Annotated in this window: 12 protein-coding genes (2 of these 12 cut by a window edge); 9 read left to right on the top strand and 3 right to left on the bottom strand. The window is 70.4% G+C overall.

Going from position 1 to position 57,671, the window contains the following annotated elements:
• Nucleotides 1-992: the 3' portion of an NAD-glutamate dehydrogenase gene (locus tag G361_RS0130470; protein WP_052172886.1), read on the top strand. 3,850 nt of this gene lie to the left of the window's left edge; the window shows 992 of its 4,842 coding nt (coding positions 3,851-4,842); its start codon lies off the left edge, out of view; its stop codon occupies nt 990-992.
• 93 nt (nt 993-1,085) lie between these two features.
• Here G361_RS0130470 and G361_RS0130465 read toward each other — a convergent pair whose 3' ends face one another.
• On the bottom strand, nt 1,086-2,126 hold the full coding sequence (locus G361_RS0130465; RefSeq protein ID WP_019930930.1) for an SPFH domain-containing protein: 1,041 nt from the start codon (nt 2,124-2,126) through the stop codon (nt 1,086-1,088).
• Between the two features lie 230 nt (nt 2,127-2,356).
• On the opposite strand from G361_RS0130465, the gene G361_RS0130460 reads away from it, so the two are divergent.
• Together G361_RS0130460 and G361_RS0130455 are read left to right on the top strand one after the other, a co-directional pair.
• Nucleotides 2,357-3,868, top strand: a complete 1,512-nt coding sequence (locus G361_RS0130460; protein WP_019930929.1) for an amino acid permease — start codon at nt 2,357-2,359, stop codon at nt 3,866-3,868.
• Nucleotides 3,869-4,060: 192 nt separating this feature from the next.
• Nucleotides 4,061-6,460, top strand: coding sequence for a serine/threonine-protein kinase (locus G361_RS0130455; protein ID WP_231387129.1), 2,400 nt, complete (start codon nt 4,061-4,063; stop codon nt 6,458-6,460).
• A 12-nt stretch (nt 6,461-6,472) separates the two neighbouring features.
• On the opposite strand, the gene G361_RS0130450 is transcribed toward G361_RS0130455, so the two are convergent.
• The gene (locus G361_RS0130450) at nt 6,473-6,859 is read right to left on the bottom strand and encodes a DUF1707 domain-containing protein (RefSeq protein ID WP_019930927.1); all 387 of its coding nucleotides are present in this window, start codon (nt 6,857-6,859) and stop codon (nt 6,473-6,475) included.
• A gap of 171 nt (nt 6,860-7,030) precedes the next feature.
• Between G361_RS0130450 and G361_RS0130445 the strand changes: the two genes are divergently transcribed.
• The 4 genes from G361_RS0130445 to G361_RS0130430 all read left to right on the top strand — a co-directional run bounded on the left by G361_RS0130445 (nt 7,031) and on the right by G361_RS0130430 (nt 11,841).
• On the top strand, nt 7,031-7,759 hold the full coding sequence (locus G361_RS0130445; protein WP_019930926.1) for a MerR family transcriptional regulator: 729 nt from the start codon (nt 7,031-7,033) through the stop codon (nt 7,757-7,759).
• A gap of 162 nt (nt 7,760-7,921) precedes the next feature.
• Nucleotides 7,922-8,458, top strand: coding sequence for a hypothetical protein (locus G361_RS0130440; protein WP_019930925.1), 537 nt, complete (start codon nt 7,922-7,924; stop codon nt 8,456-8,458).
• 147 nt (nt 8,459-8,605) lie between these two features.
• Entirely contained in the window at nt 8,606-9,181 is a 576-nt protein-coding gene (locus tag G361_RS0130435; protein WP_026343694.1) for a dihydrofolate reductase family protein, read from the top strand.
• Between the two features lie 161 nt (nt 9,182-9,342).
• Nucleotides 9,343-11,841 carry a LuxR C-terminal-related transcriptional regulator gene (locus tag G361_RS0130430; protein WP_019930923.1) on the top strand — a complete coding sequence of 833 codons (2,499 nt, stop codon included), beginning with the start codon at nt 9,343-9,345 and terminating at the stop codon, nt 11,839-11,841.
• A gap of 17 nt (nt 11,842-11,858) precedes the next feature.
• Here the strand turns inward: G361_RS0130430 and G361_RS0130425 are convergent, their stop codons facing one another.
• Nucleotides 11,859-12,299 carry a hypothetical protein gene (locus G361_RS0130425; protein WP_026343693.1) on the bottom strand — a complete coding sequence of 147 codons (441 nt, stop codon included), beginning with the start codon at nt 12,297-12,299 and terminating at the stop codon, nt 11,859-11,861.
• A 179-nt stretch (nt 12,300-12,478) separates the two neighbouring features.
• Between G361_RS0130425 and G361_RS0130420 the strand changes: the two genes are divergently transcribed.
• Together G361_RS0130420 and G361_RS45455 are read left to right on the top strand one after the other, a co-directional pair.
• On the top strand, nt 12,479-13,552 hold the full coding sequence (locus tag G361_RS0130420) for a phage tail tip lysozyme (protein ID WP_019930922.1): 1,074 nt from the start codon (nt 12,479-12,481) through the stop codon (nt 13,550-13,552).
• Between the two features lie 207 nt (nt 13,553-13,759).
• Nucleotides 13,760-57,671 carry the 5' portion of a GntR family transcriptional regulator gene (locus G361_RS45455; RefSeq protein ID WP_019930921.1) on the top strand. It continues 15,707 nt past the right edge of the window, so the window shows 43,912 of its 59,619 coding nt (coding positions 1-43,912); its start codon is at nt 13,760-13,762; its stop codon lies beyond the right edge, outside the window.

Raw genomic sequence — 57,671 nt, 5'->3', positions numbered from 1 at the left:
TGGCGCATGTGAAGCTGGCGCTGAAGGCCGACCTGCTCACCGGGGATCTGCTCGACGGCACCGCCTTCGCCGGGGTGCCGACCGGATATTTCCCGGTGCCGCTGCGGGATCGGTTCGCCGCCGGGATCGACCGGCACCCGCTGCGCCGCCAGATCGCGGCGACCTCGGTGATCAACGATCTGGTCGACCACGGCGGTATCACCTTCGCCTTCCGGCTGGCCGAGGACACCGGCGCCGACACCGCGGATGTGGTGCGGGCCTTCACCGCCACGGCCGAGATCCACGATCTGCGCGAGCTGTGGTCGCGCATCCGGACCACACCGATGCCCGCCGCGGCGCGCTACGCGCTGGAGGCCGAGACGATCCGCACGCTCGACCGCACGTCGCGCTGGCTGCTCGCCAACCGGCCGCAGCCGATCGCGGTCGGCGCCGATATCGCCCGCTACCGCGCCGGCGTGCGGGCACTGGCCGGCCGGGTACCCGCCGAACGCGGTGACGCGCAACGCCGTTGCGCCGACTGGATCCGCCGCGGCGCACCCGAGGCGCTGGCCGGTGCGGTCGCCGGACTGCTGCACCGATCCGTCCTCCTGGACGTGCTGGACCTCGCCGAGATCGCCGATCGCGACGCCGCCGAGGTGGCGGATCTGTACTTCGCGCTCGACGGGCACTTCGAGATCCAGCGGCTGGTCGACGCCGCCGACGAGGTGGAACACGGCGACCGGTGGCACACCCTGGCCCGGCTCGCGGTCCGCGACGATCTGTACGGATCGCTGCGCTCGCTGACCCTGGACGTGTTGTCCGCCACCGATTCCGGGGAATCGGCGGCCGAGAAGATCGCCTACTGGGAGTCGATCAGCCGCTCGCGGCTGGCGCGCTCCCGGGCCGCGCTGGCCCAGATCTTCGCGCTCGAGCACTACGATCTGGCGACCCTGTCGGTGGCGGCCCGGCAGGTGCGCGGCATGGCCGGCGGCGCCGAGGCCACGGTGATCTGACCGGACGGCATTCGGCCCGGGTGACCGCGATCGGTCACCCGGGCCGAGGTCCACCGCACCCGGCCGAGGGGAAGGCCGGGTGCGGTGGTGGTTTCAGCGCGGCGTCGCGGGAGTGCCGCAGTTGCCGCAGAATCGGGCGCCGGCCGAGAGTTCCGCGCCGCAGTCGGTGCAGTGCCGGGGCAGCGCGGCGAGCAGCGAATTACCGCAGTGCATACAGAATTTGGCGCCCGGCGGATTGGTGGTGCGGCAACCGCCGCACACCGCCCCGCCGGCCGGTGCGGGCGCCGTGCTCTGCACCTGCGGCTGGATCGCGTTCAAACCCAGTGCGGCGCCGAGGAATCCGGGTGCCGCGGCCCCGCCGCCGTGCGCCAGCCCCTGTCCCGCGCCGAGCGCCAATTCGCCCGCGGCATAGGGCTGGAACCCACCGGCGAGCCGAATGTAGGTGACATCCTTGGCCAGCCGCTTGAGCCGGTCGGAATCCTCGGGGGCCAGGGTGATGTCGAAGTTGCCCATCCGCGGGATGCGCAGCCCGTACTCGTAGAGCGTGATGTTGGTCTGCTGCAACACCGCCGCCTCGATCGGCGCCAGGAATCCGGCCAGGCCCAGCACCTGCCAGTCACCCTTCGAGATGCCTTGGGTGACGGCCACTTTCATCGACTTCATCAGCATCTCGGCGGCCCAGGACTGGAGGGCGCCGGGGTCGGCCAGATCGGTGGTGCCGGTCAGCGTCGCGATCAGTTGCTCGGGATCGCGCACGGCGAGGGCGAATTCGCCGAACACCCGCAACGTCACCACCTGCTCGCTGGCCGGATCGGTGATGTCGGCCAGCCGCCCGCCGAACTTGACGCCCGGGAACTCGCGGGTGGAGACGAAATACAGTTCGGCGCGATAGAAGTTGCCGCCGGTGAGGCCGTCGACCAGGGCGCCGAGGACCGGGAGCTCCTCGGCATCGATGCGATGCCGGCCCGGTCCCATACTGGCCATCACCCGGCCGGACTTCACGAACAGCGCCAGCTGGTCCGCGTCGACCTGAGCGCGGCTGTAGCGGCGCAGATTCTGATCCGGCCACTTGTAGATCAACTGATGTTTGCGCTCGTCGGGAACGGCGATGAACTCCCGCTCGAACCAGGCCATGCGCGCCTCCCTCGTCGTGCGGCCCCACCGTCGCACCCGGCGCGGCCGACCCGTAACCGGGCGAGCGTACCGCTATTCATCGGCACCATCAATGACTGAGTTCCCGGTCACGGGGATACTCCACCTGCACGTTTCCAGCGTGTTTCGTTTGTGGCCCGGTATTGAATGTGCCGTTGTTTGACGGTACATTCATGACAGATATGATCGCCGTCACGTGAAAGGTTCACGTCATGACCACAGTTCGACCCCCCGACACGACCGCAGCGGCGGCGGCTCCGGCCGACGCGTTCGCCGCCGAGGACGCGGGCTACCACAAGGCGCTGCGTCCGCGGCAGTTGCAAATGATCGCCATCGGCGGCGCGATCGGCACCGGCCTGTTCCTGGGCTCGGCCGCTCGGCTGCACAGTGCGGGACCTGGCCTGTTCATCGTGTACGCGGTGTGCGGCATCTTCGTGTTCTTCATACTCCGGGCCCTCGGCGAGTTGGTGCTGCACCGGCCGTCCTCCGGCTCGTTCGTGTCCTACGCACGCGAATTCTTCGGGGAGAAACTGGCTTTCGCGGTCGGGTGGATGTACTTCTTCCACTGGTGCATGACCGGCATCGTCGACATCACCGCGATCGCCACCTACGTGCACTTCTGGGGTGCGACGCATGTGATACCGCAGTGGGTGATCGCGTTGATCGCGCTGGCCATCGTGGTCAGCATCAACCTGATCTCGGTGAAGTGGTTCGGCGAGCTGGAGTTCTGGGCGGCGCTGATCAAGGTCGTCGCGCTGGTGGCCTTCCTCGTCATCGGCGTGGTGTTCCTCGCGGGCCGGTTCAAGCTGGAAGGCCAGGTCACCGGACCCTCGGTGATATCGCATCACGGCGGGCTGTTCCCGACCGGGCTGCTGCCGCTGGTGACCGTCACGACCGGTGTCGTATTCGCCTACGCCGCAGTGGAATTGGTCGGCACGGCGGCCGGTGAGACGGAGAACCCGGAGAAGATCATGCCGCGGGCGATCAACTCCGTCATCGCCCGGATCGCGCTGTTCTACGTCGGCTCGCTGGTGCTGCTGGCCCTGCTGCTGCCGTACACCGTGTTCAAGTCCGGCGAGAGCCCGTTCGTCACCTTCTTCTCGAAGCTCGGACTGCACGGGGCCGGCTCGATCATGAACCTGGTGGTGCTGACCGCGGCGTTCTCCAGCCTGAACGCGGGCCTGTACTCCACGGGCCGGATCCTGCGCTCGATGTCGATGAACGGCAGCGCGCCGAAGATCGCCTCGCGGATGTCCAGCACGGGTGTGCCGTACGTCGGCATCCTCGCCACCGGCACCATTGCCCTGCTCGGTGTCGGCCTCAACGCGATGGTGCCGGACAAGGCGTTCGAGATCGTCCTGAACATGTCGGCGCTGGGCACCATCGCCGCCTGGACCGCGATCATCGTCTGCCAGTTGCAGCTGTGGCGCTGGTCGCGCGCCGGACGGGTCGAGCGTCCCTCGTTCCGCCTGATCGGCGCGCCGTACACCAGCATCGCCACCCTGCTGTTCCTGGCCGCCGTGGTGGTGCTGATGGCCACCAGCGACGACGACGTGCAGCGCGGTGCGGTGATCGCCATGGTCGTGGTGGTGGTCCCGGCCTTCGTGATCGGCTGGTTCTTCGCCCGCAAGCGGGTGCAGGCCGTGGCCGCCGAGCGGGTCGGCTACACCGGGCAGTTCCCGGTGCTGGCCGAGCGTCCGCTCGCCGAGGAGGGCAAAGAGTAAGGGGTACGCCGCCGGCTCACGCCGGCGGTAACCGAATTCCGATCCGCCCCGCGTAGCCGCGGGGCGGACCTGTTCCCACGGTGGGGAAATCATGCGGGTGCGCAGCGGACCTACGCAGACCAGAATGAGGGCTCGACTCAACGGTGCCGGGCTCGAGAGGTTCCTATGCCGGACCAATCATCCGATCACACGGTGGCACATCCGTGGGTGGATCGGCGGATGCGCGGCACCGAGGTGGCCGCGAACGATCCGACGTCCTGGGTGCCCCGATACCAGCCCGACGCCGCGGTCCAGGCCAACCCCTGGTCGCGCCGCGTCGTGGTGGAGGCCGGGCCCACCGAACTGCTCGCCCGCCATGCCCCGGCGGCGCTCGCGGATCCGGCGGCCGCGGTGATGCCGGATATGGCCGAATTGTTCGGCGACGCAGTGGAACTGGACGAGAACGGCAATTCCGCTCGGGCCACCCGGGCGCGGGCCGGCGCCTGGCGGCTCGGCGCCGGACTCGTGGAACTCCCACGGGTGCACACGGAGTCGCCGTTGGCGGCGGTGCTGCCGAATCCCGAAGTGCCCGAGGACAAACGGTTCTGCTGGCGCTGTCAGGCGCCGGTGGGCCGCACCGACGGCCACGGCCCCGGGCCGGTGACCGGCGACTGCGCGAAGTGCTCGGCCTCCTTCAATTTCCGGCCCGCGCTGCGGCCCGGTGATCTGGTGGCCGAGCAGTACGAGGTGCAGGGCTGCCTCGCCCACGGCGGGCTCGGCTGGATCTATCTCGCGGTCGATCGCAATGTGAGCGATCGCTGGGTGGTACTCAAGGGATTACAGAATCCCCAGGATTTCGAAGCGCATGTGGTCGAGGTCGCCGAACGTCAATTCCTTTCGGAAGTGACACACAGCGGGATCGTGAAGATCCACAACTTCGTCAAACACCGATCGGTACGCGACGGGGCCGACGGCTATATCGTCATGGAATATGTCGGCGGCCACTCGCTGAAGACGATGCTGGACGAACGCGGGGAACATCGAATTCCCGTGGCGGAGGCCATTGCCTATACGATGGAAATCCTGCCGGCCCTCGATTATCTGCATTCGTTCGGGCTCGCCTACAACGACCTGAAGCCGGACAACATCATGGTCGGCGAGGACGAGGTCAAGCTGATCGATCTGGGTGCGGTCGCGGCGGTGGAATCGTACGGGAGTATCTACGGCACGCCGGGCTATCAGGCGCCGGAGATCATCGAGACCGGGCCGACCATCGCCTCCGACATCTACACCGTGGGCCGCACCCTCGCGGCGCTGGTGCTGGATCTGCCCCGGGACCCCAACGGCAACTTCCTGCCCGGACTACCGGCCCCCGCGGAACAGCCGCTGCTGCAACGCTATCCGGCGCTGTATCGCTGCCTGCAGCGGGCCACCGATCCGGATCCGGCCCGCCGGTTCCCGTCGGCCTATTCGATGCACTCCCAGCTGGCGGGCGTGCTGCGCGCGGTGCTGGCCATCGACACCGGCCGCGAGCATCCTCAGGCCTCCATCGAATTCGGCACCATGCGTGGCGATTTCGGCGTCGAGACGCTGATCGACGGGACCGATCGGATGCTCGACGGCAGTGAGGCCGCCCCGGAACTGGACGCGTTCGCGGTGGCCGCGGCGCTGCCGGTGCCGCTGATCTCGCCCGACGATCCGAGCGCCGCCCTGCTGTCCACCCTGCTGCACAGCGATCCGCGGCATGCGCTGGATTCGCTGCGCCGCACTGCGGATCGCATCGTCACCGGCACCATCGCGGAGCCGGCGTCGTTCGAGCTCGAGGGCACCCTGACCGCGGTGCGCGCGCATCTGGACCTGGGCCAGACCATGCAGGCGTGCGCGCTGCTGGCCGATCTGCGGCCCAAATACGGCGCGGACTGGCGCATCGAGTGGTTCGTCGGCCTCGCGGCGCTGCTCGACGGGTATCACGACCGCGCCTACCGGCACTTCGACGCGGTGCAGACCATGCTGCCCGGCGAGATCGCCCCGACGCTGGCGCTGGCGGCCAGCGCCGAGCTGACCCTGCAGGACCGCGCCGACCGCGGCGCGACCGATGCCGCCGACTGGCACGCGATCGCCGTCGACAGCTATCGGCGGGTGTGGCAGATCAACCACGGGGTGGTCAGCGCGGCCTTCGGGCTGGCGCGGCGGCTCGCGGCCGACGGCGATCTGCTGGGTGCCGTGGCGGTGCTGGACCGGGTGCCCTCGGCGTCCCGGCACTATGCCGTGGCCCATCTCACCGGGTCGTTGTTGCTGGTCTCGCGGCCGGTCTCGGAGATCACCGAGGCCGATATCGCGACCGCCGCGGCGCGGCTGGCCGCGCTGCCGGGCGAGTTGCGGACGGTCCCGCTGCGGGTCGTGGTGGTCGGCGCCGCCCTGGAATGGGTGCGGGCCGGCGGCCAGCCGTCCCGGCCGGACGCGAGCCTGCTCGGATTCCGGTTCAGCCTGCCGGAACTGCGCCGCGGCCTGGAGACCTGCCTGCGCTCGCTGGCGCGGACGGTGCCCGAGCCGGCGCATCGCTACCGGCTCGTCGATCTGGCGAATCAGGTCCGGCCGCGCACCCGTTGGTGAGCGGCCGGGCGGTCAGAACTCCGCGGCATCGTCACGCTGCCGCAGCCGCGTGACCAGCGTGACGATCGGCGGCACGGCGAACAGCACCAGCAGCAGCCAGTACCCGCTGCCGAACAGGACGGCCAGCACGATCGCGAGCACCACGATCGCCGCGACCGCGGTCGCGGTGGCCGGCAGGGGATTACCGGGGGTGTGCGGCGCCGGCGGGGGAGCCTCCGCCGCCGGCAGATCGGTGAACAGCGGGGCCAGGTCGGCCCTGGTGTCCGCCGCGGCCGCGAGCGCGGCCCGGCGGTCGAATTCCGGCAGCGCGAGCCGGCCCGCGCTGAAATGCTGGGACAGTTCCCGGAGCGCGCGTTCCCGTTCCGCGACACTCACCCGTACGCTCGGCAGGTCGGTCATGCGAAAAAGCGTAGACGGCTCCGCGCCGCGCGCATTTCCACGGACGGGAAGTCCACTCGCGGCGATATTTTCGAGCAATTTCCGTGCTGAAAAACGGAAGTCCGAGGAAACGTGTTCTCGTCCTCCCTCCGCCGATGGCCGACACTCGTTTCGGTGTGGTTTCCTGTACGTATGCAGCGGGGTGACGAATACACGATCGATGAACTCGCGCGGGCCGCCGGGACGACGGTCCGCAGTGTGCGGGTCTACCACGAGCGCGGCGTGCTACCGCCGCCTCAGGTGAAGGGGCGGACGGGGTTCTACGGGCCGGATCATCTGAACCGGGTACGCACCATCAGCCGGCTGCTGGACCGCGGGATCAAGCTGAACGGCATCAAGGAACTGCTCAACGCGTGGGACCGCGGTGACGACCTCGGCCACATCCTCGGGGTCGCCGATACACCGGAAACCGCCGGTACGCCGGACAACGGCACGATCACCGCCACCGAGCTGGAGCAGCGCTACCGCGGCGTACCCAGCGGGCTGGCCCGGGTCGTCGCGCTCGGCCTCTACGAGCCGGTGGACGCCACGATGTACCGGGTGGCCGACCCGCAGCCGGTCCGGGCCCTGGACCGGATGGTCGACGTGGGCGTCCCGGTCGCGGAGGCGCTGCTCGAGATCGAGAAGCTGCACGCCGACTGCGATCGTGTCGCGCGCCGGTTCGCGGACCTGTTCCAGCGCACCGGCTGGGTCGCCTACCAGCAGTCCGATCGCGGCCCCACCGACCGGGCGATCCTCCAGGCGCAGCTGGACGTGATCCGGGCGGCGCCGGTCCAGGCCGGATCCGAGCTGATCGGCCGGTTGCTCACGCACTATCTGCAGCAGGACAGCGACGTCGCGGAGACCCTGGCGCAGGCCTGACCACGGCTGTCGCGGGTGCTCCGGCACCCAGGCTCCCAGCAGTGGGAAAATCCCGTCGACAACGTGCCGCTGAGTAGCGGTACATTAATCGGGTACAACCTCCGTGACGGCCTGACGGGTAACGGCACACACGGAGGCCCCCAGATCGACACGGAGTCCCTGATGAGCAACAGCACCGCAGGCCCGACCTTCATCCGACGAACCTTTTCCAGTCTTCGCGTCCTGGCACTGCTGGTAGCGGTCGTCGCGTCCGTACTCGGCGTCGGCCTCGGCCTCGGTGGCATGTCGACCCGCGCCGCCGCGGGCGGCCTGCCCTGCCAGTGGGCCGGTGACGACTACGACCAGGGCGCCACCGTCTACGCCGGCGGCTGGTCCTTCACCTGTGGCGTGGCCTTCCCGGGTGTGCGGTGGAACCGCGCCCCCGCGCCGGGCCACCACAGCACCGTGCCGAATCCGGGCGCGGACGAGTACGCGGCCAACGGTTTCAGCCTCGGCGCGTGGCAGCCGGGCACCTCCTTCTTCGACTTCTGCGTCGCCGATGCCGTGATGTCCGGCGCCGACTACGTCTTCGAGGCGGTGCCGTTCAACAACAGCGTGTTCTGGCGCGCGGTCGGCGGCATCAACCAGTGGTCCGATGCGAACCGGCACCAGTACCAGTGGTGGAGCGGCCGGTCCTGCGTCGACGGCATCCTGATGTAGCAGAACCCTTCTCCCGGAACGGAATCCGGGTGGCGGATCCCCGGCGGTGGACCTACTTAAGTAGGTCCACCGCCGGCTGCGGATGCGCGCTCGGCCCGAAAGGAGCACAATCGTCTTTCCGACGTGGGGAAAGACGGGCTGCGATTGATGGGATGCGTAACACTCTGGATGCAGATGTCGCTCGACGGTTTCGCGGAGGGCGCCGATCAGCAGGTGCACTGGCCCGTCGTCGACGAGGAACTGTGCGCCTCACATCTGGACGAATTGCGCGCCGCCGATCTGTTCCTCTACGGCCGTAAGACCTTCGACATCATGGCGGGCTTCTGGCCCACGGCCGACCGCGACCCCGCGATCTCCCCGTTCTACGTCGACTTCGCCGCCTGCTGGAAGCAGAAGCCGAAGCTCGTGTTCTCCCGGACCCTGCGCCGCGCGGACTGGAACACCCGGGTGGTCGCCGACCGGCTGGTCGCGGAGGTGTCGGCGCTGCGGGCCGAATCCGGGCTGCGGATGGTCCTGTTCGGCGGCGCCGAGATCGCCTCGGAATTCCTGCGGCACGGCCTGGTCGACGAGTACCGGCTGTTCGTCCATCCGATCCGGCTCGGCGGCGGGGTGCCGCTGTTCCCGGCCACCGTCGACACCACCGGTCTGCGCCTGGTCGACGTCACCACCTTCGACAGCGCGGTCGTCGGAATGCACTATCGCCAACCGGCTTCCGCGGCTTAGCGGTTCTCGGCCGTGACCCCGGACCGGGCGGAGGTCCGGGCCCGGCGACCGGAAACAGCTGGATGATCATTGTGGGCCCGGTGCGCGGCCGGTCGTGATGCCCGGTGTGAAACGACTATTCGCGGGCGTTCGGCCCGCGCGTCGACTAACTTCGGTTAGTTGTGGCGGTAGGTGGTGATGACATTCCCGCAGCGGCCGCCGGTGGATTCATCGGCAGGAAGCTGGAATTGGACCGGCTCGATGCCCTGCTGTCCGGGGGCGCCCGGCTGATCACACTCACCGGTCCCGGCGGCATCGGCAAGACCCGGCTGGCGGCGGAGGCGGCGGGCCGGGTGCATCGGCGCGATCACGTCCCGGTGTTCTGGGCGGCGCTGGCCGAACTCGTGGCCGGCTCGGTCATCGAGGAGACGGTGCGCTCGGCGGCGTCGATCGATCCCGCGGCCGGGCATCGGATGGAATCGGGGGTGCCGTCGGTGACCGGCGGCGACCCCGAGGATCATCGAATCCTGGTGCTGGACAACTGCGAACACGTCCTCTACGAGGTCGGCGCGACCATCACCGCGTTGCTGGAGGCGGTGCCCGGCCTGACCGTCCTGGCCACCAGCCGGGAGCCGATCGGCTGGGTGGACGAGTATCTGGTCGCGGTGCCGCCGCTGTCGGTGGCGCATTCGGTGCAGTTGTTCCAGCAGCGGATGCAGCTCACCGGCCGCACCGTCACCGACGAGGACCAGTGGGAGGCCATCGAGGACATCTGCCGGCGCGTCGATCACAATCCGCTGTTCATCCGCCTCGCCGCCGCCCGGCTGCGGTATCAGCCGCCGGCGACGGTACTGCGCGAACTCAGCGGCGATCACGACGATCAGCGGTTGCGCTGGTCGCACGGCCCGCGGCTGGGGGTCGAGGCGCGCCACCGCGGCGTCTACGACGTGGTGGCCTGGTCCTTCGATCTGTGCGGCCCGCAGGAACAGCTGCTGCTGGAACGGTTGTCGACGTTCGCGGCCGGCTACGTCACCGACGACGAGCAGACCCTGCGCAACGGCATCACCGCCGAGGCCGCCATCGCGGTGTGCGCGGACGAGGAACTGCCCGCGGCGGTGGTGCAGTCGCTGCTGGAGCGGCTCGCCGAATGTTCGCTGCTGTCCACGCATCTGAGTTCCGATGTCGCGCAGTGGTATCTGGTGGAGAGCGTGCGAGTGTTCGCGCGGGACCGGCTGTCCCGGCGCGACCCGGACGACGCCGCCCGCACCGCCGCCCGGCACCGCCGCTACTGGCGCGACAAACTCGTTGCGGGACAATTCGTCTGGGACAAGCCGCAGGACCAGACCTGGCTGGACCGATCGCAGTCGGGCTGGGACGACATCTTCGTGGCGGTCGAGAGCGGGCTCGGCGATCCGGTCGAGGCGGTGGTCGGACTGGAGATAGCCACCGCGCTGCTGTGGATGTGGGTTCCGTTCGTGACCGTCGACGGGCCGGCGCTGACCCGGCTCACCGAGCACGCGCTGACCGCCACCGCCCCGGCGGGTCTGGCCTCGCTGGATCTGCGCCTGGGCGCGATGGCGGTCCTGGGCTGGATCGCGTTGTGGGAGGGCCGGGTCGGCGCGGCCGGCCGGCTGCTCGACGCGGCCGCCACGGCCTGCGGCCCGCTGCCGCCGGACTGGCGCGAGGCGCCGGAGCGGGATATGGGCCTGCCCGCGCCGGTGGAGTGGATGTGGGGGACCGAGCTGATGCTGACCCGCCGCGACACCCGCGCGGTCGCGGTGCTCGCGCGGGCCCGGGACAAGTTCACGGTGTCCGGGGACCGGACCGGGTCCGAGGTCAGCGCCATGCTGGTCGCCATCGCCTCGGCCTTCACCGCCGAGGGGCCGGTGGCGCTGGCGGCCACCGCGAACTATCTGGAGCGGGCGCGGGCGTCGGGCTCGGATCTGACCCGGGCCTGGGCGATGCTCGCGCGCGCGGTCGCGCTGGCCAAGAACGGCCGCACCGAGGAGTCCTTCGACCTGACCGGCGATGTCCTGGAACATCATCTGATCGACGGCGACATGTGGACGGCCAGCCTCGCGGTCGGCGCCCGTATCGCGGCGATGACGGCCGAACTGGCCGGATACGCGGCCGCCGACGCCGGCGGCGGGCCGGAGGCGCTGCGGGTCGCGACCCGGGTGGCGCAACTGGTGGGCGCCCTGCGCACCTGTCACCGGGTGATGGGGGTGGCGATCGATCAGATCCCGCTGCTGTCCATCGAGATCGAGCTGGCCGCACAGGTTTCCGCGGCGCTGCTGGGTGCGCCGGCGTACGCGGCGGCGGAGAACCAGGGCGCGCGGCTGCGGCCGGAATTCGATCAGCTGCGGCAGTACGGGCTGCAGCCGCAGTCCGCCGACGAGGCGTTCACTGCCGACGAGCCCACCCGCTGGACGGTGCTGTCCCGGGCCGAGCGCGATGTCGCGATCCTGGCCGCGGCGGGCTGGTCCAACAGCGCCATCGCGGCCCGCCGCCGCAGTTCCGTGCGCACGGTGGACGCTCAGGTGGCCACCATCCGGCAGAAGCTGATGATCAACTCGCGCACCGAGATCGTGGGATACGTGCCCGCGGACCTGGCCGAGCGGATGCGGTTGGAGGCGCAGCGCCGGCCCCGCCGCGGTACGCGGCGCGCCGGAACCGGCTAGGACCCGGCGCACCGCGGTCAGTGCGAGCCGAGAAAGAAGTTGTGGAGGTTGTTCAGCGCCGCGTCGACCGGGTTGCTCGGCGGCGGGGGCGGAGCGACCGGCGGCGGGACGACCGGCTGGCCGTTGTCATAGCCGTTGCCGGTGCCGTGGCCGACCTGGCTGCTGTCCCGGTTGCCCACCCCGCTGCCGTGCAGCGTCCCGTTCTGGTCGCCGACGACATGGCTGTTGCCGTTCTGGTCGCCGACGACGTGACTGCTGCCGTTCTGGTCGCCGACCGCGTGGCTGTTGCCGTGACTGTCGCCGACGCTGTAGCCGTTGCTCCCGCCCACGTTGCTGTGCCCGCCCCCGAATCCCCCGGTGGCGAACGACACGCCCTTGAAGCCGGCCGGAACCACCACCAGCGACCCGGCGATGGCGGTGGCGACCGCGATTTTCTTGGCTCTGTTAGAGAGGGCCATGACTGCTTCTTCCCTGTGCTGTGCCGGCCGGCTCGGAGTCGGTGTTCCCGAGCCGTTCATCGTGCCGTCAGATAACGGTACATCGAATGTGGAGCCAATGTGCGATGACTACCCAGTGCTGGGAATGACCGATACTCGGGTCTGAACGGACGTTTCGTGAGAAGTGGGGTGTTGCGCGGATGGGTGTGAACGACCCGCACTTCCACGAGGTCGAGCTCGTGCCGCCCTCGCACGCGTCGTCCGGTCTCAAACAGCTGACCGCCCTGGTCGAGGCCTGGCTGCAGGATTCGGTCGATCTGCTCGGCCGGGACGATCCGAAGAAGCCCCCGGACCTGATCGGGCAGCTCGTGGACGGGAAGCTGGCGACCGAGAGCGCCGGGCAAGCCCAGATGGCCAGCGACTACGGCGACAAGAAAGCGCAGCTCACGGCGCTGACGACCAAGCTGACGACCCAGGACGACGGGGTTCGCACCAAGACCTACGAGGCCGGGCAGATCGCGAACGACACCTGGACGACGATCAAGGGCCGGATCGACGATCTGAAGGGCGTCCTGACCGATCCGAAGAACAACGAGGCGGTCCAGGATCCGGACACGCACGCATGGTATCTACCGGCCGCGACCGAGGCGAGGGTGCGGACCGCCCTGCTCACGTGCGTCACGGATGTCTCCCACGATCTCGACACTGCTTGGAACAAGTTCCAGGCCTATGCCCAGGCCGTCGCCGATGCCAATCCGGAGAGTCACGGCGGCTCGGCGCCTCCGCCGTCGGATGCCTCCGGTGAGCCGACGGGTGGCCCGGTCACGGCCGAGGAGATCTCCGGCGGACAGAAGGTCACGGCCAAGGCGATCTACGACTATTTGATCGAGCACTACCACCTGACGCCCGCGCAGGCCGCCGGCATCGTCGGCAATATGCAGACCGAGTCCAGTTTCAACACCGGCGCCTGGAATTCCGCGGAGGGCGCGCTCGGCCTGTGTCAGTGGGAGGGTGGCCGGTTGTCGGCGCTGAAGGCATACGCCAAGGCGCAGGGCAAGCCGATCACCGACTGGCAGACCCAGGTCGATTTCATGATGAGCGAGATGCACGGCGGCGAATCGCAGGCGTGGTCGGCACTGCAGTCGGCGGGTACGCCCGCGGCCGCCGCGGCCGCCTTCGATCAGTACTACGAACGCAGCGCGGGTACCTCACGCAATCAGCGGATGGCGAACGCGACCAATCTCGCCTCCCAATTCGCCACCGTCGCGGCGTGAACCCGGCGGCTCCGCGGCTGCCCGGCTCACCGACCGAACTTGCCAATTGTGGGAAAGGTGTCGGCAAGCTCGTTGTTGCATGATGTTCATCGACCAGTGTTACCCGTGATTTCCGGACCGGATCTCCAGCGGTATGGGAACGAGGAGATCGCGTGATTCGGCAAGCCCTGTCGGGGTGATCCGATGAATTTGCCGTCAGATTTTCCGATGGGTCTGGCAGAGGCCGTGCTGGGGCCGCGGCTGCACGGGCACCCGAACGGGCTGCGGGGAGTCGGCGATGGGTGGTCGGCCTCGGCGGAGTCGCTGAAAGCGCATGCCACGGAGCTGGATTCCGCGATCGCCGCGCTGGGTTCGGCGGGCTCCGGCGCCACGGTTTCGGGGATCGTCGCAGCGGCCGAGCAGCAGGCCCGCGAGATCCGGCAGATGGCCGACTACGCCGACAGCATGGCGAAACAATGCTACGAGGTCGCCAACGATATCGAGTTCGGCCTGCTGACGTGGGACGGCATGGCGGTCGTGATCGTCACCAACCTGGCGGTCGACGCGCTGATGCTGCAGGCGGGAGCGATGAAGGCGGCGGCCGATCGCACGGCTGCCCGGACCGGGTGGCAGCGATTCTTCCTGCAACTGCTGGATCGGATCTTCGGGAAAGGCCTGACCTATCAGGCCACTCGGGCCGGAATGCTCGTACATGCCACGGTGGCCGGCGGGGTCTGGATGGGCGCGGTCCAGCTGGGGGCGGAGGAGATCCAGATCCTGGAGGGGCACCGGGATCACCTGGACATGGCGCCGATCCGGCAGGGAATTCTGGCCGGCGCCGCAGGCGGCCTCGGCGGCGCGGCGGTGGGCATGCTGGCGGGACCGTCGCTGATGCGCTTCGTGGCCGCCCGGATCGAACGCCCGGTGCTCGCGACGGTGCTGTCGACGCTCACGGTGGCGGCCCTGGGCGGTGTCGGTGGCGCGGCCGCGATGGCGGCGGTCGAGGTGAAGACCGGGCAACTCGAATCCTTCTGGAGCAAGGAGACGCTGCACCTGCTGATGACCGGCTTCGCCGGCGGTGTGGTCGGTAGTTCGGTGCATGCCGGGGGCGCCGTGCACGCCGCGAATGCCGGAAATGCCGCGAGTGCCACGGGTGTCGGGGGCGCCACGACGAACACAACTGCGCCGCCGCGGGTTTCGCAGCCGACCGGCGAACGGATCGTGATCCCGGACGAGTCGTCGATCGACAAGAACTTCTTCGCTCGCGTTCCAGCGGGAGCGCGCGAGAATGGTTCTGTGACAACGGATTCGGTGTCACCGGGCGGTGTGGTCGCCGATACCGCCCACGACGGCGCCGCAGCGGTTCCGGGCTCGCGGCCCGCCGCCGGCGATCCGAAGTCGACTGCCCCACCGGAAAAGTCGATTCCGACTGCGGCGGCCGAAGACTCCGGGCCGGTATCCGCCCAGCCCGACACCGGGGCCGGAGAACCGGGCAATCCCGCACCGCTTGCCGAAACTCCTACGAACACAGGCACTGTCGAGGTCGTACGCCCGAACGACAGCGGTACGGCGGATGTTCCGGCCGGCCCTGCACCGAGATCCGAGGTGGTGCGATCGCCCGACCCGGTGACGACACCCGACAACAGCGGGCCCGATGCGGTGACCACGACCCCGCCGGTGAACGCGGACCCGAGGCCCGGCGCGAACGAGCGGGCGCCCCAGCGGCCGGCCGCGCGGCCGGAGGTCACCGCCGAAACAACCACGCCCGCAGCGGTTGTGGCTTCCGATGCGCAGGCACCGCGACGCACCGGCGCGACGACCGCCGAGCCCGATGCCGAAACGGCCCGTGCCGGAACCACTGTCGAGTCCGGCGAACCCGGTACGGAGCCGGCCGGTGCCGTCGACGAGACGGCAGAGGTCGCGGTGGACGACGATGCGCCGACGCAGCACACCAGGGCCGAAGACGATGGGGCCACACCGACTCGCGGCCCCCGGCCGGGTGCCGAGGAGGGTGACGGCGTCGCGCCGACTCGCGGCCCCCGGCCCGGCTCCGAGGAAAGTGGTCGCGAACATCCCGTAGGCGAGGAGAACGAGGCCGAGCAGACACCCGCGGCGGTGCTCGTATCCGATGCGGAGCAATCGGCTGGGGAGGTCGAACAGCGCCCCGCGAACCGGTCCGCCCGGTCGGCCACCGAGGTCCGGTCTGTCACCGAAACACTCACGCGGACAGGGGATTCGGCACAGCAACCCGTTCCGGCCGGAGTGGGTGCGGTCGCGGCCGACACGCCGCGGGGCCGGGCTCCGGCTGTCGGCGCAGGCCCGGCCGGCGGTGATGCCCCGCCGGCCGGAGAGGTAGCCGGCCCGGCCCGCGCCGGTGACGAGGTGTCGGGTCGTGAGACCGGGGTGGCCCGGCCGCGGCCCGAGGAGAATCCGGGTGTGCGACCGGAGCGCGGTGACGGTTCCGATTCCGGGCCCCGCGATACCGGTTCCGGCCGCGACGACACCGGCGGTGGTCGCCCGGACCGGGAGCAGTCCGCGGGGCGTGACGACGGGACGGCCCGTACCGGTGAGTCGCGGGACAATTCCGAGGAGGAGGCGGGCCCGCAGCACGAACGCGGCGATTCGGACAGCGGTACAGCGCGCGGCGCCCATCCGGACCCGGACGAGCCGGGTTCGCCCGAATCGCTCGCGGACCATTACCGAACGCAGGCCGAACAGGTTCTCGAGGATTTCGGCGCGCGCGACTGGGGATCGGTGTCCGACGAACAGTTGTCGGACATGCTGCTGCACGGTGACGACCAGGAAGCGATGCTGGCCGTCCTGGAGGCCATCCGGCGCGAGGACGGCAAGGTGCTGCGGTGGACACAGGTGATGGGCACGCTGGCGATGGTGGACGGGCACCCCATCGATATGCGGGCCGGGGAGGGCAAATCGCTGGTATTTCTGGCGGCCGGCGCGTTGACGGCACGGCGTACCGGATTCGTCCACGTGTACACCACACTGGATTCCCTGGCCGGCCGGGACTTCCAGCATTTCGCCCGCGTCCTGGGTAAATACGGCTTCGACGTCTCGCGAATGCAGAGCGACGGACCCAATGTCCAACCGCGGGACGGACATCCGGGCATCGCCATCGGCCTGCTCGAGGAACTGGCGTTCGCCGAGATGAAGGGCTTTCCGATCTCCGGTGAGCATGTCCTGATCGACGAAATGGATGCGGCGCTGGTACACAGCCGCTCCAGTTTCATCATCTCCGACGGTGTCGGCGCACAGGCCGACGTGGCGACCGGGCACCAGGTGGAGACGGCGAAGAAATTCCTGGAGGAACTGCTCGGCAACGATGCCCACGGCACGCGGATCCCGAATGCCGAGAAGATCCTGTCCGAGGCGGATTTCGGGCGCGCGCCGGGACAGGTGGGTGGTCCGGCCCGGCTGACCCCGGAAGGTTCCGCCAAGGTCCAGGAGTATCTCGGACGGGAGATGACTCCCGCCGAGCAGCATCGGCTGGCGATGGCCGCCTCGGCGAAATGGGAGTTCGTGAAGGGCGACCACTATCTGGTGTTCGACCACCCCGAACGCGGCAAGATGATCGTCATCCTGAACGAGTCCGGCAAACCGATGATCGATGTCGCGAAATCCTCCGAGAGCCGCTGGAACAACGGGCTGGCACAGGCGGTCGAGGCCGAGGAGGCCGCGGCCGGTGTGCAGATCCGAGCCGATTCGGATTCCTCGCAGAGCCGTACGGTGCCGGAGTTGATGGCGAGAATGGAGACCAAGGTAGGGGCGTCGGGCACGAACGAGGACGTGCAGCCGAATCTGGTGAACGATTTCGGCACGAAGGATGTCGTCAAGATTCCCGCGTTCCAGGCGTCCCAATTGCTGGAAGCGGTGCCGTGGGCGGTCGAGACGCACGCGGAGAAAGTGGATCTCGTTCTCGGGGATATCCAGCTCATGCACGAGAGCGAGCGACCGGTCCTGGCGATCTGCCCGCGCAACAGCGATGTCGCGAGATACAAGACCGGGCTGGACGATCTCGGCGTGGAGAGCGTCGCCGTCGACGGTGACTGGTTCCTGGCGCACCATGCCACCTGGGAAGAGGATCTGCAGGCGATCTTCGACGAGGCCGGTGGCAAGGGCAAGGTCCTGATCATCAATCTGCAGGGTGCGCGCGGAGTGGACATCCCGGTGTCCCCGGAGGTGAACGCGCTCGGTGGCCTGCACGTGATGATCACCAGCTGGTCGGCCGCGGATCCGGTGCTCGCCAAGACGAATTTCATCCAGGCGGCGTATCGCACCGCGCGCAACGGCGGCAACGGCAGTGTGCAGGTGTACATGTCGAAGGACGATCTCTTCCTGTCCCCCGACCCGAACGTGCAGATCGCGGTCATCCAGTATGCCGATGCCGCAACGGAATACAGTGTCGACCCGACCCGGGAGGCGCGCCACGGCCTGGAAGCGGCGGAGCTCGGCGTGCGAAAACTGGTGCCGACGATCAATCCGGATGTCGAGCACACGATTCCGCTGTTCAACGGGGCCGACCGGCAACAGCCCAACGCGCCGCCGATCGCGATATCCGGTGCCGCCGTCACCGATCGGCGACCCGACGCGCCGCCGGACGTGACACCCGTTGCCGTTCGGCAAATCAACGCGCCGCCGGCCACGACATCCGGCGCCACCACTGCCGATCAGCCGGATTCGCCGACGGAACAGACTGCGCAGCAGGTCGTTTCGCCGGACGGAAAGCCGGTGCCGGCCGATGCCGATACCGCCCCGAACACGTCGCAGGTGGTGGCCGACGGTACCCGGGAGGCCGACTCGCCGGGCACTCCGGACGGCGTCGGCGAGAACACCTCGTCCCCGGACCGGCTTTCCGGGCACGGTGCCGCACGCGACGACGCACCCTCGGCCATTGCGGCACAGCATGATTCGAGTACACCGCCGCGAGACGATCCGGCGGCAGCTGCCACAGCCGCACCGGACTCGCCGCCGACATCCGCGCCGGGCCGGTCGGCGCCCGGATCGGGAAATCCGGCGGAACCCGATGCGTCCGAACCGGACTCGGTCACCACCGAAGCCGCTGCGGCGGGCACCGGGCAGTCCGAAGGGCCTCGGGCCGCGGTGGTGGCCGACGCGGAGCCGGACGATTCCCCGGTGGCAGAAGATCCGTCCACAACGGCGGCGGAGCGCACCACTGTGGCGGTCGGGCCGGGCCGGGCACATCCGGACGCCTCGGAAATCGTTGCTACTGGCGATGATTCGACTCGAGTTGACACCTCGCCCGCCGAGACCGAGGGTGCGCCGGCCGCGCCGTCGGCAGTCACCGATCTCGAAATCCTGGGCGCGCTACTGGCACCCACGCAGGACACCGAGCTGGCGGCGCAGCTGTCGGTGACCCTCGCCGAGTTGCGCGACATCATGGCGTCGTTCGCCCGCAGACTCGGCGTTCGCCCCACCCGCCCCGCGCTCGCCGCCGCCGCGGTGCAACGCGGCCTCCTGCACGTCACCCTGCCGGAGCCGAGACGCCGGGCCGCTCAGGAACTGTCCGCCGAGGAATTCGCGATTCTGGCACTGTTCGCCGAGGGTGCGTCCGGTGCGCAGGTGGCGCAGGCGCTCGGTACTTCTCCTCAGCTGATCCGAGCTCACCTCGCCGAGATCGAGCGGAAGCTGGAAACCCGGCATCTGGTGCATTCGGTCGCGGTCGTCTCGGCCGCGGGCCTGTTCGACGGGCTGCTGCCCGCGGCCGGCCGGTCCGCCGACGAGCAGCTGGGTGAGGCCGAGACACAACCCGTTCCGAGCCTGTCGGCGACGATCGCCACATTGCCGAGCATGTTGGCGGCGACCGCCCACGAACTCGGGGCATCGCCGGACCGTCCCGCGCTGGCGGCCGCCATGGTGCAACGCGGTCTGCTACAAGTGGATGCGTCGGAGACGGCACGTGCGGTCATCGAGGCGTTGTCCGCAGCGGACTTCGTGATCCTGGCCTTGGCAGCCCAGGACCTGGACCCGGAGCAGACAGCGCAGTTGCTGGGTGTGGCGCCCGAGATCGTCCGGAATCGCACGGCCGAGATCGTCCGGAAGCTGCCCGCGGGTAGCCGCGTGGGTTCGATGGAGGGCCCTGCCGCTGCGGAAACCGCTGTCGCGATGGACGATCGGGAGCCGGTCCGGCAGTTCGTCCCGGTCGCCGGGAGCCGTGGTTCCGCCGATCCCCCGACGCCTCAGGGGTTTTCGCGCAACGGGTTCGACGGGGACGACCCGATCACGCCCACGGCGTCCGAACTCCGGGATCTCGTCGCCGGCGGGGACGAGCGCGCGATCGTGGAGCTCGAGCGGTGGTTCGCGGCGGCGATCGCGGAGGCCGGCCGAGCGTGGGCGGCGGAGCAGAGTCGGCTGCTCGGAGATCTGCGCGGGGCGATACCGACGGATCCGTTCGACCGCGAGACAACCGTGACCGGCGGCGACGCAACCACATCCGAGCAGCCGTTCGACATGGGCGAGGTGATCAGGAACTGCGCGATTCAGGTCTCTCGCGTGTTCCGTGCCCTTCACGGCACCACCCTCGCCGGACCCGAACCCGACGACACCGATCCGGCGTGGGCGGCGGAGGGCAACTGGCGGATCTTCGAGGACAGCATCGGTGCCCAGCTCGCGGAGACCGGGCCGCGGCCTCGGCCCGGTAGTGCCGATCCGATGGCCGCTGTCGCCGAGGACATCCGGTCCGGTAAGGACGGCACCGACACCGCCGTCGTCGTCGTCGACGACGGCCGGAAAGCCCATGCCTACCTCATCACGAATGTCGAGGGCGCACTGCTCGTTTTCGACACCCTGATCGATCAGCCGGATCCGGATATCCCGCGCGTCCGCAACTATGACGGTGACCGAAACGGCGACAACGCATGGCAACCCCGTTACCGGAATTTCCGGAAAGCCTTCGTCGCCCGTTACCGGACCACCGACGGTGTGCTCGTTCACGTTCCCGAGCGGGACGGCGATCACGTACCGCGGATTCGTGAACCGGAGATCAGCACGATCGCGGGCGAGCCCGGTGCGGACGAAGGTTCCGCATTCTGGCGTTTCGTGCGGGCCGACCGGAGCTTCCGCCGGCTCATGGAAGCGGGCCTGGTCACGGATGCGGGTGACCGGATCATGGAGTCGTCCATGCCGTTGCTGCTCCTGGAGCAGTCCGGTCCGGGGGTGGCCGGCGTGGTCGCGATGGCGAACCAGATCGCGCATATGGTCGCCGCGCCGGTCTCCGGATACATGGCGGATTTCCACGAGATCCGACGGACGCTGCGTGTCAGTCAGGCGATGGGTTTGGCGGCCGCGACGACCGCCGGCACCGCCGTGGCCACCGGTTCTCCGTACATGATCCCGATCCTCGTCGGCACGGGATTCGTCGAGGCGTTCGCCACCACTCTCTATACCGCCAGCTCCGGCCGGGCTCGCAAAGCGATACTGGGCGACGACGAGGAACTACAGCGAGGTCAGGCCCGCTTCAGCTCCAATCAGCAGAACCTGACACGAATTGCGGGGACGAGTCTCGGCCCCATCCTGCTGAGGGCCGCCAACTTCCTTCCCTTCGTGATCAACGGGGCGTCCTACGTATGGAACCTGGCAACCCTGGCGAATTTGCGAAGTATTCCGGTCACGAGCCGGCCCGATATGGAGAAGCTCTGGACCAGTTTCCGGACCGGTCTTCGCGTCGGCGCCGAAACCATTCGCAGCAACCGGGTGCTGCAGGACACCAGCATCAATCAGACCGTTTCCAATCTGTACCTGGGAATGGGATCGCTCTACCTGAACTCGACGATCGCGAACTCCGGCCTCCCCGGGTGGCAGGTCGGAGCGGCATTGCTGCTGATTCCGGTCGGAGGTCTGACCGGGAACTCGGTACCCACGAAGTGGCTGGAGAAGGCCGGAATCCAGACGATGATGTCCGTCCGGCTGCTCGGCCTGGTGGGGACGGCCGTGGTGCAGGCGACCACCACGAATCCCTGGTTGGCCGCGGGAGCGTTGGGTGCCGGATGGACGGGACTGGGCGCGGGCGGTGTCGCCGTGAGTACCTACCGCAACCGCGTCATCCCGATGGAGGTGTGGGGGCGAGCGACGTCCCTCAACACCGTGGGGAACCGGGCCGCCTCGGCGCTGGGCGGCGGCTTCGCCGGCGCCATGCTGTCGATCATGGGTGCACAGCCGGTGGGCTGGACCATCGCCGCGACCTTCGGCACCGCCGCGGCAGCCACCCTGGCACGGCAATACCGGGCTGCGGAGCGTCTCCGGGACCTGTTCCGCCGGCGGCGGAAGGTCGCCGAGGCATTGCTGACCTGTATGGAGCAGGTCGCGGCGGTGGCAGCTGCGGTCGGTATCCGCGGCGCGGCGAAACTTGAACCAGGGCAAGACAATTGGCGCCACCTCCGGAATGCTCTCACGCCCGGCGCCGCGCTCGCCGGCCGCGCCCGGTTCATCGCCGCCGACCTGCGACCCGGTCCCGACCCGCTCGCCCACATCATCGAGGACGTCCGGGCCGGCCGCGCGGAGGCCGCCGTAGTCCTGCTCGACAGCGGTGTCGACCACGGTGACACCATGCATTCCTACTTCGTCACCAAGGTGGGGGACGAGGTCGTCGTCTTCGATACCAATGTCGAGGAACCCGAGCGTGCCGACTCCGGAGACCCCGATGCCGCCGCGGACGAACCACGTCGCATTCCGCGGGTCCGCATCTACGACCCGCTCGCGGGGTCCGGTGAGCAGGGCGAAGACGGCGAGGAGCCACACATCCCGTGGAAACAATCCTTCGGGCACATCGAAGAGGCCTTCGTCGCCTACTTCGCCCTCGACGACGAGGACAATCTCGTACCGAGTGAGTACGGATCCGACTCGGGTGCGAGACCACGCGAGGGCAAGATCACCGGCCGGCCGCCGGCACTCACCGGTGGGGGGATCTTCGGCGATATCGCGGCAGCGCTGGCGGTCTACCCGGCGTCCGCCGCGGCGGACGATGCCGGCGCGGCGCAACCGGATGCGGTGGGGCCCGGATCGTCTGCGGAACAGGCCGATTCGGACGCGAGCCCGCCGACGTCCGGTGCCGGAGGTGGCGGGAATTCCGGGGGAACGCCGGCCTCCGGTTCGGAGATGCCGGACGGGTGGAGCGAGTTCGAACCGTCCGCTGAGCTGGCGGACGCGGTCGCCGCCCTCCGCAATGTGGCCGGGCAGAGCACCGAAGCGGCCTCGGCCGCACGGCATGTGGTTGCCGAGCGCGCCGCGGCGGAGCTGGTGGCGGCGACGGTGGAACAGGGTGGCCGGCAGCTGCGGCCCGGATGGGTGCTCGCCGACGGCGTCTCGCCCCGGCTGGAGCTGTTCGTGCCCGTCGGCGTGGTGTCACCGCTGTCCGGTGCGGTACGAGAACGCCTTGCCGAGAATGGATTCGAGGTGGTCGAGCGCCGGATCGACATCCGCTTCGATGGCGACGGCCGTGGCCGGGTGCTGGTGTCCGACGATCCGGCGACACCCATCCGGCAACAGGAACAGGTGCAGCGGCTGCGCCGAGCCCGGGAACAGCTCGATCGAATGCCTTGGGCGAGCGACGAATCGGCCGCCTCCGGCGAATGGACCGAATCGTCCGCGGCGCCCGGCCACATCGATCCGGCGCGCGCGGCCTGGGTCGCCGCCGTGGAGAACGGGATTCGCTCCTTCACCACCGAATACGGTGCGACGCTGGACGATCTGCTCGCCGCGCCGTCGTGGTCGCTCACGCAGGAGCGCCGCAGCCGGGAGCTGCTGCATCGCCTGGAGATGTTGCAGCGGTATCGCGTCGAGGCGCGGACGCAGGCAGCGGCGGCCGCCGCCGGGACCGTACTGCCCGCGCCCGGCGCGCCGGGCGCGGGCAGTACGCAGATCGCCGAGGACGGCGTGCTGCGCGTGTCCGTACCGTTGGCGTACCCGTGGACCGTGTTCACCACCGATGCCGCACGAGCCAGCCTGGCGGCCTACGGAATTCGGCGGATCGAATTCACCCGCACGGACGTGGCACCGGACGGTACGGTGCGGATCACCGAATGGGACAGTGACGTTCCGGACGCGGCACCGGCACTCGACCGCGCCGGTGCCGGTCGGCGGTTGGACGAGATCCTGGCACCGCATCTCGACCGCGTCCACGAACACGGCTTCCCCCACCCGGACCGGCAACTCCGATCGCGTCGCAGCGTATGGAACAAGTATCTGGAGACCGCGCAACGCGACGTCGCCGCGCGGGCGACCGGCGCCGGCAGCGCGGCGATCGACTCGGCGCGGCCGGAACTGCACGCCGTCCTGTGGACGGTGGTCACCGAAATCGGCGAAGCGGCCGGGCGCACCGCCGACGACCTCTGGGACGAGACCGATGCCAGGTACGGCGCCCTGCCGGAAATGGAGTCCGCGGCCTGGTTCGGGGCGCTGCGCGAGGATCTGAACCGGGAATTTTCCGAGCCCGGCGTGGGTGCCGAAATCGGGCTCGCCGCAGGCGTTTCCAGCGATCCACAGGCGGCGGTGGCGGTCGCCGCCGCCCGGCGCGGCGGCATTCCGATCGACTCCGGTTCGGCCGACAGCTGGGTGTTCGTCGGCGGCACACCCCGGCTCGAGGTGTACACGGCCGGTGCGCCGGACGGAACCTCCGCGGAATTGCTGGAGGCGCTGGCCGTACAGGGACTGTCCGTCGTCGTGTACCAGGTGCGGATCGAGAACGGGGAGATCCGGACCGTTCCCGCGGCGGCGTCCGAAACCACGCTGGCGAATCTGCTGCTGTTCCAGCACGACCAATGGGCTCGCCTGTACAGCTCGGTGCGCGCGGCCGAATCTCGTGGGGCTCCCGAATTCGGCCGCGTGGCGGCACCACCCGCCGGCGCGGAGTTCTGGACACGGTCGGACGGCCGCGCCACCGGGCCGGTCGTGCCGCAGTCGGCGCAGGTGACGAGCCTCGAGCAGGCCCTGCGCGCGGTCGCGGAACGGGTGCGCCGGATCCGCGCCGGACTGCCGAGTCCGGAGCATTGGACCACCGCCGAGCAGCGCACGGTCCGGCTGGAACTGGCCGAACTGGAGGCGCTGCTGGATGCCCGCGGTCCGTCGCGGACGATGGCGGCGATGGTCGCGGCCGCGCAATTGCTGCGGGCGTCCGTCGCGGAACATCCGCCGGTGTGGACGTCGCGCTTCGCGGCGCTGACCGAGGACGGCACGCTGCGGGTGATCGCGCCGCGGGCCGCGGCCTGGGAACTGTTCCCCGCCGCCGCATTACCGGACCTGGCCCGCAACGGGGTCCGGCGCATCGTCCATCAGCAGGTGGATGTCGACGCCGACGGTTCGATCCACCTCACCGAATGGCAGGCGAGCGATTTCGCCGGCGACGCGGCCGCGACCCCGCGCGAACCGGGGTACGACTCGCTGTACCGGGCGATGGACCGATTGGACGAATTCCTGCGCGATTCCGGTGCTCTCGCACCGGACCGGCTCGATTCGCTCCGACGGGAACATCCCGAATTGCTGCGCGGCGCGCGGCGTGAGTTCGTCGAGCGCGCCACCAGGCTCCGCCTGGCCGACTGGGCGATGGATACACGCGAAGCGGCCGAGGTGGCGGCCTGTACCGCGGAACTCGTCGCTCGCGCCGGGTCCGCGGCCGAGGCCGACCGGTTGCTCGGCGATCTGCGGGACCACGACGCGCGGATGTGGCTGTTCGTGTCCGACGCGCTGCGGACCCGGTGGCTGCGCACGATACGCGCGGCACTGGCCGGGGCACACGGTGCGCACCCGATGGACTGGACCGCCGCGCTGGCGGCGATCCGGGCCAGGGCGCTGCCGGCGGGGCAACGGGCCGAACTGCCGGACCATCGATGGCGTCACGAGCCGGAACCGGATGTCGTCGGTCCGGCGGACGAATGGCGCACCCTCCGTGCGTTTCTCAACCTCGACGAGGTCGGCCGCGCGGTGTTCGTGCGTGACGCGCCCGACTGGGTGCTCGGCGCGTTGCCGGCCGGGTGGCGTGATCACGTGCTGCGCCAACGGCTTTCCTACGCCGTCGCCGCGTTCGCGGCGATGGACGCCGACGGTGTGTGGCCGCAACGGTCGTGGAGCGGAAGCCTTTCCGCGAATGTCCAAGGGCTGCTGTTGGAATCCCACCTCCGATCGATTCTCACCGCTGCCGGCCACGGCGACATCGAGTCGGCGGCACGGATGCTGCCGGGACAGGTCGATCTGGCGAATCATGTCGTCTCCGAGGCGAACCGGAACAGCGCCACACCCGGTTCCCTGTACGCGCTGGATGCCGACGGCGGTACCGCGCTGGCCTACGGCGACCTCGAGCGGGCGCCCCGGCTGCGCGTGCTGATCGTCGATCCCGCGGCCCCGAACGCACCCGCGGACGCGGTGGAATCCGCGCTGCGGCAGGCGGCCGGCGAGGCCGGCGAGAACACCGCCGTGCTGTTGTGGGTGGCCGGTCCCGAGGCCCGGAACCCGGTGCAGCGCTGGGCCGATCAGGTCATCGCGCTGCACCGCCGGCGCGAATTCTATCGACGCGCCTATGGTGTCCCGCTCCCGGAAACGACCGTCGTCCCGTTGTCCGGAGCGGAGACGATCCACGGCGTGCGCCGGCGGTTCGACCACGGTGAGCCGGTCGCCGAGCCCGCGCCGACGGCGGTGCCCGCCACCGAGTTCCCCATTCCGGGACTGTCTCCCGGCGCGGAGACGGTCCCGGCGGATCGGGCGGGATCGCGCAGATACGTCCCGCCGGCCGACGCCCAGGCACGAATCCGGGAGATTCTCGCCGCGGCGCCGGCCGGATCGCGGTCGGCGCGTACCGCGGCGGAGGCGGTCGCGGTAGCCGCGGTCGCCGCCGATCGTGGCGTGACGACCCAGCCGGACGAGGCGGCGGGCTGGGTGGCGGTGCTCGTCGACGGCGTGCCCGAACGTATCGAGTTGTTCGCGGGCCCGGACGCCGTGGTCGACCCGCGTCTGCTCGACCTGCCGGACACCCCGGTGATCGTCCGGCGGGTGGCGGTCGACGCGGACGGTTCGGTGTGGGTCGGCGAGCTTCCCGGCGTGGTGGGCGAGCAGCACGACGCGTTGCGGCAGCAGCTGGAACAGGCCGTGGCGGCCACCCGATCGCAGCCGGCCGACCAGCTGGCCGCGTGGCGGCCGACCGGTGGCGAGGTGTCCTGGAGTGACGCGGAGGTGGTGCCGGAGGCCGGTTTCCTGTCCGGCGAGCCGTACGTGCGGGCATTGTCGTGGCTGAGTCTGATGATCGACGATGCCGAACGACATGCTCGGAGTGTGCTGGCGTCGACCGTCCGGCCGGCCTCGGCCGCCGCCGAGCAGACCGTCCGGGACCTCACCGCCGCACTCGTCATGCTCACCGAGACGAGGTGGCAGACCGAGGCCAGGATGCGCGTGCGGACGGCGGCGGCCCTCACGCCGGACGACGGCACCGCGATCGGGGGACGGAAGGGCGTCTACTGGTACTTCGACGAGAGCCACCGGCTGGTGGTGCAGTCGCCGATCCCCGGCGCCACCGCGCTTTTCGGCGCCGACGACCTCGAGGTGTTACGCGATCTCGGGGTGACCGGCGTCGAGGTCCGCTGGCTGGAGATCCGTGACCGGGCGGCGGCCGATACCCGGGGCACATATCTGGAACTGCGGGCGCGGCGGCTGGATTGGGAAGGCGCCGAGCCGAGGATCGGCTCCGACGCGTTCGAGTACGTCCGCATCCTGCTCTACGACCTCGAATCGTTCTGGCCGCGATACGGTTCCGTGAACTCCGCGCAGGTGTGGCCCGGTTCCGCCGACGGGGAATCGGATCCGGAGATCCGCCGGAGGTTCGTTCGGGCCCGCGAGGAGACGCGCGACCGGTCGGACCTGGCAATGGATTTCGAGAGCGCCGCGAACACGGCGATGCACGGGGCCTGGGTCCTGCTCGAGCGCGCCGCGACGGAGAATCGTGGCGAACTCGCCGAGCAGATGATCGGTGACGACCTGTTCGTGTTGCGCGAGGTCGTGCGCGCCGCCGCTGCCGCACGGTCGCGTGCGTTGTACGAAACATTCACGGCCGCAGCGGGTCTGGAGAATACGGTCGGGACGACCGACCGCGCGGACGAACCGGGATCCACCCCCGGGTCGTCCGACGCACCCCGGTCCGATCCGCGATCGCCGGATCCCGATGATCCGCTCGCCGCCGCGGGTCCGGCGCGCTGGCGCGCACTGTCGCCCTCCACCCACCTGGCCGGGCTGCTGGAACGAGTGCGGACGCTGAGTGCCGCCGAGAATCCGGGCGACGAGCTCGCGGAACTGCTCGCCCAGGTCGAATCCGCGGCGATCGTGGAGGCCGCCGCGGCCCGTGCCGGGACCGAGGTGGCTGCCGGCCGGGTGCTCGTTCCCGGAATCCAGGCGTGGGTGGAGACTTTCGAGACGGTGGGCACCGAGGACGCGGTCCCGCCGGAGTGGGACGATCGGCAGGTCGTCGGCGGCACGGAATCCGTTCGGCGCCTGGTCCGCATCGATGCCGAACACGGCCGGGTGCTGGTACAGGATTCGCCGTCCACCCGCTCCCGGCAGCGAATTCTCGCGGGCCGGCTGCGCGCGGTACTGGATTCGGCGGAATCCGAAGAAGCGCAACCGGATTCGACCGTCCCAGCGGAGTGGGCGATGGCCGGATTCGAGTCCGGCGCGGATCCGGCGCTCTCGGGACAGGTCACCGCCGCCACTGCCATGCTGCGCGCCCTGACCGATGAGATCGAGGCTTTTCTCGCGACCGCACCCGCCGAACCCGGCGAATGGGCCGCCGATCTGATCGAGGTCGCGCGCGACCTGACGATCCGGGGCGAGGCCCGGCTGGCGGCCCGGACGTCGGCCCGCAACCAGGTGGCCGCGGTCGTCGCCGCCCGGCAGATCGGCGACGGGCCCGGCCGGATCGCGCCGTACGCCCGGATGGACGGCGACCAACTGGTGGTGGTCTCACCCTTCGGGAATCCGTGGTCGTTGTTCCCTGCCGAAGAGTGGGAGATGCTCGAGGCGAACGGAATTCGCGGTATCCGATACACCGGCGTCGAGGTCGATGCCGACGGCGTGGTCCGGATCACCCGCTGGGAACCGGTGCGGATGCCGGCGCCGTCCGGGGTCGTGGGCCCGGGGGCGGGCTGGGCCGCCCGGCAGCGCCTTGCTCCGTTGACGGTGTGGCACAACGAGAACGGGCTCGATTTCCGGTCGCCCCCCGGAGCCGGGCAGTTGGAGGTCGTCCGGGCACACCGGCACGCGAGCGTCCTCGCCCGGACCCGTCAGCTGCTGCGTGACCCGGACAGCCACCGGGTTCGCACGGCCACGGTCAGGGTCGCCGCATGGACCCACGCGACCTTCACGGCGGCCGAGCGAGCCGGGTCGGCGGCGGACCGGGAGGAACTGGCCCGCGAACTGCACCGCACCGACGACGCCGTTCTCCGGCGCCTGCTGGCCGAACATACGGCGGAACTGCTCGAATCCGTGTCCGGGCACCGCGTGCCGGCGACCGTGGCCGGGACGACCGCGCCGGCCGAATGGCCGGCTCCGCTGATCGGGCAGCCGGCCGCCACCGAGTTCGGGCGAGCGGCGGAGAATCGCGCCGCGGAATGGTTCGAGGCCGGCGACGACAGCTTCGCGGCGGTGCTGGCGCTGCCGCCGAACATCCGCCGGATCCTGGCACTCGCCGCGCCTGCCGCCCTTCCGCTGGAGAATCTCCCGACGTGGTTGCGGCATCCGCGCAATCTCGCACTTCTCGCTCAGATCGGCACGGTGCTCGGCGCCGAGAATCCGCCCGCCTGGTTGCGCCGGGGACGCGGCGCCCGCACTGCTCCCGATTCGACGCGGCCGCGTTCCAGCGCCGAGCAGGCACTGGACCGGCTCGTTCCCTCGTGGCGAACCTACGAGTACGACGATCTCCTTGCGGCACTGCGCAATACGGCACAACTGGCGGCCACGGCCCGGAGTCATCCGGCTCGTCCCGCGGTGTACGACCTGCGCGCCGATACCGGCGGGTCGGCGCTGGCCCTCGGCGATCCGGAGCGGGCGCCGAATGTGCATGTGCTCGTGGTGGATCCGTCCTCGGGGCCGGATGCGGTACAGCAGGCGCTGGACGCCGCAGCCGAGCAGGCGGACGCGCGGACGGCCGTCCTGGTCTGGGTGGCCTCCGCCGGTTCGTCCCGCGAGCGCGAAATCCTGGCCGAGGATCTGCTGGCGTTGCATCGGCGGCGGATGTTCTACCGCGCGAACTTCTCCGTCGCGATGCCGGCCGTCACGGTGTCGCCGCGACCGGGCGCGGACTGGATCTGGAGTGCGGGTGAGCTGTTCCGCGCCGGCCCGGTATCCGAAGCGGAACTGGACGCCCTGATCGACGACGGTATCGAGGTCCGCGATCCGGATATCCGGCTGGCCGCCGATGCCTGGGCGGCGGAATTCGCCGAAGGAACCGGACCGCTCGCCGCCACCGGCCCGGACGCGCCGGACGGCGACGGTGTCCTGTTCCCGCCGGGATCGGCGGCCGGCCGGGCGATCTCGGAATGGCTCGCGGCCGTGGCGGCGGGTGGCGAGGCCGAGCCGGGCCTGCGCGCGCGGGCCCGGGCGGCGGTGCCGGCGGACGTCGCCGAACATCACGGCGGCCGGCAGTTGCCGATCGGCGCCGATGACCACGTGGTCGTCCTGGCCGACGGGCCACGGCCGCGAATCGAGGTGTTCGTCCTCGCCGGCGTCGGGGAGGACGTGGTGGATCGGATCCGCGCGGCGCTGGCGCCGTTCGATGTTCCGGTATCCGCCAGGATCGTCACCCTCGATGATGCCGGGCAGGTACGGGTGACGAATCCGTCGAGCGATGTGCTCCGCGGCCAGCGGCAGCTCCGGCAGGATCTTGCCGCGGCGGCGACCCGGGCTCGGGCCGACGATGCCTCGACACCCGATGCCGGGCAACAAGATTGGCGGATCACCGGGGAAGGCTGGAGTGAGCCGGGCAAACTCGCGCTGAATCAGGCGACCCGTTTCGGGTTGTGGACCGCGCAATCGACGGCGACGGAGACCGCGCTGCGGCGACTGCTCGAGGTGGCGGATCGCCTCGCGGAAGCGGCGGAGCCGATGTCGATCCGGGACGAGTCGACCCATCGGCGGCTGATCGCGCAGATCGCCGAGCTCACGCGATCCTGGGCGGACATCCGGGCCCAGATGCTGGCCACCGAGACCCGCCGGACCGTGGAACGCGGCGGTGACGACATCGCCCGGCGGCCACCGGGGCAGCAGTCGGGCGGGTATTGGTATGCGGAGGCGGACCGGTCCGGAACCCAGCGATTCGTCCTCTACTCGCCCGTGCCGGGTGTCGGGCAGTACCTGGATCCCGGGTTCCTCCGGATGGTCGGCGACGCCGGCTTCGCCGGGATCGACGTCCGATGGTTCGGCCGGGGCGGGGACCTGGAATGGAACCTGTACCAGCAGAGTCGGGAGCTGGGGCCGGGCTCGGACCGCCCGATCCTCGGCGGCACCGACCGGGAGTACCTCGAGGCGGCGCTCGAACCGCTCGAATCGTTCTGGCGTGCCCACGGTGATCCGGCGCTGACCTTCAGCGATCCGGAATCCGAACTGGGCCTGCTGGCAGGCGCCGACGCCGGCGGCATCGTGGAAACCGTGGTCGGCCCGGACGATCTGGTCGATGCGGAACTGCTGTTGAGCCGGCGGCTGCGCGACGTGTACCGCCGGTTGTCCGCGGGCGCGTCCATGCGATCGGCCGAGATCACCCAGGCCGGGGAAGTGATCCGCGCCGTCGTGGCGAGCGGGCAGCACGATCCGGTTTCCGTGAGCCGATATCTGGCCGACCGGATCGTCGCCGGTGATCTCGCGGCCCTGGATCGAGTGCTGCGATCCGCGTCCACGTGGTCGGCGGAGATGGCCGCGGCCTTCGCCGGAGCGGTCCCGCCTGCCGACCCCGGCACCTCGGATGCCGTGCCGGGCTGGGAGCCGGCGGAGTTGCCGGCCGGCAGTCCGTCCGAGATATTGGCCGAGCACGCAGCCGAACTCGTGGCCCGGATCGGCGCGGGCCCGGAACAGACCGTGCACTATCTGCGGCTCGGGCCCAGCGGCCGGTGGACGCTGGCGGTCGCCGGTGAGCCGGCCGCCGGCCTGCCGGGTGAGCCGACGGTGTGGCGGCACGCACGGCTGGTGCGTGCCGTGCGGCCCGGTCAGCGCACCGTACTCGGCGACATCGCGCACGTGATCGGTTTCCTGGAAGGCCTGGACGGCGGCCGGCCGGCCTGGGCGGTGGGCGAACGGCCCGCGTCGCTGTACGCGGTGACGCCCAGCGGCAGTCTGATGTTCGCGACCGGCGATCCGGAGCGTGCCCCGAGCCTGGAGGTGCGGGTCGTCCGGCAGACCGTGGACAAAACCACGCGGCAATTGCGCCGCGAGGTGGCCGCCGCCGTGCAATCCGGCCTGGGCTCCGGTGCGACCGCCACGCTGATCTGGGTGGTTCCGGAACACGCCGCGGACGAGGCGCGGTGGGAACTGATGTCGGAGTTGCACGCGCTGATGTGGCGGCGCTGGGTCTGCAGCGTCGCCACCGGTGTGCCGAGCGCGCCGGTGCCGGAGGTGAGCCTGCACGACCCGGGCCCGGACCCGAATCTGGTGCAGGACACCTATATTCCGCCGACACTGCACCAACATCAGGTCGACGTGCTCGCACAGCGATTGGCCGTACTGTTCCAGCGAGATCTGTTCGGCCTGCACGAGCAGACCGATTTCCGGCTGATCACGGACCGGCTCGCGGCCGGCGGCTGGATCGAAGTTCCGCCGGACGCGGACACCACCGCGATCGACACCACCCCGCGGTTGGCCGCCTGGCATCTCTATTACCCCGGGGCCGAAGATGTGCAGGATGTCCGGACATTCCCCGCGCGGGCCGGGCAGGACGATCCGGACGCGCGCACCGCTCACGACCGCCTCGCCGCGGAATTGGCGCAGGCCGGAACGGGTTCGTTCGCAATGGTGTACGGCCGTCATCCGGGCCGGCTGGACGGTACCCCCGGCATCTACGTGATGCGCAATGCCGGGAACGGCGAGATCCGCGCGGTGTGGTGGGATCGCCGGCAGCCGTCGGCCTACGAGCGACCGATCGCCGTGCCCGTGGATGTCGCGTATCCGGGCACGCTCGAATGGGTCGATCGAACCTTCGAAGCAGTCGTGTTTCCTGCGGGATATTTCCCGGGCTGGCCGGACGACGGCACGGGTGGGTCCCCGACCCCCGGCGCCGATTCCTCGGGACCCGGTGGAGGTGAGCTGAATTCATCTGTACCGCAGCAGTTTTCGGACGAGTCCGCAACCATCGACAGTGAGCGGACCGGCGAATCCGGGACATCGGCCGGCGAGCCCACGACCGGCGGAGCGCTGCCGCACGACCCGGACGCCGTGCTCCGCGAACTGATCGACCGGTCCCGTGCGGCCGGTCCCGCGGACCGGCAGCGGTTGCACGACGAGGCCGAGGCCGCCGCGGTCGCGGCCGTCGCCGCGAATTCCGGTGGTCTGGTGATACCGGGTGACACCCCGGACTGGGTGGCCGTGGTCACCGGCGCCGGCCGGATCGAGGTGTTCACGCGCAGCGCCGCCGCACCGGCGCTGTCGCAGCGATTGTCCGCCGCCTTCGCGGCAGGCGGGTTCACCGCGCGAGTGATCGTCCGCGAGGTGCGGTTGGACGGGGCCGGACAGGTCTGGTTCGAACCGCTGCCCGAGGAGATCCGGGACGAACAGCGGGAACGCTCGGTCGCGGCGGAACAGGCTCCGGCGCGGGCCTGGGCCGAGGCGACCCGATCCCGAATGCGGTTGCCGGGTACCGAGACCGAGCCCGAGCGGCTGGCGCCGCTGGACGACCGCTGGACTGCCGTCCTGACGGCGCTGTACGCGCTGCTGCCGCAGGATCGGGAGACGCCGCCGGACCAGGAGAGCGAGTCGGCGGGGGTGTCGCAGGAGCGCGACGATCGGTATCGGGCGCTGCGGTCGGAACTGCTCGCGGACGTGGTGACCGCCACCGCCGACCGGATGCACGCGATGGCGACCCGGGCGCTGGTCCCCGCCGGCGCACCGGGGTGGTACTGGTCGATCGACGACGGCAACCGGCTGGTGGTGTATGCCCCCACCGCGCAGGCCACCGACCTCCTGGGGCCGGAGATACTGGCCGAACTCGCCGCGGCGGGTATCGCCGGTGTCGAGATCAGATGGATCGGATTCGACACGGAATGGCGTGTTTTCGGGCAGAGCCGGACGCTGCGGGACGACGGCGGATGGCGACCCGACCATGTCACCCTCGACCGGATCCGCGCGAATCTCGCGCCGCTGGAGGAGTTCTGGGATCGGCACGGTCTGGACGAAGCCACGCTCGAGCTCTACCACCCGGAACGGCGGGCGGACGGGCTGGAGTGGGCCCGAGGGCTGTGGCGCGCGGCCGTTGCGCGTCGGGAGGATGCGGTCGGCAGCGCGAGGTGGCCCGACGCCGACGCCAAGGTGCGGTACCGGTCCTGGGCATTGCTCCAGTACGTCGCCGGACTCGTCGAAAACCTCGGTGCCCGAACCGGACTCGACCCGGCCGAACTCGCCGGGCAGCTGTTTCGCGGCGAGATCGCCATCCGTGAACGGATATCCCGGGAAACCGAACAGCAGCTGATCGAAGATCTCGCGCGAACCTTCGCACGCGCCACCGGCATCCGATTCGATACCGGGCCCGCGTCCCCGCCGCCCACCGATCCCGGCGAGGTGTGGCGTCCGGCGGAACTTCCGGACGACGAGACGCCGACCGTGCTGGAAGTCGAGGCGTCGGGGATCGCCGCCCGGGTCACCCGCAGGCAGACGGATCCGCTGAGCGCCTTCTTCCGAGCCGATTTCGAACAACGGTGGAAGATGATCGCCGGGGCACCGGCCCAGGTTCGGAAGGACGTGATGCCCACCGGATGGCGTCACCTCCGAAATGTCTATCGCCTGTTGAGAATTGCGCGTACCCGAGGACTGGGGTCTGTGCTCCGTCCGCTCGGTGGCATCGACGCGTTGTTCGGTTTCCTGCAGAGTTTCGACGAAGGACCGCTCTGGGCGGCGCGTGATCGGCGGGTATCGCTGTACGCCGTCGACGTCCTGAGCGACGGGGTGATATTCGCGGTCGGCGACCCGGAGCGCGCACCGAATATCGATGTGCGAGTGGTCCCCTCGGCGGGCCGGACCGTCGAGCAGGTGCAGGCGGAGGTCGGGCGAGAGGTGCGGGCCGGGCTGAGCCGGCCCGGCCGGGCGACGCTGATCTGGGTCGTACCCGACCGGACGGCGCTGGGCGCACGTCAGCAGATCGTGCGCGAGGTGACGAACCTGCTGCGGCGACGAGCGTTCTACGACATGGTCGCCCTGACCCGGACATCCGAGACCGAGACCGCCGCGGAAGGCGATCTCGACGTGTCGGCGTTCGATCCGGCCCGGCCGGGACCCGAAGTGACACTGATCGACCCGTCGGAAACCATCTTCGATCCGGGCGAAACCTTCCTGCCGTTTCTGCCGGGACTGGCCACCGCGATACCGGAAGGCGATTTCCCGGCCGGCGTGGTCCGATCGGTGGCCGGCGTCGATCCGGTCACCGACCTGGACCGCTTCGACGAGTTGCTCGCGGACCGGGAACGGACGGTCGCCACCTCCGCTGAATTGTCCACGGCGCCCGCCGATGTGCGCGCGGCGGCCGAACGGCTCGGCCTGGGTGCGGCCGGGTACGTCGACGGGTCCGACCCGGCGTCGGCGGCCGCCGAGCGCGAACAGCTTGTCACGCGGCTGCTTTCGATGCCCGCCGGTTCGTTCGCGCTGCTGTTCGGCAGGATCGCGGGCAGCGCCGACGAACGTCGCCGAATCTTCGTCCTGCGCAACGACGACGGCAGGATCGTGGCGCAGCGGTGGGAACTGCGGGCCGACGCACCCTTCGAGTTGCCGACCGTGCGGCTGGTCACCTTCGACCCCGCCGGCGGCTCCGACGAACCCTTCCGGGCGCTGCTCGTCACGGCCGGCCCGGTCGACCCGGAGGACGGCGGCCCGGTCGACCCGGAGGACGGCGGCCCGGTCGACCCGGAGGACGGCGGCCCGGCCGACCCGGAGGACGGCGGTGCGGCACCGTCCGGGGATCGCGACTCCGCACCGCCCGGTGCCGGTGGCCCGAACGAGGCCGAGCCGCAACCGGATTCGGACAGCGGCGCCGAGCAGATCAGCCCCACCGTCACCGAGGAGGCGCCGCGGCCACCCGGTGAGAGCCTGTTCCGTCCGGCCGATCGCGATCTCGCCGAGCAGCTGCGCAGCGTGCGGTCGGGTGACCCGGCGGCGGGGAACGCCGCCGGGCTGCCGGACCTGCTCGCCGCGCTGGCGCGGACCGCGGCCGCGCAGTTCGCGGAAACCGTTGCCGGAGTGCAAGTTACGGTGCCGACGGGGGTTCCCGGCAGCTGGGTTCTCGTAGGCGCGGCCGTACCCCGCATGGAGGTTTTCCTCGACCCCGGTGCGGAGATTCCACCCGCGTGGCGAGAGGCGCTGGAACGCAACGGATTCGAGGTCGTCGAGCGGCGGGTCCGGATCGACGAGGAGGGCCGGGTCCGGGTGGCGAACCGGCCCGCGGAACTCGCACGCAGACAACACGATCTCCGGGTTCGACTGCGAAACCTGGTGTCCGGAAACGGATCGACGGTGCACACCGCAACCCCTTCGCCGGGCCCCGCGTGGTCGTGGTTGCCGTTCGAGGCCATCGCGCCGTCGGACATCCCCTGGGTGGCGGAATTCGATGCGGTCCGGCGCGCGATCGTCGCCGAGCTGCGCGAGCTCGAGCGCCGGCCGGGTTTCGCGCGGCAGTGGACGGCTGCCACCGAAATCATCATGGAGCAGTCGGTGGCCCGAGCCGAGGCCGCCGTCGCGGCCTCCGATGCGGCCCGCGTCCAGGCTGGGGCGATGGCGGCACGACGAGCGCAGCCGATGCGGGCGGAGATCCTGTCGGATTACCTGTGGGTGAGCCGCGGGGTGCTGCGGATCGTCACACCCGTGGCCGGTCCGCAGGATCTGGGCCTCGCCGATCCGAATGTGCTGATCGGTACCGGGATCCGGCGCATCGAATTCCAGCGGGTGAATGTCGGGCCCGACGGGCAGGTCCTCGTCGTCGGCTGGTCCGCGGACGTGGCCGACGGCCGGGAGCCGGATCCCAGCGCCGTCCACGACCGCGCGCCGTTGCACGCCGCGGCGGCCCGGCTGGCCGATCTGCTTCGCGACTACGGAATCGACTCCGGCACAACGAGTTCCGGCGACCCGCGTACCGCCCGGCGCCGGGCGGTGGCGGCCCTCACCGAATCCCTGCTGCGCGCGGATCCGGCCGCGAATGCTCATCGATCCGCGATCGCCGCGTTGTCGTGGGCGATCTTCACCCGGCACGATCGGGATCCGGCCGAGCTCGCTCGGGAACTGATCGCCGCCGATCAGGACGTCGAACGATCCGTGTCGTTGCTGCGCACCGCCGACCTGTCGGCCCGGTTCCGGCGGGCGACCGCCGAATTCCACGGCGCGCCGACAGGTACCGACACACCCGAGGCGGCTGCCGCGCGCGGACTCGCCGGTCCGATCGACCTGCCGCGCGACTACGCCGACAGTCGCCTGCGGGACGAGGCCGCCGCGATCGCGCGGCGATTGCGGCTCGCACCCGATTACCCGGCCGCGTTCCTGGAATTGGACGGCCGGCAACGCGAACTGCTGGTCGGCATCGCACCCGATCTGGTGCGGCCCGCCGGAATCCCGTCCATCTGGCGGAACCGGCGCACTGCGTATCTGCTGTCCTATCGGGTCGCCGCGATGCGGATGCTCGCGAATACCGCGGACGGATTCGCCGGTCTGGACGCTCGCCTGACCGATCCCGATACGGCCCTGCTACTGGAACGATCCGGGTTGTTGTCCGCAGCGGCGGTCGGGAACCCGGCCGCGGCCGCGCGGGTGCTGTCGAGGCAACTGGCGCTCCGGGATCACGTGTTCGCCGGCTCCGCGGTGGCCGGCGTCGACGAAGCCGATCCGGACGGGGAGACCGCGTTCGCCTTCGGCGATCCCGACGCGGCGGCGAATATCGAGGTCCTGGTGGTGGATCCGTACGCGCCCGGCGCGACCGACGAGGCAGTGCGCGCGGCCCTGCGGTGGGCAGCCGAGGCGGCGGACGAGCGGACCGCCGTCCTGGTGTGGCTGGCGCCGGAGACCTCGCCGGAGCAGGCCCGGACCCGTCTGACCGGTCGCCTGCTCGACCTGCACGGCAGGCGCCGTTCCTTCGCCGGCCTGATCGACGTGCCGCAGCCGGTGTGGCGGGTCCGGTCCTGGCCGGGTGCGGAACCGATCCACCCGGCGCCGTTCGACGCTGCCGCGGACGGCCCGGTCGAATCCGGGCTCCGGGCCCGGCTGGCGGCGGCGGTCCCGGCCGCGGCGCGGACGGTCGCACGGGACGAGCCGCCGTTGGCCGCCGGTGACAGCCGAGGCCCCGGGCAATGGTCGGACGCCGTGCGAATGCGCCATCCCGCGATGCCCACCGGCTGGCGAGCGCAACTCGAGCCGATCGCGCGGATGATCGATGCCACGATCGCCGACGCACGGGCCGTTCTCGATCTCCTCGAAATCTTCGGCGAGTCGGCGGCCGACCACGTGGATCGCGCGCGGCGACTCGGCACCGCCCTCGAACTGCTCACCGAGACCTACCGCGACACCGTGGCCGCGATGCGCGTGGTGCAGGCCGTTGCCGCGGTGGTGGAGGCGGGCAGGCTGCTCGAGGGAGAGGACGGCGAGCCCCGGAAGATCGAATACAAGAACCCGGCCGATCGGATACTCGACTACACCTCGACGGGCCGATTCTGGTACATCGACGAGAACTGCCGGCTCGTCGTGTATTCGCCACTGGCATGGCCGGATACGGCCACGCTGCTCGACGCCGCCACGCTGGCGGCCCTGGCGGACTACGGCATCACCGAGGTCGAGGTTCGCAGTACCGTGGTGACCTCGAACGGTCCGGCGCTGGCGGCCCGAGCCTGGCGGGCGGCCGAGATCCGGGAAGATACCGATGAGCCCCGACTGCCGGCCCCGGGAGCCTACGAGATCATCGGCGCCGCCCTCGGCGGACTCGAGGTGCTCCGGCGCGATCACGGCGAACCGGCTCCGGAATCCGAGAGCGTGGAATGGGTTCGCGCACTGCGGCGTTCCGCTGTCTTCGACCGTGCGCGGGCCCGCGCCGCACAGGGCAGCGAGGACGAGGTATCCCGGACCGTCCGGCGCCGGACCCGGGAGATCTTCGCGCAGGCACGCCGGGCGCAGTGGTCCGATGACGCGATCGCCGCGCTGACCGAGGAAATGCTCGGTGCCGATCTCGACGTGTTCGAGTCGGTCCGCCGGGAATCGGACCGGGGCACGGGGCAGCCGGGATCCGCTGCCGCCGAACGTATTCCGCATGTCGGGCCGGTTCCGGGCACCGGGCTGTGGCAGGAGGCGCCGTGGCCTGCCGGCGGTGTCCCGGATGCGATGCGGGCCCGGGGTGCGGCGCTCGCGGACGGGTTGCGGGATCGGGACGGACGTCCGCTGGCGAGCTTCCTCGCGGCGTCCGAGGACCAACGCTGGCAGATGGCGGCCGGCGCTCCCGAGCGACTGTCGCAGTACGAGTTGCCGACCCGGTGGCGGCACACCCGGAACGTCTTCGCGGTGGCCCCCGGGTCCGAGGTGGAGAACGCGGCGTTGTCGGCGTTGGGTGGGGCATCGGCGCTGTTCGGGTTCCTGGCGGCCACGAACGGTATTCCGGTGTGGCAGTTGAGCGGTCACCGGGTGACGGTGTACTCGGTGACCGCGAGCGGTGGCCTCGTGCTGGCGGTGGGTGATCCCGATCAGGCACTCGGGCTCGGGGTTCGGGTGCTCGGCCGCGATCCGGGAGAAACGACCGAGAGCCTCCGGGCCGCGGTCGAGAACGCCGCCGCGGTCCCCCTGGAATTCGATGGGGCGCGGCTGATCTACATCGCGCCGGCGGCCGAGATCTCCACGCGCGAAGCACGATTGGAACTGATCGCGGAACTGGACGAGCTGGTCCTGCGCCGCTGGTTCTACTTCGCCGCTTATGCCGGCGGCGACATCGATGACGTGACGGGATTCGACGTCCGATTCGACGAGCGGGCCGATCTGTTCGAGCCCGGGGAGACCTACCATGCCCCGAGGTTGACCAGCGACGAGGCGTTCCGGCGGTTCGGCGGGATCTCGCCGGTTCGGTTGTCGGCCGTCCTGGGACCGTATTGGCCGGGCGACGCGACGCTGCTGGTGTGGGACCTGCTCGAGCACGGCTGGAACACCTTGCAGTGGGCCCCGATTCTGGATACCCAGCAGTCGAATTCGCGGCTGATCCGCGAATACTTCGAGAGTGCCACCGGCCCCGCGGATCATCACGCTGACTACGGCAGCACCGGAGCGCCGGACGGGACCCTGGACGAGATCGCGACCCGGCTGCGGGAAATGCCGCCGGGAGCTCTCGCGGTGCTGTTCGGCCCGCACCTCGGGCGGCTCGACGGCTCACACGGCCTCTATGTGCTGCGGCACGCCGCCGACGGTTCCCTCCGTATGCGATATCCGGTGCGGCAGCACGAATCCGCGTTCCGGCCGCCGACGGTGGCGTGGACGGACGAGTCGTACGCGGCGCTGCGTCCGCAGTGGCCCAGCGAACCCACCGCGGTGATCATCCCGGCACTCGCTGATTCCCCGGCATGGCGGGACACCGACGCGGAGCGCGCGGTCGCCGGGGTCGAGGACGCTGCCGCGGGGGTCGCGGAGGATCCGGCACCGTCGAGATCAGGTGACGACCCCGGCGCCGCGCCGGCGACCGCCGAGTCCGGTGCCACCGGACCGTCTCGGGCCCAGGACGACGACAGCGAGGAGCCGGACGGCGATCCTCCTCCCGACGCTGGGCAGCCGAATTCCGATGTGCCGCCGACACAGATGCTGACCGGACTCGCCCAGCGGTTGAGCGAGGCGATCCGATCGGCGGCGGCCCAACTGACCGACTCCGGCCACGGTGCCGAGACGTCCGGCGATCCGATCGCGGGCGAAGTGCGCCGGTTGCGCGCGGAGGCTCGCCGGGTGCGTGCCTTGGTCACCGAAATGCTGAGTGCCGCAATGGATGCCGAGACCGCTGCGGCGGTTGTGACCGAACTGCCCGGCGGCGTCGAGCAATTCGGTGATCCGGTGGCCCGGCTGGTGTCGGCGCTGCTGGACGATGCCCCGCCGCATCTCGTCGCCGACGTGCTGCGCCGGGCCGCGGTGCCGGACGCGACGATCGGCGAGTTGCTCGCCGCCGCCGGCGCGGCGCGTGGCCTCGCCGCGCTGATCGCGGTGGGGGACCGGCAGCTCGCCGAGCATCGCGCATGGCGGTTGCGGGACAGTGCCGCACCGGACACCGGCCCGACGGTGCCCGAGGTTCGGTCGTTGCTGGATCTGCCCGAGTCGATCGCCGACATCGTCGTCCCCGGCGCGAACGGCGGTGTCGGCGCGTGGGATCGGATGTTCGCGTTCCTGCTGGAGCAGAGTCCGGGGGCCTGGGCAGTGGTGCACGGCAACCATCCGGATTCGGGGAACCGTCCGCGGCGATATCTGCTGTTGCGGGTGACCCCGGATCGGGTGGTGGCGCTGTGGTGGTCCGGATCCTCGCTGCGATCGACCGAGATTCGTTCCGGGCGAGACGATTTCACCACGCCGGACGAGCAGGTGTGGGCCGTCGTCTTCGGTGTGGAAGCCGCCGATGCCCCGGCGGCCGGTCTCGACGTGAGATCCGTTGCGCGGCATGAGCTGCTGGCCGCACTGGAAGCGGCGGCCTTCGCCGTCGGCGGACTGGATCCCGTACTGCTCGAGGAGGATTCACCGGCGGAGGTCGAGGCTCGCTGGTCGGCTCCGGAGGTGATTCCCTTCGAGTCGGACGACGGGCGGACACCGCGTACGGTGACCACGATCTGGGCGATCCAGCTCGAGGTGATCGAGCAGACGACCAGGGACGAGATCGCCGCCGCGCACGCGTTGCTCGACGAATCCACCCTCGGTGAACAGGCGCTGCGATCGGCGGCGGTCCGGCTCCGGATGCTCACCGAAACCTATCGCGACGCGCTCACGGCCATGCGGATCGAAGAGACGATCGCGGCGATGCCGTTCGTACGGGGTCGCAAGTTCTGGCGGATCGATCCCGAATCGCGGCAGCTGATCGTCTATTCGCCGCTGCCGCTGACCTATCTGTCCCAGCAGCTGGACGAATCCACACTGGCCCGGCTGGCCGCCGCCGGCGTCACCGGGGTGGAGATCCGGCGACTGCGCCTGACCCCGGACACCACCTGGGTTCTGGAGTCCCGAACCGCTACCGCGTATCCGCAGGCCGCGGCGGCACGGCCGGACGAAGAGGCGCGCCGGTTGATCGATTATCAACTCAGCGCGCTCGAGCAGCTCTACAACCGGCTCCTGCACGCCTTCGACTTGGAACGGGTTCGCACGAATCGGCGCCTTACGGTGCTCCGGCGGGAGCGGGCTCGTGCCCGGGGAGCCGACTACGCGCAGGACCGCTCCGACGCACTGCGCGCGGCCCGGGACATTCTCATGCTCACCACCGGGCGGTCGCCCGACGAGGTGCGCGAGTTGGTCTCGGAGATGATCGGCGACGATCTCGAACTGCTGCAACAGGTTCAGCAGCAGCGAGCCGGAGACCGCACACCGGCGAATCCGGAACTCGCCGCGACACCGGTCGTCCCCACCGCCACCGAACCCGGCACCGCGGCCACCGGACCGGGGACTCCGGCCACCGGATCTGGCACCGCGGTCACCGGACCGGCCGACGCGGTCACCGGACCGGCCGACGCGGTCACCGGACCGGCCGACGCGGCGATCGAAAACATGTGGCAGCCGACGTCCTTGCCCGCCGGCGCGGTACCGGAATGGGTCGACGCGGACGCGGCGCGGTTGCTGCGACAGATACGGATCATCTCGTCGATGGCGGCGGCCGAGCAGAACGACATGCCCCCGCAACACCCGACGACCGGTTTCCTCCTACTGGACGATGCCCGGCGCTGGATCGTCGCCGCCGGCATGCACTCGCGCTCGGTGCTGCTGGACGCGCTGCCGAGCCGGTGGCGGCATCTGTGGTTCGTGCACCACCTGCTGCGCAATCCGAGGAACGAGGTCGTGACGGCACTCGGCGGCCTGCCGTGGCTGTTCGGCTTCCTGGAACGCCACAACGGTGTCCCGGCATGGCAGGTCGCCGACCACACGGTGTCGTTGTTCACCGCGTTCGGGACACTCGGCGGCGAGGGGTCCTTGATGCTGTCGGTGCGCGATCCCGAGCGCGGACGCCCGCTCGCGATCCGGGTGATTCCACGGAGCCGGACCGAGACCACCGAGAGCCTGCGCGCCGCGATCGGCCGCGCGGTCGCCGAAAGCCTGGCCCGGACCGACGAGGCATCGCTGATCTGTGTGCTGCCGCCGATCCCCGCGGAGCGCCGATACCTGGAGGAGGAACTGGCCGATCTGATGGAACGCGTACAGGCCTACTTCGCCGTGTACGAGGACGCTGCCCGGCCCGGATCGTTCCCGGTCACCATCGCCGAACCCGGCGGCTTGTTCGGGCCGACGGAGCGGCGGTACTACCCGGCGGTCCTCTCCGAGGCCGAGGCGGCGGCGAAATTCGGCCCGCGATACCGCATTCCGGTGGACGCGATGCTCGGCCTGAACCGGCCCGGCGACCTGGCCCGGCTGATCGAGTACCTGGCCGGGCACGGCTGGGACGGCCTGGCCGACCACGCGTCGGCGCTGGATGTGACCGCGGGAGAGAAGAATCCGGAAATCGTCGCGCAATTCCTGAGCGGCGCAACCGGTTCCGCTGGGCGGACCGTCGAGATCACCGCGAGCGGGACGCCGGGCGGCGCCCGTGCCGAGCTGGCCCGGTTGCTGGCGGCGGAGCGTCCGGGCGCCTTCGCGATCGTTTTCGGCCGTCATCCCGGCCGTGCCGACGGCACCCCGGGCATCCACGTGCTGCGCCACGCCTCCGACGGCACGATCCGGGTGCGATTCGAGCAACGGCGCCACCGGAATCCGTTCGCGCCACCCACGATCGAGGTCGTCGAGGAGGTGTACCGCGCCGGCGACCGGGACTGGCCCGCGGAGCCGCTGCGGGCGATCATCCGCACCCCGGACGATTCGCCGGGCTGGCCGGAGCCCACCGGCGGACAGCTCGGTGACGGTCCCGGTTCACGAATGCTCGGCCCCGCCGCACCGGACTCGTCCACGCCGCGCGCGACCGGGGAGCCGGCGGAGTCCGCCGAGAATGGCGAATTCGACGTACCGGTGCTGTTGCGACGGGCAGAAGCCGCCCAGGTGCGGGGGCAGGCCGCGGCATCCGCCGCCGAGGTCGACGAATCAGCCTCGCGGACAGCTCATTTCGATGAAGACGGCGGGTCGGTGCTGGCCGGGCTGCTCGACGCCTCCGACCGGCCGGGCCCGACGGCCGCGCGGCGGGCCGAAACGCGGACCGAACTCGACGAACTCGCCTGTGCGCGACTGGCACTGCTCCAGCTGGGGGACGCGCAGCGGGCACTGGGCCATGCGTGGACTTCTCCGGTGTTACCGCTGGAGCCCGGCGAGGTGCACGTCGACGCGGTGGCGTTGTCGTTCGCGCTCGGCGGCCACGGCGAGCCGGGACCCGCTGGGGTGGAAGGCAATCGCGAGCTGGAACGGTTCCTGTCCGGCCTCGGCGAGGGCGAGCCGGGACCGGCGAGCGCGGAGCGGCGCGCGGCCCGTCACGGCCGGATGGCGGTGGTGATGGTCTGGGAGACCACGGGTTCGGCGCACACCTACGTGGCGCTGAACTGGCGGGGCACGCTGTTCCTGCTCGATCCCGCTCGTTACGACCGCCCGGTCGTCTTCGATCCGGACGACACGAGCCCGATCGGAATCTCGTTCGTGCGGTTCGAGAGCGACGGCAGCCTGGTGGCGCCGATCGTGCCCGAGCTGGCGGGTGATCGCGACAACGACGCCTACCTGAGATCCCTGCCCGCGCAACGGCCGGCCTACTTCGATGCCCGCCGGAACTGGCCCGAACTCTCGGGTTCGCCCGCCGAGGAGACCGGGACGTTCGACGAAGTGTGGGCGCGGCACGCCGAGGCGGTGCGCGCCGTCGTGACCGGCCGGTACCCGCACCTGGTGGACGCGCTGACCGACGAGATCCGGCAGCTCGCCCGCGACCGGATGCACTGGTGGGATCGGACCGGCAGCTCGGCCGCCGAATGGCTGACGGACCTGGCGACAACACTGCTGGACGGGCCGTCGAACTGGGCGGACCGAGTTCGCCGGGGTCTGCTGTCGGCCCTGCCGCCGGCCGATCGGGACGTGGTCGAGCCGATCCTGGCGGGGACACATCCGGCGGTGCTCGCCCGCGCCGTGGACGGTGCCCAACCGGGTCGGCGGGAGATCGTGGACCTGCTGCGGCAGCAGCCGAATTCATTGCAGGACAGCGGTTTCGACCCCATCGTGATTCGCCACGCGGTCTGGGCGGTGGTCGCCGCGATCGCGGGTGCCGATTCGATGCCGCGTTCGTCCACCGCCGGCGGCGGACCCACCGACGCCGGTGCCGAGCCGATTCCGGCTCAGTCCGTGGCGCAATCGGAGCTGCTGCGGCGGGTGCGGCTCGGGGAGATCGTCGGCGAGTCGGACCGTGGCCTGTTGTCGGCGGCGCTGGACACGATGCGCCGACGGCTGGCCCGGCATCCGCACCTGCTCCGGCGCGCCGAGACCTACCTGCTCGGTCCCGCGGAGCAGGCGCGAACCGGGCAACCGGCCGCGGTGGCGGTCCCGACGCGGTGGCTGCCGGACTGGTTCCGTACGGACACCGCCGCCGGTCGGGACACGGAGGGGCCCGATGTCCCGGTGGTATCCGCCCTGCGGACGCTGGTGGACACGCTCGAACCGGACGAGCGCGACTTCCTGCTGCTGCGGCTCGCGGGTATGACGCGAATGGACGCCGTCGAGGTCATGGGCATCGCGACCGGCGACGCCGCCCGGGCTATGTACATGCCGGTTGTCACGAAATCGGCCTCGCCGCTGGTGGCGGCGGCGCTGCGCTCGGAATCGGCCCGAGAACTGCTGCGGCACGCGGCGCTGCTCTTCCCTCCGCCGTGGTCCGTGCTGACGAGGCAGATCCTCGCCGGAGATCTGGCGCCGGCCACGACGGAGGAGATGGCCCGGTTCTGGAATTCGACCGTCGACGACCCGCGCGGCGAGCTCGCGGCCCTCACCTGGGCACTGTCCGAGGTGTGTCTCGCGCAGTGGGCGCCGGTACTGGCGGTGTCCCGGAACATCAGGCCGGCCACGGCGCTCGGGTTGCGTTACCTCGCGGCCAACAAGGACGCGGACCGGTTGCAGAAGCTCCGGCTGCTGCTGTGGCTGCCCGACGACTACTGGTCGGCATTGGGAACCGATACCCCGAGCACGCTCGATCGACTCGTGGACACGGTCTTCAGCACAACCGATCAGGAGTACCTCAACCGGTTGCAACGCGTCGAATATCCGGTGGCGGAACCGACCTACCGCCACGCCTCGGTGGAATGGCTGCGGGCGGCGGCGCTCGGTGGCCGGTGGCTCGCCGAGTACCGCGGAAGACGTCTTCCCGCAACCGAATCCGTGGTAGCACCCGATCTGCGGCCCGGCCCGGTGCCGCGCGGCGCGGATCAGCGGCCGGCCCGGCCCGACGGCGCACTGCCGGATCCGCGCCCGGCCTCGACGGGGGAGCGCGCCGCCGCGGCCGCCGCGGCGGCGGCCCTGGCCGCCGGGCGTCCGTGGGAATCGTTGCCGGCCGACCAGGTCGACGCGGTGATCCGGGTTCGACCGGAGAGCGTCCTGGCCACCGACGCGCCGTTGCCCCTGCGGCACGCGGCGGCGCTGGTGCTGCTCGTCCGGGACCGCGAGGAGGCTTGGGACAGTACACAATTCAACCTGGCCCGGCCGGAGGAGACGGAACGGGCACGCGGCGAACTGGCGGTGCTGCGCCGCCGTTCGCGCCGGGCGGGGGAGACCGTCGACGCCGTGCGGGCCCTGCTGCGGCAGGCCGAGGAACTCGGCGAACCCTGGCGCGGTTGGCTGGTGTCCTACGATCCGCGGACCGGCGCGGTCGTCCTGGCCCTGTCGAACGACGACGGCGGACAAGCGGATTCGTCGGTCGGCCACGTCGTCGCCGACGATCTCGGTGACGTCGTCACCGACGGTCGCGAGTTGCGCCAGCGGTTCGCGGCCGCGATCGGATACCTCGTCGACGAAGCGCGCCGGGCCGGGAACGACGCGCCGGTGCGCGCGCTCGCGCTGGTCGCCAATCGGGTCGGCACGGATCCGTTCGGCGGGATTCCCGTCGATCCCGCGTCCGTCACGGTCCACGGCGTGGCCGACGATCTCGGTGCGGGCTGGACCCAAACCGCCGCGGTCGCACCCGGATACCCGGATCAGATCCGCGCGGCGGTGGCGCTGCGCCCCTGGCTGGCGCTCGGCATCGCACAGCTCGCGCTGTTCTCGGACGTGACCACGAAACTCGCCGGCCTGCTCGGGCACACCGGTGTGTCGCCCTGGCAGATCTCGGGCGCGCAGCGGATGAACTATTACGTGCTCACCGCGCACAGTCCGGGCGATCCCGCGGCCGCGGTCGAACTGCTGGTACAGATCGCGCCCGACCCGGTGCGCGGGCCGAACAGCCGCGATCCGGATCTGACTCTCACCCTGGAGTTTCCGCTGTCCGAGGAGCGTCGCGCCGAGGCGGTGGAGCTCGTCGCGGGTCTCGCGGGCCGGCCGGCGGACGCGCAAGCGGTGCGGGTGTCGTTGCGCGAACAGTTCGTCGAGCGGCCGCCGAATATCCGTGTGCAACTGCGCATCTGGTCGTCCGGTGAGCAGCGACTGCATGTCGTCACCTCGGGGGCCGGCCGAGTGTCGGTGCGGTCCGCGGCCGACCGGCCGAGTCCGGCGGTGTCCGGCCCACAGCGGCTGGTCGCGACATTCGCTGCCGCGGCGGAGCTTTCGGAACAGGAGCTGGGTACCGACTGGCAGACCTTGCTGCGCGTCGAGCAGATGATCCGCCGAAGGTTCGGGACCGGTCGGGACGAGCCGATCACCGCGGAACAGATTTCCGAGTTCGCCGCGATACTCGTGGCCGCGCACGGCGCTGTCGCCGAGGAACCCGCCGCGCGGGTGCGGCGGATGACGGCGGCCGCGCACGAGGCACGTGCCTACGCGCTGCTGGACTGGGGTGCCGGCCAGGTGGTGACCGAGTTCGAACTCGGTGCGGTGATGCACCTGCTGCGGCTGTACGCCGAGGAGACCGACGACCCGGGTGCGTTGTCCGCGCTGGTGGCCAGCGTGCCGGATTGCGCGGACCCGCGCGATGCGCTGAAGCGGTACTGGATCGCCTTCGACCGGAGCAATCCGCGGCACTGGACGTGGACCGCCGGCAACCCGCTCGTGCCCGTGACGCCGGCCGCACTGCGACACCTCGCGCTCGACCGGCGATCGGCCGCCCTCGGCTATTGGGAGACCGTCGAACACATCCTGCGCGAATACCACCACGAGGAATATCCCGGTGTGGTCGTCCTGTGGACCGGCGAAGAGGTCGCGCCGTACGCGGTGGAGCGCATCGCCGAGGCCGACCGGACCGTCCTGCGCGGAGTCTTCGCGAGCTTGCGCGCACTCGAAATCCCCCTCGGCGCACTGCGATCGGCTGTCGACCTGAGTGGCCGGTCGAACCTGATCCCGGCCCTGGCACTTCTGGTCTGGCTGGCGCCGGACGGGTACGTGACCCGGGTGGCGAACCAGGAGAACCTCCCGGAGCTGGAATACGACGAAGCGCTCGCCGATCCGAACGGTTCGCGCCTGCTGCGCGGCACGGTCCCGGCCCGCGGAACGGATGTGGTCGACACCGCGGCGCCGTGGCTGAAATGGCCCGCGGTCGTGGTCGACGCGGCCGGACTTCCCCGGACGTCGAGACAGGGACTGCTGCGCCGCGCGATGGACAGCCGGGTGATTCCCGGCGAGGTCCTCGAATTCGGTCCGCTCGGTGTGCTCTCCGCGCTCGGGATCTCGACCAGGGCACGCGCCGCCATGGGAACGGACTTCGCCGCGTCCGGCTCGGCGTCGGCCCATCCCGGTGTCTTCCACGCCGCGCTGCTGTGCGAGATCAATGCCGCCGAGACGGCCCTGATACTGAGCCGACCCGCCGACGACGATGACGGGACCGTCCGGTACGCAACAGCTTTCGGCAACCCGGCCCGATGGGCCGCCTTCCTCGGGCACGTCGGACGGGTGGTGGCCCACCACGTGGTCGAGCGTGCGGCCCCGGCGTCCGGGACCGGCGAGGGGCTCGTGTCCGGCGTCGTGAAACTCCGTCCGGCCGAACCCGAGCCGGAACTCGACATCCTCGCCGCCGAACGCGGCGTCCTCGTCGCGCTGGTCGCCGACGCGGTCCCCGAGCCACTGCGTGATCGCCTCACCGCCGCCACCCCACGGCCGCGCGAGGCCACCCCACTCGAGTGGCGCATGCGGCGGAATCGGCGCGCGCAGGATCTGGAACGTGCCGGGCTGCCCCATGATTCGCTCGGCGAGCTGGTCGCGCGGTTGCTGGAAGGCACCGAGCCGATCCCGCGGCTGCGGGCGGCCGGCGTATCCGCCGAGCGACTCGACGCCATCGAGGCCGCCGTAGTGCATTACCAGCGCAACTCGGCAGCGGTGTTCGAATCGCGCCTGGCCCGGATGCTGACCGACGTCGACCGCATGCGTGCCGTCGTCACCGCATTGCTGAGCACCGTCGATCCCGCGGCCGTGCGCACGGCCGCAGCCGAAACTCGCGGCGGCGCCGAACAATCCGCGGACGCCGGGCAATCCGTGGACCCGGTGGCCGATCTCGTGGCCGCGCTGCTGGACCGCGAGGATCCGAACCCGGATCTCGTCACCGATCGACTCCGCCGCGCGGGCGTACCGGACGCGGTGGTCGACGAGTTGTCCGGGACGGTCGACTACGCCCTGGGCCTGGCCGCGCTGGTCGCCGGCGCGGCCGAGCAACTGGCCGAATACCGTGCCCGGCAACCGAGATCCGCTCCGAACGCGACAGCGACCGGCGCTGTCGCGAACGCACCGTCGGAGGGGGACCGCCCCGGCTGGCGGACTCGCCGGATGCGTGACGAGGTCGATCTGGCGCGGTACCTCTATCACCGGCCGGAGGTCAAGGCGGCCGCGGTCGCGGTGCTGGATCGGCTGCGCGAGTTGCTGACCGGCATGTATCCGGAAGCGACGGACGAGCAGATCCGTGCCACCTTCGATGCCACCGAGAACCGCCTGTGGGGCGGCATGGTGCCGCGATCGGTGCCGTGGGTGGAATTGACGCGCGACGGCAATCTTCGCGAGATCATGTCCGCCCTGCTCAACGGGATGACCCGGAACGCGGAACTCGAGCACACCGCCACGGGCCGCACGCTGGACGAGGGCATCGCGCGATTGCTGAACGAATCGGACTGGACGGACAAGGCGGCCGCACTCGGGCTGAATGTCGCTGCGCTGGCGGCTGTTCGAGCGGCGTTCTTCGCGCACAAGCCGGGCGCGACGATGACCGCGCAGGACCTCCGTGATGTCCGGTACTCCCGGGTACGCAGCACATCGGCGGATGCCGTCTTCGAGGAATACGAAATGCGGAAGACGGTCCTGCACAACCGGAAAGACCGAGAACAGCGCCGCCGTGCCCTCACCTCGCGGGACTACGAGCTGCTGGGGATGCCGCTCTCGGCCCGGGAATACGCCGCTCTGGCCGGACATCTGCGGAAGCTGCGCGTCGAGACCCATCCGGATCACGAACTGCTGCACACCCCGAACGGACGGGTCTGGACGTCCGCATTGGAATATCGCCTGCGTCAACAGGATCCCGATGTCGCCTACGTCCTGCCGATCCATGTCTACGACGAACGCGGACAACGGATTCGCGACGGAGCCGGGCGGTATCGGGTGGCGGCGATCCAGGTCTACTACGACGAGGGCGAGATCGGTCCCGAGGAGGCAGAGCGCCTCGACACCTCTCACTACACGGTGGAACTGCCGTGGCGGCCCGGGGCGATGCTGGTCGACTTCCACGAGAGCGACTACTTCCGCGAGGTCGTCGCCGAGCAGGAAATACCCATGGCCGCAGGCATTTCCGGTTCCGCGACCAGGATGCTGGCTCGGCTGGACTGGCTCCGGCCGGCCGGTGTGTCCCGCGACGATTTCATCGCGGCGATGCTCGCGTTCATGCTCCCGCACCACCACACCGTCTACGAGTTCGTGCGCGGCCTGGAGATGGCCGGGGTGCGACTGGTGGACGAATCCGTTCCCGAACTTCCCGGTGCCGCACACATGTTCCGGGCCGTCGCGGACCGATTCGGCCCGCGCGACGACGGGTCGGCCCCCGGTCCGGACAGCCCCCCGCCCACCGCGGGCGCGCAACCCGCGCCGGATGCCGTCCCGGCGCCGGGAACCGGGGTTTCGGCGCCTCGGTCGCAGGTGGCCGCGTTGGCCGCCCGGATGTACCGCGAGCAGACGGGGGCCGCGGAGGATCTGCGCGATCTGCCGATCGAGACGCGACTGCCGCTGCTGCGCGCCGCCGAGGTTGCGCTGCCGATCGTGCAGGCGGCGGCGCGAGCCGGAGCGGACCCGGCCGATCCGGCCTTCCTCGACCACGTGGCCACCCGGATCTACGACTACGAGCTGAGTTTCGCGTGGGCCGACGTCGCACCGGACCGGTGGCTGCCCTTCGACGATCCCGGTTTCACCGACGAGCGGCGGGCCGGGTACCGGGCCGCGGCGCGGATCGCGGCCGACTTCGTCCGTGTTCATCGGTTGGGTGAATTCGATTGGCAATCCTCCTCATCGGATCACGATGCGCCGGATCCGTACCGGCAGCTCGACGATGTCGCGGACATCGCCGCGGAATTGACTCGGCGGCACGGGGTTCGGGTGGTCGGTTTCGATCTGCCCGGGCTGTCGGTGGCGTACGCCCGGGAATTCGCCCGCACCCTCGACGATCTGCTCACCCGGTTCCCGTTCGTCGAGCTCGACCGGGTCGGCTTCGGCCCACCCGGCCCGCGACCGCTGGCCCACAGCGAGGTGGTCACCGATGCCGACGGAGTGCCGCGGGTGCGGTCGCTGACGATCGGTACCGTCGCGGCGAGCAATCCGGCGTTCGTGGCGAGCACCTGGGTTTCGATGGTGGACAACGCGCGCGCGGAGGGCGCGTCCGGGCAGCCGATCGCGGGACTGGTCCGCCGCGAGTTCGGCATCGTGTTGCAAGCGCTGGGCGCGGAGCGCGGGAGCCATGTCATGCACGCGCTGAGCACGTTCCACCACGCCCGCAATCCCGGGGACGGCCCGGCCGAGGCGGCGGACTGGATCCGCGGACAGTTCGGAAACTACGCCTATCACGTCGAGACCTTCGATCCGGTCGCCACCGCCGGTGGCGGATTCGCCGCCGTCGCGCACGACCCGGAAACCGCCGGCGAGGGCGCACACGTCGTCCACGATCTGCTGGTGGCGGCCGCCCGCGAGCAGGCCGCCGCCCGTGCTCTCGGCCGCCGGCTGGCCGGGGAGTTCCGGCCGGTCGGCCCGGTGGAGCAGCGGAACAAACTGGATTTCGTCGCGCGTCTGGCGGCCGAACACGACATTCACCTGATCGGTTGCCGGAATCCGGGCATCACCTTCGCCACCGTCGCCGAGGTCGCCGGGGCGGTCCTGCGCGTGCGAGCCGAGTTCCCGATCCTCGGCGCCGTGCAGATCGACGTCGACCCGGTACCGCTGGACCGGCGACCCGACGACGCCCGGTCCGAAGTCCACTACATCGCCTACCACTCGCCGGACCGCGGCACGGTTTTCGGTGCGCAGTTCCTGGTCGCCCCGCAGTACATGCGGGAACTGACCGCGAGTGGCGTCGCGACCGGCGCGCTGCGCGGGGATCCGGATCGGCCGTACTTCACCCTCACCGTGCACGAACTGACCCATCGCCTCCGCGAGCTGCTCTGGGAAGCGCTCGGCGAAATCCGGTACACCCGGCCGAAGTCGGACAGCCTCGGCGTGCTGCGCGACTATTTCGCCGCCACCTACGGTACGGCCGCCGGCGCGTTCGAACAGTGGCTCGCCCGGCAGTTCTCCCGCTACAGCTACGACATCAACGGTGTGTGCGTCGCGGACGAGGCCGACGCCGAGACCGTGGTGGCGCGCTTGCGCGGTGACCGGCTCACCGAGGGTGAACAGGTGGTGTGGCAGCACCTCGTCGAGCTGGTCGCCGCGTACTCGGGCTCGGCCCCGCCGACGGCAGCGAATGCGGTCGACGACGACGAAATCGACTCGGCCGCCGACGAATCCACCGCGTTGCCGGATCTTCGCGCCGAGATCGATCGCATGCGTGCGCGCCCGGCCGTGGCCGATGCCGCCGAACTGCTGGACATCTCCCCACGCCTACTGGAACCCGCCCGGCTGCGCCAGGCCGTGACCATGCTCGCCCAGACGGTTCGCGGTACGGAGATGCCGCCGGGCCCGATCGAGCTGGACATCGCCCGGCTGCTGCGCTGGCTGAAGGAGCAGATCGAATACTTCGAGGAGGCCGACCGCGCGACTGCCACGGCGATCGAAACGGGTCGCGTCGACGAGCGGCTGCGTGCCGGGCTGGCCGACCGCGCGGAAGAACTGAGCGACGAACTCCGGGCGCTGCTCGGGGTGCCGGACCCGTCCGGCGGCATCTTCGTCGCCGACGTCGATCCACTGGATGTCCTGCGGGACATCGTTGCTGCTTCCGGCACGGCCGAAATCCCCATGCTCGTGGACACGATCGCCGCGGTCCTCACCGGCGGCACCGGCACCCAGCGCGAACTGGACGGCTTCCAGGTGTGGCTGGCCGGATGGCTGCTGGCCGAAGCGCTCGGCGCGACACCGGATCGGGAGCAACTGGCGGCGCTGGGCCTGGAACCCGCCGAGTTGGACCGGAAACCGTTGCGGCACATGGTCGAACGAGCCACCCGGGAACGGGGCCCGGTGGCCGTGACGGCCCGCCGGCTGATCCTGCTCGGCCATCTCGAACAGATCGTGAAACGACGTCCCCGATCGACCCTGTCCGTGTCCGACGTCCGATACGCACCGACCGCTCCCGTGCCGTTCGGCGAATTCGGCGCGGACACAACCGAATCCGGTGTGAGCCCGCGGGACCGACTGCTCGGCCGGCTGCTCGCCACCCCCGCAGGAACATGGGCCGTGGTGGCCGGTCATCATCCGGACTCCGGGGACGGTCCGGGGGCCTACCTGCTGTTGCGCGGTTCCGGTGACCGGGTCGTGGCGCTGTGGTGGTCCGGGGCGAACCTGCGCGATATCGAGATCCGTTCCGGGCAGGGCGATTTCGGTCCGCCGGAGCGGCCGGTGAAAGCGATGTTCTTCGGCCCGGACGAGCCCGGTCACGCCGGCCTTTCCGGACTCGATCCCGCCGCGACGCCGGACGGTGGCGGACCCGTGACGATGATGCTGCCGAGCGACGTGTCGCGCAGCCACGTCGAGGCCGTCGTGGCTACCGCGATGCACGGTCGGCCGCAGGAACGGGTGGCGGCGACCTCGGCGGCGGTACACGATCTGGCGCGCCGGGTGTTCGAGTACCCGGGGAGTTCACGCGCCACGACGGCGTCGGTGATCCTGGAGGTACGCGACGACGACGTGTCGGTCGAAGTCGCGAGCGAGAACATCGACCGGTCGATGGTGTTCCGGCTGCGGTGGGGCGGCGGGGTGGTGGCCGCCGACCTGGTGGCGCCGCTCGTGAACCGCCTGGAACAGAGCGGAATACCGTTCGCCGAGGTGCACACCTCGGTCGGCAGCGTGATCGATCTCGCGCTCGAATCGCGGAGCGCGATGATCCGGCGCGCGGTCGCGTACTTCGGTCAACGCAGTCTGGACAACGGATACGACCTCGACCCCACTCGCCTGCCCTGGGTGGAGGTCGGGGTCGAGGCCCGGGCATCGGGCACGTCGTCGGTGCAACTCGCCGTGGTCAACCGGTCCCAGCGCGACGAGGTGACGATCATCGCGACCCCGTCCGGCACCGGAATCCGGATCTGGCGCTACCTCGACGACACCACCGAACGGCATCACCTCGACGACGCGGTGCGCGTTCTGGTGACCGAACTGCTGGGCGGAACCGAACCGGTCGCGGCGGCGGCGAGCGACGTCGCCGTGCGGGTGTTCGGCGCCGATGCCCTGCGGTCGAAGGTGAGTCGCGGGATGGGACTGGAGATCCGGCTGGAGCCGGACGGGCGGAGCCTGCGAATCGCGGTATGGCATCGGGCCCGCTACACGACAGGGACAGTCCGGCTGCACCCGGATGAACCGTACGAATCCGTCATCGACCTGGACGGACTGCGCCGCCGGGTCGCCGAGCTGGCAACCAGCCTGGGTACGACCGTCGGCTCGGGTGGTCCGGCCGCTGTCCGGGCAGTGCTGGCGCAGGTGCGGGAGGACCGGTCGTGGCGCGTCGAGCGCTTCCGGACCGCCGCGCAGCGATACCTCGCCGGTCTCGAGGATCCCGCGCGCTGGGCGGCATTGCTGGCCTTGTCCGGTGAATTCGGCGGCGTGGATTCGCCCGGTGAATTGGACGGTCTGATGCGGTGGCTCGACAACGAGTTCGGCAGCCCGGAACTGTTCGTGCCCGATGTCGAGGAGTTCGGTAAGCGGCTACGAGTGGTCCTGGACTGGCCGCCGGAACGGCCGGCCGCGGAGATGAACGTGCGGACGGTCCTGGCGGCGATCGCGCGTTATCGGGCCGAGGACGATTTCGATCGGTTCCCGCCGAATATCCATCAGCTGCGCGAATTCGCCGGCTGGAGCGCGGGGTTGCACCGGATCATGGGTCTCACCGGTATGCCGGCCGATACCGCTCGCATGTCGTTGTCCGCACTGGCGGACGTGGAACGTCTGGTGCGCTCCCGCTACGATCTCGCCGAGGACGAGCCCGTCGATCCGGATCTGATTCGCGAATTCGCGCACACGACCATCGCCGGGCATCGCGGTGATTCCGCTCCGGAGAGCTCGCGGGACGAGGTCCGGAAGCTGTTGGACGCGGCCCGGATCGCGCGGTTCTACGGGTTCGGAACGCGGCCCTCCCCGTCCTATTACGTGAGCCGCGGGCACCTGGAGTACTCGGTGATGCTCGGCGAGATCGCGCGGTTGCAGGAACTGATCGTCCGGAAATGGCCGCAGGCCCAGGGCAGGTCCTTCCGATTCCTGGAATTCGTCTCGCGGCAGTATGCGAAATCCTGGGACCCGTATCACCTGGTCATGCGCTATCGGCGGATCCGGCACGAGGCGGCGGACCGCCTCGTCGAATCCACCGACGAATTGGCGGACGTCACCGGCGATCCGGCCGCCGGACCGGCCGGCGAATCGGATGCCTTCGAGGCCGAGCAGGAATGGGGCGCAGAGGAATACATTCTGCGCAATTACGTCGGCGAGTGGGTCGACGGGGTCTTCGTGCCCGCGGACCATTACCGGCCGGGTGCGTTCGATCTGCCGCGGTTCGTGCACCGGATCTACAGCCACGACCTCACGATCAACGACGCCATCATCCGGTTCCTGCGAACCGAGGGCTTCGCGCCGGGGCAGTTCGAGAGCGCCGGGGACATCGGCGGCGGTAATGCGCTCGGCTACGAGCTGGGCACGTCCGCCTTCGTGCGAGGCGGTTTCGAGCAGATTCTCTACGAGGGGAACAAGCAGGAATGGGAGGCGTTGCAGGCCACGCGCAGTTCGGGGCGGCAGCGGTACATCGATGTCCACGGCATCCCCCGGACATTCGACAGTCGCGGGATCTGGCGGCAATGGGTTCCGGCGATCGCCGAGATCATGTCCCGGTACTACCCGGACCACGACTCGGGGATCGACGCGGACAGTTCGAACGACCGAATCGACGCCGTGATATCGGAGCTCCTGAGCGAGGCCACACCCACCCGGGGAAATATCTTCACACTGCCGGAGCGGCGCTGGGCGATGTCCCAGATGACCTGGGTCCACGACTCGCTCAGCTGGGAACTCTCGGACGCATTGACGGGATTCACGCGCGCGATGGCGGCGGCGCGCGAATGCAGCGTCATCGCTTTCATGCTGAACGACCAGGACGAGGCGGGCCCGGAAGGCAGAGGCAAGGGTTATTACGCGGGCGATGTGTTGTTCCCGAACACGGCCTGGCTGCGGGTGCCGTATCTGGAGATCATCCGTTCGGACCCGCGGGTGAAATCGGTCCGGGTGCTCGAAGCCCACGATTTCCCCGGTGCGGGGGAGTCGATCTCCTACGCCGAGCACGGCCTCGGCGTCATGGTCATCACGTATTACTCGGACGAGGAGATGGCGAGCCGGCCGGCCCGGCCCGAGCGGCCGGCGGAGGCGTGGCACATACCCGTCTCGGCCGATATCGCCACGGACTCCGCGGTGTCGGTGATCGGGGATCTGATCCGCGATCTCCTGTTCGACCGGTCGGCCGCCGACCGGGCCGCCGCGGTGTCCGCCGCCGAGGAGTTGCTGCTCGAGGTGCGGGCCCGAACGGACGGCTCGGTGGAATTCGCGGTCTTCCTCGACAGCGAGGGGATACGGTTCGAGATCGCTCACGCCGGCGAGAATGTCGCGGCCGGGGAAAAGCAGTCCGAGCCGCTGGACGCCACCAGCAAATACCCGCCGGGAATGCGCGGAGTCTTCACGACGCGGATCCGTTTCCGCGACGAACCGCGCACGCTCGCCGACAGCGGGCCGGTGGTGGCGGCCGGCAGTACCGCGGCCCGGACGGACGCCGTCGCCGCACTGCCGGCCCTGTGCGGCACAGCCGAATTGAGATTCGCCGCCGAACGCTACGGCGACAACAGTCCCATCACGCTGCCCGACGACGACACCCTGGCGATCGTCCGGCTGGCCGGCCTGCATCCGCGTGAACTCGCGCAGTACGCCCACGCACAGTGGGCGAGTGGAACGCTCGCGCATTTCATCTCCCGCATCGAGGATCCCGACGACGTGGCCGATCTGGCGATCCTGGCGATCCAGAACCCGAATGCCCGGCCCG

Origin of the sequence: Nocardia sp. BMG111209 (assembly GCF_000381925.1) — a bacterium.
In the GTDB taxonomy this organism is placed as follows: Bacteria; Actinomycetota; Actinomycetes; order Mycobacteriales; family Mycobacteriaceae; genus Nocardia.
The sequence above is the reverse complement of the archived record's forward strand: the minus strand, read 5'-3'. Positions and strand labels throughout refer to the sequence as shown.

Excerpts from the sequence above, each read along its gene's own strand:
- G361_RS0130465 (WP_019930930.1), bottom strand. The coding sequence starts at position 2,126 with ATGGCCTGGTTCGAGCGGGAGTTCATCGCCGTTCCCGACGAGCGCAAA.
- G361_RS0130460 (WP_019930929.1), top strand. The coding sequence starts at position 2,357 with ATGACCACAGTTCGACCCCCCGACACGACCGCAGCGGCGGCGGCTCCG.
- G361_RS0130450 (WP_019930927.1), bottom strand. The coding sequence starts at position 6,859 with ATGACCGACCTGCCGAGCGTACGGGTGAGTGTCGCGGAACGGGAACGC.
- G361_RS0130445 (WP_019930926.1), top strand. The coding sequence starts at position 7,031 with ATGCAGCGGGGTGACGAATACACGATCGATGAACTCGCGCGGGCCGCC.
- G361_RS0130440 (WP_019930925.1), top strand. The coding sequence starts at position 7,922 with ATGAGCAACAGCACCGCAGGCCCGACCTTCATCCGACGAACCTTTTCC.
- G361_RS0130435 (WP_026343694.1), top strand. The coding sequence starts at position 8,606 with ATGGGATGCGTAACACTCTGGATGCAGATGTCGCTCGACGGTTTCGCG.
- G361_RS0130425 (WP_026343693.1), bottom strand. The coding sequence starts at position 12,299 with ATGGCCCTCTCTAACAGAGCCAAGAAAATCGCGGTCGCCACCGCCATC.
- G361_RS0130420 (WP_019930922.1), top strand. The coding sequence starts at position 12,479 with ATGGGTGTGAACGACCCGCACTTCCACGAGGTCGAGCTCGTGCCGCCC.